This is a genomic window from Streptomyces sp. F63 (assembly GCF_018070345.1).
In the GTDB taxonomy this organism is placed as follows: domain Bacteria; phylum Actinomycetota; class Actinomycetes; order Streptomycetales; family Streptomycetaceae; genus Streptomyces.
In genome coordinates this window covers 1-57,671 of sequence record NZ_JAGPXX010000030.1, presented here as the reverse complement: position 1 = coordinate 57,671, position 57,671 = coordinate 1, and the positions used below count along the sequence as shown (strand labels likewise).

Sequence of the window (57,671 nt, the reverse complement as noted above, 5' to 3'; positions counted from 1 at the left end):
TCGCCTTCTGCGCGCCGATCACGCACAGGTCGACACCCCAGGCGTCGGTGTGCAGCGGCTCGGCGGCGACGGAGGCCACCGCGTCGAGCATCAGGAGCGCGCCGTGTTCGCGGACCACCGCGCCGACCGGGGCGACGGTGTTGGTGTTGCCGGTCGCGGCCTCCGCGTGCACCAGGGACACGAGTTCGGTTTCCGGGTGCTCTTCCAGAGCCCTCCGAACGGTCTCGGCGGAGACGGAGGTGTCGTACGGCACTTCGATGTCGACGACTGTGGCGCCGCTGTCGCGCAGCCAGCCGCCGAACGTCTGGCCGTACGGGCCCGTGATGATGTTGAGCGCGGTGGATCCGGGGCGGGTGGCGCTTCTGATGCAGCCCTCCAGCGGCAGCAGCGCCTCACCCTGCATGACGATCACGTCGGCGTCGGTGCCCATCACGGAGGCGACCTGCCGTTCGATGGCGGCGAAGTGCTCGGCGGAGAGCGGGGCGAGGTCGAGGAGGGGGTGGGACATGGGCTCTCGCTCACTCGTTTCGTTCGGAGGGGTGGGCGGGTATCGGCGGGCCTCGGGGGGTTTGTGCCGTGGGGTGCGGTATGGGCTGCCGGGGCGAGCGTACCGCCGTGATCCACTCGGGGCCGGGTGCGCACGCGGGTACGCGGTGTGCCCGGCCTGCGTGTCCGGCTGCGAACGTGAGGGGGCCGCCACCGGGCGTGTACCCCGCCGGGGTGCTGGTACCGCCGTGCCCGGCAGCTGGGACGCGGAGACCTCGCCGCGGTGCGGTTCCGGACGGTCGCACCGCGGCGAGGTCTTTCCTGGTCCGTGCTCGCGCCGCGGGTTACGCGGGGACGCCGCGTGGCGGGGCCGGCCGCCGGAGGCGCCGTCAGAGCCGCTCGGGGGTGCGGATGCCCAGCAGGGCCATGCCCTGCCGCAGGGTGCGGGCGGTCAGGTCGCAGAAGAAGAGGCGGTTCTCCACCAGCTCGGGGGAGTTGTCCTTCTTCAGCACCGGGCACTGGTCGTAGAACGTCGTGAACGCGGAGGCCAGCTGGTAGAGGTACGCGGCCAGCTTGTGCGGTTCGTACGTCTCGGCGACCGACGCCAGCGTCTCGGCGAACTCGTCCAGGTGGAGCCCCAGTGCCCGCTCGGCCGGGGACAGCGGCAGCTCGGGGCGGGCCTTCGGGACGGCCGTGCCCGCCTTGCGGAGGATGGACTGGATCCGGGCGTAGGCGTATTGGAGGTAGACGCTGGTGTCGCCGTTGAGGGACACCATCCGGTCCAGGTCGAAGATGTAGTCGCGGGTCAGCGAGGTGGAGAGGTCCGCGTACTTCACCGCGCCGATGCCGACCTGCGCGGCGCGCTCGGCGACCTCGGCCGCCGTCAGCTCCGGGGCCTTCTCGGCGACGACGGCCGCGGCCCGGTCCACCGCCTCGTCCAGCAGGTCGACGAGGCGTACGGTCTCACCTTCGCGGGTCTTGAAGGGCTTGCCGTCCTTGCCGAGGACCGTGCCGAAGGGGAGCTGCCGCGCGGCGCCCTCCGGCAGCCAGCCGGCGCGGCGTGCGGTGTCGAACACCATCTTGAAGTGCAGTGCCTGCCGGGCGTCCACGACGTACAGCAGGGTGTCGGCCTTGAGGCTGCCGACGCGGTCGCGGATGGCGGCGAGGTCGGTGGCCGCGTAGCCGAAGCCGCCGTTGGACTTCCGGACGATCAGCGGCACCGGCTTGCCGTCCGGTCCCTTCACGTCGTCGAAGAAGACGCAGAGGGCGCCCTCGGAGCGCACGGCGACCCCGGAGGACTCCAGCTCCTCGCAGACCGCGTGCAGATCGTCGTTGTAGGCGCTCTCACCGACGACGTCCTCGTCGCGGATCTCCACGTCGAGCTTGGTGTAGACGCCCCGGAAGTAGATCTTCGACTCGTCGACGATCTTGTGCCAGAGGGCGAGGGTCTCCTCGTCTCCGGCCTGGAGGTCGACCACCCGGCGGCGGGCCCGGTCCTTGAACTCCTCGTCGGAGTCGAACAGCGCGCGCGACGCCTTGTAGAGCCGGTTGAGCCGGGACATCGCCGCCTCGCCCTCGGCGGTCGCGTCCGCCGCGTCGGAGGCGTGGTCCAGCTCGTGCGGATGCTCGATCAGGTACTGGATGAGCATGCCGAACTGGGTGCCCCAGTCGCCGATGTGGTGCCGCCGGATCACCGTCTCGCCCCGGTGCTCCAGGATCCGCACGACGGCGTCACCGATCACCGTGGAGCGGAGGTGGCCGACGTGCATCTCCTTGGCGACGTTGGGCTGGGAGTAGTCGATGACCGTGGTGCCGGGGCGCTCCGCCTGCGGCACGCCGAGCCGGTCGTCCGCCGCGCGCAGGGCCAGCGTCGAGGTGATGGCCGAGTCGGCGACGGTGATGTTGAGGAAGCCGGGGCCGGAGACCTCGATGGCGCGGACGACCGGGTCGGGGTCGGCGTCGTCCGCGGTGGGGATGCGGTCGACGACCTGCCCCGCCAGCTCGCGGGGGTTGCCCTTCAGCTTCTTGGCCAGCGCCAGCATGCCGTTGGCCTGGAAATCAGCCCGGTCGCTCCGTCGCAGCAGCGGGTCGGCGGCGCCCGCCTCCGGCAGGGCGGCGGCGAGGGCCTCGGTGAGACGCCGGCGGACGGTTGCGGAAAGGGAAGGGACCGGGGCCATGAGGAGCTAGCGCCTTCTTTCGCGGTGGGGTGCGGGGCCGTGCCGGCCGCTTGGCGGACCGGCGGCGTCGGCCGTCAGTATCCCACGGCGCTCCCGTGGCACCCGAGGCATTAACGGGTCTGGGACAATGGCGGCGCCGGCTCACCGCCGGGCTCACCGTCAGGTTTCCGAGCGCAGGAAAGCGAAGAAGGAAGAGGACGTGCCGATCGTGGCTCAGAGCAACGAGACCGACTGGGTCTCCCGTTTCGCGGACGAGGTCATCGCCGAGGCGGAGCGCCGTGCCCCCGGCAAACCGATCGTCTGCGCCTCGGGGCTGAGCCCGTCCGGTCCGATCCATCTCGGCAATCTGCGCGAGGTGATGACGCCGCACCTCGTCGCCGACGAGATCAAGCGGCGCGGATACGACTGCGTCCACATCCTGTCCTGGGACGACTACGACCGCTTTCGCAAGGTGCCCGCCGGTATCGACCCGTCCTGGTCGGAGCACATCGGCAAGCCGCTGACCAGTGTGCCCGCGCCGCCCGGCAGCGAGTACGCCAACTGGGCCGAGCACTTCAAGGCGCCCATGGTGGCGGCGATGGAGCAGCTCGGCATCGAGGTGCACCCGATCAGCCAGACGCTGCAGTACACCACGGGCGCGTACCGCGACCAGATCCTCTTCGCCATGCGCGAGCGGGGACGCATCGACGCCGTCCTCGACCGCTACCGCACCAAGGGGAAGACGGGCGCGGACAGGGCGGGTACGGAGACGGCGGGCGGGGAGAAGGCGGCCGGGGCCGGGGCGCAGGAGACCCAGGCCCGGCAGCAGAAGGGCAGGAAGCTCGACGAGGCCGACGCCGCCGCGGCGGAGGCTGCCGCCGAGGGGTCGGGCGCCGCGGGCGAGGACGACGGCTCGGGCGCCGGTGCGGGCTACTTCCCGTACAAGCCGTACTGCTCGGTCTGCGAGACGGACTTCACGACCGTCACCGGCTACGACGACGAGACCACCGATCTGGCCTACGTCTGCCGCTGCGGGCACGCCGAGACGGTGCGGCTCTCCGAGCACAACCGCGGCAAGCTGGTGTGGAAGGTCGACTGGCCGATGCGCTGGGCCTACGAGGGCGTGGTGTTCGAGCCGTCCGGGGTGGACCACTCCTCACCCGGCTCGTCGTACGTCGTCGGCGGGCAGCTGGTGAAGGAGGTCTTCGGCGGCGAGCAGCCGATCGGGCCGATGTACGCCTTCGTCGGCATCAGCGGCATGGCGAAGATGTCGAGTTCGAAGGGCGGTGTGCCGACGCCCGAGGACGCCCTGCGGATCATGGAGGCGCCGCTGCTGCGCTGGCTGTACGCGCGGCGGAAGCCGAACCAGTCCTTCAAGATCGCCTTCGACCAGGAGATCCAGCGGCTCTACGACGAGTGGGACGCCCTGGAGCGGAAGATCGCCGACGGCTCGGCGCAGCCGGCGGACGCCGCCGCGTACGGCCGGGCCACCCGCACGGCCGCCGGTGAGCTCCCGCGCACCCCGCGCCCGCTGCCGTACCGGACGCTCGCCTCGGTGGTGGACATCACCACCGGGCACGGCGAGCAGACGTTGCGGATCCTGCGCGACCTGGACCCGGAGAACCCGATCACCTCGCTGGACGAGGCCCGGCCCCGGCTGGACCGCGCCGAGAACTGGATCCGGACACAGGTGCCGGTCGAGCAGCGCACCCGGGTCAGGGAGGAGCCGGACACGGAGCTGCTGGCCTCGCTCGGTGACACGGAGCGCGAGTCGCTGCGGCTGCTGCTGGACGGTCTGGACGAGCACTGGTCGCTCGACGGGCTGACGACCCTGGTCTACGGGGTGCCGAAGCTCCAGGCGGGCTTCCCGGCGGACGCGAAGCCGACCCCCGAGCTGAAGGCGGCGCAGCGGGCGTTCTTCGCCCTGCTGTACAAGCTGCTGGTCGGCCGTGACACGGGGCCGCGGCTGCCGACGCTCCTGCTGGCGGTCGGCGCGGACCGGGTGCGGAGGCTGCTGGCGGTCTAGTGCCGGTCCAGTGCTGTGACCGGGCGGCGGGCGACGGGCGGCGCGGCGGTACGGCGGTACGGCTCCGGGCCGTGGCGCCGCGCCGTCGGCGTGCCGGGTGCGGGGCCCGGCGCGCGGGCTTCCCGGCGGGGGCGCGTCAGGCGATGTGCTCGGTGTCCATCTCGGCCGTGTAGCGGTGGCGGAACTCGCGGAGGTAGCCGCGGAGCGAGCTCTCGCTGAGCGGGCCGCCGGTGCGGCCGCGGATGCCGTAGAGGTCCATGAGGTACAGGCCGAACTGGCGGGCGTTGGGGAAGTCACCGCGCTCGGCGACGTACCGGCGGAACGCGCCGAAGTACGCCTCCTCGCGGGACATGTCGTCGGGCAGTCCCGGGGCGGTGGCCGTCTCCTCCTCCGCGGCCGGGTCCGGTTCGTCCCGGAACGGGCCGCTCTGCGCCGGCACGTAGGGCTGGGGGCTGCCCAGCGGCCGCTCGCGGCCGGGGGCGACGGGCACGGTGACGCGGGGGGAGGCCGGCTCCGCGGAGGCGAGGGGGCCGGCGCCGGAACCGTACGCGGTGGCGCGGGTGCCGCCGGAGGCGGCGGTGTACTCGGGGGTTCCGGTGTACCCGGGGCCGGCGGCGGTGTGGTCGGCGGGTCCGTATCCGGCGGGTCCCGCGGATTCCGGGGCGGAGGCGTGTTCCGCCGGGCGCTCGCCGCCGGGTGCCGGCCCGGCCGCGGACGGGCCGTGCGAGGTGGCGGCGCCGGAAGCGGCCTCGGCGGCGGCCGCACTGCCCTCGGGGACCGTCCCGGAGCCGGCCCCGGAGTGCTGCTCCCCGGCGGTGAGTTCGGGGCGGCGCGGTGAGGGCCGCACCGCGGCCCGGCCGGCCGGGGCGGCGGGGTCGATACCGGCGGCGGCGAGTCCGTCGGGCGCGGTCTCGGCGAGCGGGACGCCGTAGCGGGCCAGCCGGAGCGGCATCATCGACTCGACGGGTGCCTTGCGGCGCCAGGCGCGGCCATAGCGGGCGCGGAGGCGGGCCTGGTAGACGAGGCGGTCCTGTTCGAGGCGGATGACCTCGTCGTAGGAGCGCAGCTCCCACAGCTTCATCCGGCGCCAGAGCCGGAAGGTGGAGGGGAAGGCCAGCAGCCAGCGGGAGAGGCGGACGCCCTCCATGTGCTTGTCGGCGGTGATGTCGGCGATGCGGCCGATGGCGTGCCGGGCGGCCTCGACGGAGACGACGAACAGGACGGGGATGACGGCGTGCATGCCCACGCCCAGCGGGTCGGGCCAGGCCGCGGCGCCGTTGAAGGCGATGGTGGCGGCGGTCAGCAGCCAGGCGGTCTGGCGCAGCAGGGGGAAGGGGATCCGGATCCAGGTCAGCAGCAGGTCCAGGGCGAGGAGGACGACGATCCCCGCGTCGATCCCGATGGGGAAGACGGTGGAGAAGGCGCCGAAGCCCTTCTGCTCGGCGAGGTCGCGGACCGCCGCGTACGAACCGGCGAAGCCGATCGCCGCGATCAGCACGGCGCCGGCGACGACCACCCCGATCAAGATGCGGTGTGTGCGTGTCAGCTGCATGGCGGCCACCCGCGCTCCCCTTCCGGCTTCGAGAACTGGCGCGCACAGCCTGGCACATGTGTACGAGTACGAGGAGCCCGGACCCGTCGCGGGCCCGGGCCCCCGGGCGGTATCCGCCGGTTACGTGCGGAATCTCATCGGGGGCACGCCCCCGCCCTCACACGGCCCCTCACTTGTTGGCGTCGGTGACGGCCTTGACGGCTTCCTTGGCGGCCTTCTCGGCGTCCTTGAGCAGCTCGTCGGCCTTGGGGGGCTTGGCGTCCTCGTAGCCGGCGCCGTTGTAGTTGAGGGTGATGACGACGTTCTCGGCCCGGGTGACGACGGTCTGGTTCTTGAAGCCGTCGCCGTCCTTGGTGATGTCGTAGCGGACGGTGGCCGCCTGGTCGCCGATGCCGGCCGGTGTCGCGTTCTTCACATCCTTGCCGCCCTTGACGGACTTGGCCTCGTCGACCTGCTTGGTGAAGTACTCCCGGGCGCGCGACTCGGCGCTGCCGAGCGTCGGGTCGGACTCGAAGCGCTGCAGGGAGACGTCCAGCCAGCGGTACTGGAAGCCGTCGAGGCCGTACCAGGAGCAGGTGCTGCGCGCGTTGACGTCGCTGGACTTGCCGGCCGTGCCGGACTTGCTGTCGGCTTCGGGGACGAGGTCCTCGATCGTGTCCTTGCCGAGGGCCGCGCAGGCCTTGGGCAGTTCCGCGTATCTCGCGGGGGCCGTGGTCGGCGAGGCGCTCGTCTCCGCCGGTGGCGCTGACGTCTTGTCGTCGGCCTGGCCACCGGAGTCCGAGGAGCAGCCGGCGACGAACATCATGGGTATGACGGCTGCGGCGGCGAGAAGTCGCGTGGCTGATCGGTGCATGGTTCCTTCGCTCATCTGTCATCCAGGGGCGGTGGTGCCACCCGTACGCCGCACCACCGTAAGGGAGGACGGCGGGGCGGGCGGCGGTCACGCGTCGAAGGTGTCCGACAGCTCACGGGCCAGTCGCTGCGCCCTGGTCTGGAGCTCCTTGCTGCCGGGAATGTCCGAACGGTGCGTCGACCACTGGTCGTACGCGATGGTCACCAGGACGTTCGAGGCCCGGAAGACGATCGTGATGTCGCGGTGGGCACCGGAATCGGCGGTGCCGAGATGGTCGTCGATGTAAGCGACATCACCCAGTCCGTCGAGCGCGCGGGGGGCGGTGGCGGCGTCGCCGGACGCGGAGGGGCTGGGCGATGCGGGGGATTCCTCCCCCTTTCCGGCTGTCCGCCCGGCTGTGCCGCTCCCCCCGGTTTCGCCGGAGCCCGTGTCTCCCCCGTTCTTGCCGTTCTTGCCGTCGTCCTCCCCGCTCCCGGCCGGGCCGGTGGTCCGCGCCGGGTCGGCGTCCTCGGCCGCGGACTCGGAGGCGGCGGCGGAGGGCTTGCCGTCCTCCGGCTTCCTGTCGAGGGGAGCCGGGATGCCGGCCTCGGCGGCCTTCTTGTCGTAGAGCTGCTGCGCGCGGTCGTCGTCGCTGAGGGCCGGGTCGTAGGAGACGACCCGCTCGAAGTCGATGACCAGGCTGCGGGTGCCGTCGGGCAGTCCGGTGGTCCACCGGCAGCCGGTGCGGCGGTCGGTGTCGTAGGTGAGGGCCGGCTGGCCGTCGTAGGCCTCCTCGCGCTTGCGGCTCTCCAGGCGGTCGAGGCCGGGGAGGAGAGCGCGCAGGGTGCCGCGTTCGACGGCGCCGCAGGCCTCGGGGAGGGTGCGGTACTTGCCGGGCTTGGCGGAGGAGGCGGTGGCGGGACCGTCCTGCTCGGAACCGCCCCCGCTGTCGTCGCCGGAGGAGCCGGTGCACCCCGTCAGCCCCACCAGCAGCGCGGCTGTCACGGCGCTCGTTCCGTACGCCCATCGCTGCACGGTGCCCGGCTCCCTTCGGGAAAAGTGGTTGCCGCCGGTCGGCGGCCGATGGAGACAATGTGTACCGCACGCGCCGCCGCCTCTGCCGGGCCGATGCCGGTTATCCGGGGGGATGCGGGGATTTGTGCCGTGCGCTTCGACCAGCGGGGGATCAGTCCCGGCCAGGGGGAGACCCCGGCCGGCGGGGGAAACGAGGATGCCGTGGGATACACCGAGCTGCCCGGTGCGCGGGTGCCGATCCGGATGTGGGCCGACCCGGCGACGGTCGAGGACGGCGCGATGCGCCAGCTGCGGAACGTCGCCACGCTGCCCTGGATCGAGGGCCTGGCCGTCATGCCCGATGTGCACTACGGCAAGGGCGCGACGGTCGGCTCGGTGATCGCGATGCGGGGCGCCGTCTGCCCGGCCGCGGTCGGGGTGGACATCGGCTGCGGGATGTCGGCGGTGAAGACCTCGCTGACCGCGGGCGATCTGCCCGGCGACCTCTCCCGGCTGCGGTCGAGGATCGAGCAGGCCATACCGGTGGGGCGGGGCATGCACGACGAACCCGTCGACCCCGGGCGGCTGCACGGCTTCCCGACGGCGGGCTGGGGCGACTTCTGGTCCCGGTTCGACGGGGTGGCCGAGGCGGTGCGGTTCCGCCGGGACCGGGCGGCGAAGCAGATGGGTTCGCTCGGGTCGGGCAACCACTTCATCGAGTTCTGCCTGGACGAGTCGGACAGGGTCTGGCTGATGCTCCACTCCGGCTCGCGCAACATCGGCAAGGAACTGGCCGAGCACCACATCGGCATCGCGCGGGGACTGCCGCACAACCAGGACCTCGTCGACCGGGACCTCGCCGTGTTCGTCGCGGACACCCCGCAGATGGCGGCGTACCGCAACGACCTCTTCTGGGCGCAGGAGTACGCCCAGCACAACCGCGCGATCATGATGGGGATCTTCCAGGACGTGGTGCGCAAGGAGTTCAAGAAGGCGCGGCCCGTCTTCGAGCCGGTCATCTCCTGCCACCACAACTACGTGGCCGAGGAGCGGTACGACGGCATGGACCTGCTCGTCACCCGGAAGGGGGCGATCCGCGCGGGCGGCGGCGACTACGGCATCATCCCGGGCTCGATGGGCACCGGCTCGTACATCGTGCGCGGGCTGGGCAGCGAGGCGTCCTTCAACTCCGCCTCCCACGGCGCGGGCCGGCGGATGAGCCGCAACGCGGCCAAGCGGCGGTACACCGCCCGGGATCTGGCGGAGCAGACCAGAGGGGTGGAGTGCCGCAAGGACTCCGGCGTCGTGGACGAGATCCCGGCCGCGTACAAGCCGATCGAGCAGGTCATCGACCAGCAGCGCGATCTGGTCGAGGTCGTGGCCAAGCTCCGGCAGGTCGTCTGCGTGAAGGGGTGAGGACGGGGGCCGCGCCGGGCGGCCCCGTCCGGCTCAGCTCTCGCGGTGGACCTTGGTGTTGGACGCCTGGGCGCGCGGTCGGACGACGAGCAGGTCGATGTTGACGTGCGGGGGGCGGGTGACCGCCCACGCCACGGTGTCGGCCACGTCCTCGGCGGTGAGCGGCTCCGCCACGCCCGCATAGACGGCCGCCGCCCGCTCCTCGTCACCGCGGAAGCGGGTCAGCGCGAACTCGTCGGTGCGCACCATGCCGGGGGCCACCTCGATGACCCGGACCGGCCGGCCGCACAACTCCAGCCGGAGGGTTTCGGCCAGGGCGTGCGCGCCGTGCTTGGCGGCCACGTAGCCGCCGCCGCCCTCGTACGTGCCGTGCCCGGCGGTGGAGGTGAGCACGACGACCGTGCCGTCGCCGGAGGCGGTCAGGGCGGGCAGCAGCGCCTGGGTGACGTGGAGGACGCCGAGGACGTTCACCTCGTACATGGCCCGCCAGTCGGCCGGGTCGCCGGTGGCCACCGGGTCGAGGCCCAGCGCACCGCCGGCGTTGTTGACCAGCACGTCGCAGCGGTCCAGGGAGGCGGCGAAGGCGTCCACGGCCGCGCGGTCGGTGACGTCGAGCGGGTGGGCGGCCGCCTCCAGCCCGGCTGCGGTGAGTTCGGCCGCGAGCGCCTCGACGCGGTCCGAACGGCGCGCGGTGAGCAGCACCCGGTAGCCGGCCTCGGCCAGTCTGCGGGCGGTCGCCGCGCCGATTCCGCTGCTGGCGCCGGTGACGACTGCGGTACGCGTGCTCATGGTGCCTCCGTTACGAGCCTGGCTGTGATCGTTGATCGTCCGCCCGAAGGATATGCCGCTGCTGATCGGATCAGCGGAAGGTCTGATCGGGGGACGAGCAGGTGATAACAGCGGATATCGGTGGATGAGGGGGAAAGGTGCGGTCGTCCGGCACCGCCGGACGGATCGGATCCCGACATCGAGGAGCACGTTTCATGCCCGTAACCGACCCTGCCCTCCGCCGCTCGCGCACGGTCGCCCAGCGGCTGGGCGCCGCGGTCACCGGTGTGGTCGCCGCGGTCGCCCTGGTCGCCGGAGTCCCGGCGACGGCCTCGGCCCACGACCAGTACCGCGGTCACGGTCACCACGCCGGCCACGGCCACCACCACGGCCACCACTCCGGCCACGGCCGCTGCCACAAGCAGCACGGCCGGAAGCACCACAGCCACGCGCACCACGGCAAGCACGGCCACCACGGCAAGCACGGCCACGCGCGGCCGGTGGAGATCCGCGAGGCCATCGCCATCGCGGAGCGCACCGTCCCCGGGAGGGTCACGGCCGCCGAGGTGGAGGAGGAGAGGCTCCACCCCAAGGACAGGAAGAAGAAGAGCGTCTGGGAGGTGGAGGTCAAGCGCGGCAAGGTCACCCACGACGTGCTGATCGACCCCAAGACCGGCTGTGTCCTGAAGGTCGAGAAGGACGACTGAGAGACGGCCCGGACCGCGCCGGAGGGCAGCTCCGGCGAACGTCTCCGGGCAGCGCCTCCGGAGAACGCCTCCGTGAGGACGCCCCCGGGGACCCTCCGGAGCACGACTGCCGGGACCGGAGCCGCCGCACCGTGCCTCTGGTCCCGGCGTCTCCGGTCCCGGCGCCGCGCACCGCCGCGCACCGTCCCGTACCGCCGTCCGGCCGGGTGCCGCCCGCCGGGCGCCGCGGGGACGTATGACAGGGTTCCGGGAGAGCGGCCCGCCGAAGCGGCCGCGCCGTCTCCAGCCACGTCGGCCCGGTGGGGCCGGAAAGAGGGGGTCATCGTGCCGGCACCACGCATGAGCTCGACACCACTGCCCGGCATTGGTGTCCAATACGACCTGACCACGCGCGAACAGCGCCATCTCTCCGTGGTCGCCCACCGCGACGGCACCCGCAGCTTCAACGCCTACCGCTCCGACGACCCCGATGCCTGCGCGCTGTCGCTCCGCCTCACCGGATCGGAAGCGGCCCTCATCGCGGACGCGCTGGCCCCCCAGGACCACAGCCCGAGCCTGCTCTACACCACGGACCTCGGCCTGGTCGCCGAACGCATTCCGCTCGGCGGATCCTCGCACTGGAACGGACGCGTCCTGGGCGACACCTGCCTCCGCACGGAGACGGGCGTCTCCATCGTCGCCGTACTGCGCCGCTCCGAGGCGATCCCCTCCCCGACCCCCGACTTCCGCCTGGCCGGAGGCGACACGCTCATCGTCATCGGGACGCGCGAGGGCGTGGACGCGGCCGCCGCGATCCTCGAACGGGAATGAGCGCATGCACGGAGCCATATTCCTGATCGAACTCGGCGGCCTCATCCTGGTACTGGGGCTGCTGGGCCGGTTCGCCGGCCGCTACGGCTTCTCGCCGATCCCGCTCTACCTGCTCGCCGGTCTCGCCTTCGGCCAGGGCGGGCTGCTGCCGCTGGGCGCCAGCGAGGAGTTCGTCGCCCAGGCGTCGGAGATCGGCGTCGTCCTGCTGCTGCTGATGCTCGGCCTGGAGTACACCGCCGCCGACCTGGTGGGCAATCTCCGCAAGCAGTACCCGGCGGGAATCGCCGACTTCGTCCTCAACGCGCTGCCGGGCGCGGCCGCGGCGCTGCTGATGGGATGGGGCCCGGTCGCCGCCGTGGTACTGGCCGGTGTCACCTGGATCTCCTCCTCGGGGGTCATCGCCAAGGTTCTCGGCGACCTCGGGCGGGTCGGCAACCGGGAGACGCCGGTCATCCTCAGCGTCCTCGTCTTCGAGGACCTGGCCATGGCGGTCTACCTGCCGCTGCTCACGGCGCTGCTGTCGGGGCTGAGCATCGCGGCCGGCAGTGTGACCCTCGGTATCGCCCTGGGGGTCGCGGGCCTCGTCCTCTTCGCCGCGGTCCGCTACGGGCGGGTCATCTCGCGCTTCGTCTCCAGCGACGACCCGGAGAAGCTGCTGCTGGTGGTGCTGGGACTGACGCTGCTGGTGGCGGGGATCGCCCAGCAACTGCAGGTTTCGGCGGCGGTCGGCGCGTTCCTGGTCGGCATCGCGCTCTCCGGCGAGGTCGCGGAGGGAGCGCACACGGTGCTCGTCCCGCTCCGGGACCTCTTCGCCGCCGTCTTCTTCGTCTTCTTCGGGCTGCACACCGATCCGCAGACCATTCCGCCGGTGCTCGTCCCGGCGCTGATCCTGGCGGTCGCCACCACCGGCACCAAGATCGCCACGGGTTACTGGGCCGCGAAGCGGGCGAGGATCGGCGAGAAGGGCCGCTGGCGGGCCGGGGGCGCGCTGGTGGCCCGCGGCGAGTTCTCCATCGTCATCGCGGGACTCGCCATCGGCGCCGGTGTCGAGCCACAGCTCGGGGCCCTGGCGACGGCGTACGTCCTGCTGCTCGTCATCATCGGCCCGCTGACCGCCCGTTACGCCGAGCCGGTCGCGATGCGGCTGCGGCGCGGCGGAGGGAAGACCCCGGCGGCGCCCGCGGAGGGCGGTGCCGGTACGGACGCCTCGGCCGCGGCGGGCAGCACGCCCTGACGCGGGGGCGCGGGGGCGCGGGGGTGCGGGGACGCGGGGGCGCGGGGGTGCGGTCGTGTGACGTATGACACCTCGGTGTGCCGGAACTCCGCCCCCGCCCGCTCCGACTCCTGAAGCGGTACGGCCCGATCCGGCAGGCGCCGTACGACGCGATCTGGAGACCGGTGATGGACGAGTCGCGACGCAACCCCTCCGGCGCGGGCCCGGCGCCGAGGAACCTGCTGCCCCCTCCCGCGCTGTGCGGCTTCCTGCTGCTCCTCGCCCTGATCGGCGCTGCGTCCCACGCCGTCGGGGCGGCCTCCGGCCCCGTCGCGCCCGGTATGCACCCGCCGGGCACGAGCACGGGCGGGAGCACCGGGAGCACCGGGAGCACCGGGCCCGCCGGGGGCCCGGACGACGGCCACGGGGGAGGCCACGGATGAGCGCCGGTCCGGTGGCCGCCCACGTGACGACCGATCTCACGGTGGGCGGCATGACCTGCGCCGCCTGCGTGCAGCGCGTCGAGAGGAAACTCGGCAGGCTGGACGGGGTGACGGCGAGCGTCAACCTCGCCACCGGCCGGGCCCGGGTGAGTCATCCACCGCGGATCACCCCCGGGGAACTCGTCGCGACCGTCGAGAAGGCCGGCTACACGGCCGCCCTGCCGGAGCCGCCGGAGGAGCGGCGGCGCGGGGGGACCGACGCGGAGGACGGAACGGACGGGGACGCCGCGGAGGCCCGGCGGGAGCGCGACCGTCTGCTCGTCACGGCGGTCCTCGCGACGCCCGTGCTCGTGCTGTCGATGGTGCCCGCGTGGCAGTTCCGCAACTGGCAGTGGCTGTGTTTCGCGCTGGCCGCCCCCGTCGCCGTGTGGGGCGCCCTGCCGTTCCACAGCCGGGCGGTCCGGGGGCTGCGGCACGCGGCGGCCACCATGGACACCCTGGTGTCGCTGGGGGTGGTGGCCTCCTTCTCCTGGTCGGCGTACGCGCTGTTCCTCGGCGGCGCGGACGGTCCCGGCATGCGGATGCCGTTCAGCCTGCTCCCCTCCGCCGCGGACGGCGTCGCGCACATCTACCTCGAAGCGGCCGTCGGCGTACCGCTGTTCGTGCTCGCGGGACGGTTCCTGGAGGCGCGGGCCCGGCGCGGGACGGGGGCGGCGCTGCGGTCGCTGGCCGGCCTGGCGGCCAAGGAGGTGGTCGTCCGCGGGGCCGGTGGCGGGGAGCGGCTCGTCCCCCTTGAGGAGTTGCGGGCCGGTGAGGTCTTCGTCGTCCGTCCCGGGGAGCGGGTCGCCACCGACGGGAGTGTGGTGGAGGGACGTTCGGCCGTGGACCTCTCCCTGGTCACCGGGGAGAGCCAACCGGTCGAGGTCGGGCCGGGCTCGGCGGTCGTCGGCGGTGCCGTCAACGCGGGCGGGCTGCTGCTCGTGCGGGCCACGGCGGTCGGGGCGGACACCCGGCTCGCCCGGATCACCCGGCTGGTGACGGAGGCGCAGGCCGGGAAGGCGAAGGCGCAGCGGCTGGCGGACGCGGTCGCGGGTGTCTTCTTTCCCGCCGTGCTGGCGCTGGCCGTCACGACGCTCGGGTTCTGGCTCGGCGCCGGGGCCGATCCGCAGGCGGCCCTCACCGCGTGTGTGGCCGTCCTGGTCGTGGCCTGCCCGTGCGCCCTGGGCCTGGCGACGCCCACCGCGCTGATGGCGGCCACCGGCCGCGGCGCCCGGATGGGCGTGCTCGTCGGCGGTCCGCAGGCACTGGAGGGGCTCCGGCACCTCGACACCGTCGTGCTCGACAAGACCGGCACGCTCACCACCGGGCACATGACCGTAACCCGGGTCACGGCCGTACCGGACGGGCCGGGCGGGGAGGCGGTGGTGCGGCTGGCCGGCGCGGTCGAGCGGGGATCGGAGCATCCGCTGGGGCGGGCGATCACGGCTCATGCCCGGCGGGCGCTGCCGGAGCGGCCGTTGCCGGAGGTGAAGGAGTTCCGGGCGCTGCCGGGGCGGGGAGTCCGGGGTCTCGTCGAGGGGCGCCTGGTGGAGGTGCTGGCACCGGACGGTGAACTGCCCGCCGCCCTGGCGGAGGCCCTGCCGGCCGCCGAGGCCGCGGCGCGCACGCCCGTGCTGGTGCGCGTGGACGGGCGGGCGGAGGCGCTGGTCGAGGTCGGGGACGTCGTGCGGCCCGGCGGCTATCGGGCCGTCGAACGGCTGCGGCGGCTCGGTATCCGCCCGGTGCTCGCCACCGGCGACCGGGAGGCGCCCGCCCGGGCCGTCGCCTCGGAGCTGGGCATCGAGGAGGTGCACGCCCGCCGCACTCCCGAGGACAAGGCCGCTCTCGTCCGGGAGCTGCAGGGGAACGGGTACCGGGTCGCCGTCCTCGGCGACGGCGTGAACGACGCCGCCGCGCTGGCCGCGGCCGACCTCGGGATCGCCATGGGCAGCGGCACCGACGTGGCCATCGGAGCCGCCGACGTGACCCTCGTCGGCGGCGGCATCGAGACGCTGGTGGACGCGGTGCTGCTGGCCCGGCGCACGCTGGGCACGATCCGCGCCAATCTGGTGTGGGCCTTCGGCTACAACGCCGTGACCGTGCCGCTCGCCATGGCCGGCCTGCTCACCCCGATGCTCGCCGCGGCCGCGATGTCGGCCAGTTCACTGCTGGTGGTCGGCAACAGCCTGCGGCTGCGCGGCCGGAGGCTCTCGCCCACCGGCCGGTCGTCGTCCGCGAGCCGGTCCCCGGCCGCCCGCCCGTCCTCGTTCGCCCGGAGGCCCACCCCGTGACCGAGCCGTCCGCCTGGCGGCCCACCCGCCGCCGGCTCACCGACTCCCTGTTCTCCGCGCTCGTGCCCGTCGCCGCGTGCAGCGTCGCCCTGGCCGCTCTGACGACCTGGACCGGCGCCGGGAAGGCGGGCGGCCCTCCCCGGATCGCCGTCTCGAACGGGCGGGTCATCCTGCCGTACGAGGGCATCGGCGACACGGACGCGTTCTTCGACATCGCCAACCCGGGCGGCTCGGACGACCGGCTGGTCCGTGTGACGTCCACCGCCGCGCGCGGGGCCATCGCCCTCGGCTCCGTCGGTGCCGCCGGCGAGCACGGGAACCACGGCGGCGCCGCGGAGACGGCCGTCGTCCCCGCGGGCCGCGGGATCTCCGTGTCCCTGGACGGCCTGGACGCGGCCCTGCGGGGCGACGCGGACCGGCGGACCGGCGACCGGGTGCCGTTCACCCTGCACTTCGAGCACAGCGGGGCCGTCCGCACCGTCGCGGTGGTGAACCGGCCGGGTTCGTGACCGCGGCGGGGCTCCCGACCGCGCCGGACCCCTGACCCGGGCCGGTACTCCCGACCGGCCGGCATCCCGGCCGCACGCCCCCGTCTCCCGAGGAGCCGGGCGAGCGGAACGGCCGCTGCCGGCCCTCCGGTATGACCTGGATCACATACCGTCACATGAGAGCAGGCGCGGGTGGATTGCGTACCCGCGCATGACGGCGGGGGCCCGGATGTGAGGATGAGACGCCGTGACGGCAGGGTGGTGTTCCCGCGCGATACGGACCGCGGTGTTCGCGGCCGTCTGCGTGCTGCTCGCCGCCCTGGGCCACGTCATGATGTCCGGCAGCGGTGTCCCCGCGTGGACGCTGGCCGCCGGCCTGGCCGCGACCGGCGCCGCGGGCTGGGGCCTGGCGGGCCGTGAGCGAGGTCTGCCGCTGATCGTGACGGTCGTGGTCGCCGCTCAGACGGCGCTGCACACGGCCTTCTCCCTCGCGCAGCCGGCGAGCGGGGCGGCGCCCTCCGCGGCCACGGGCGGCGCCGGCCCCACCACGGGCCCCACCACGGGCCGTACCGCGGAGCACGGCATGGAGCACGCCGTGGACCACGCCGTGGCGCAGTGCGGCGGGCTCGCGACCCCGGGGCCGGTGGTGCCGGGGCCCGCGGAGCCGGACTCGCTGCTCCTGCGGACCGCGGAGGCCCTGACCCCCGGTCACACCGGCCACTCCGCGGACGGATCGTCCTCGCTGGGCATGTTCGCCGCCCACCTGCTGGCCGCTGTGCTGTGCGGGCTGTGGCTGGCGTACGGCGAGAAGGCGGCGTTCCGCATCCTGCGGACCGCGGCCGGACGGCTGGCCGCGCCGCTGCGGCTGCTGCTGCTCGTCCTGCCCCCGGCCCCGGACCGTCCGCGTGTCCGGGCACGCCGGCGCTCCTCGGAGCGGACGCCGCGCCTGCTCCTCGTCCACGCGATCACGTCCCGCGGCCCGCCCGGGCGGACCGCTGTCGTCTGACGACAGCCGGCACCCCGGGGCCGCCCTCCGCGCGGCCCCGGGCACCGGCCGTACGCGCCTGCGGGCGTCGCGCGGCCGGCCCCCACCCCGCTCACCGGACCGGCGCCGCGTTTGCGTGCCCACCGGTCCGGACCACGGATGACGAGGACACCACGTGATCACTTCTGTCCTGCCCGCCTCCGGCGGCACCGGCGAGAAGACGCCGGCGCCCGACGAGTCGATAACCGCATGGGCGCTGGCCGCCCGGAGCGGTGACGCCGAAGCGGTCGAGCACTTCGTGCGCGCTCTGCACCGCGACGTCCAGCGGTACGTCGCGCACCTGTGCGCCGATCCCCAGGCGGTCGACGATCTGGCGCAGGACACGTTCCTGCGCGCGCTCGGCAGCCTGCACCGGTTCGAAGGCCGCTCCTCGGCCCGCGCGTGGCTGCTGTCCATCGCCCGCCGCGCGGTGATCGACAGCTACCGGTACGCCTCGGCCCGGCCGCGCCTGTCCGACGTACCGGACTGGCAACTGGCCGTCGAGAACGCGCAGCCGCGCGATCTGCCCGGCTTCGACGACGGGGTCGCACTGCTCGACCTGCTGGCCTCGCTGCCGGACGAACGCCGGGAGGCGTTCGTCCTCACCCAGCTGGCCGGCCTGCCGTACGCGGAGGCCGCCGAGGTGAGCGACTGCCCGGTCGGCACGGTCCGCTCCCGCGTGGCGCGCGCCCGGGCGGCCCTGGTCGAACTGCTGGACGAGGCGGACCGGCCGGCCCTGCAGGCGGCCTGATCCCGCGGGGCTGCCGGTGCCGGACGGGGGCACGCGGCGCCGGCAGCCCGTACGGCGTGTCCCACCGGCCGTTCGCCCCACCGCGGCCCGCGGCTCGGCGGACGGCGGGAACCGACGGGGTGTCCCGCCCGACTTCTGGGACGGGCGGCGGAGGCTCGCCCGCGTACCGAGAGGAACCTGGAGACTTCGATGCGTTCTCGTGTGTGGGGCGGTACGGCGGCCGTCATACTCGGCGGCCTGCTGGCGACGGGCTGCGGCGGCGGGGAACCGGCCACCGGCGGCGGCGCCGGCGGCGACGCCGGGAAGGCGGCCGCCTCGGACGGTCACCCCGTCTCCGTCACCGACTGCACGGGCGCCGAGACCACCTTCTCCACCGCCCCGGAGAAGATCGTCACCAGCAACGCCGCCGCTCTGGAACTGCTGCTCCGGCTCGGCGCCGGGGACAAGGTCATCGGAACCGGTTTCCCGCCCGGCAGGGGAGCCCTGCCCGGTGCCCTCGGCGAAGAGGCGGCGAAGGTGAAGGTACTCGGCCGGACCGTCATCCCCAAGGAGAAGCTCCTCGGTTCCGGCGCCGACCTGTACCTCGACACCTTCGGGGCGATGAGGATGGGCGGCGGGATGGGCGACGGCCCGACCGAGGAGGAGTTCACGGCCGCCGGGATCCAGCACATGTATCTCAAGTCGACGGCCTGCGCGGGGCGGAGCAAGACCGCGGTGACCGACCTGTCGGCGGTCGAGGCCGACATCACCTCCCTCGGCCGCGTCACCGGCACGAGCCCGAAGGCCGAGGAACTCGTCGCCGGGATGGAGAAGAAGGTCGGCGCCGTCCGGAAGGCGGTCGGCGGCATCCCGGAGAAGGAGCGGCCGACGTACTTCTTCTTCGACTACGACGCCGGCACCAAGCAGCCCACCGTCGTCTGCAACCGCCAGATCGCCCACGCGGTGATCACCCTGGCCGGGGCCCGCAACGTCTTCGCCGACTGCGACGGCGACCGCAAGCAGGTCGGCTGGGAGGACGTGATCGCCCGCAACCCCGACTGGATCCAGCTCGGGGTCCGCAACCGGGGCAGCGCGGCGGCCAACGAGAAGGCGTTCGACGAGGCGGAGAAGTGGCTGACGTCCGACGCCGCGACCAAGGGCCTGAAGGCCGTCAAGGAGGGCAAGTTCCTGCGCATCGGCTCCGAGCGGACCACCATCGCCGGAGTACGGAACGCCGACACCGTCGAGGAGATCGCCAGGACACTCCACCCCGGCAAGGCCGGCGGCCTGTGACCTCTCTGCTGGAGCGCCGCCGCAGCGCCCCCGCGGAAGTCCGCGCCCTGCCCATCGGACCGCTGGCGCTCGCCCTGGGCGCCGCGCTCCTCGCCGCGCTGACGGCCGCGGTGGCCCGGGGCTCCACGTCCATCCCGCCCGGCGAGGTGTGGGGCGTCGTGGGGCGGCGGCTGTCCGGGGAGGCACCGCGGCCGGGCACCAGCGACCTGATCATCTGGCAGCTCCGTCTGCCGCGCGCCCTGCTCGCCGCGCTCGTCGGCGCCGGACTCGGTCTCATCGGCACGGCGGTGCAGGCGCTGGTGCGCAACCCGCTGGCCGACCCGTATCTCCTGGGCGTCTCCAGCGGTGCCTCCCTCGGCGCGGTCTCCGCGATCGTGCTCGGCCTCGGCGCCGGCGGCGCGCTGGGACTGGGGCTGTCCGGCGCGGCCTTCGCCGGGGCGCTCGCCACCTTCGCCCTGGTGTGGACCGTCGCCCGGCGCGGCGGGGGGTTCGCGCCGCTGCGGCTGGTGCTGGCCGGGGTGGCCATCGGCCAGTTCCTGTCCGGGTTCACCAGCTATCTCGTCCTCCAGGCGGGGGACGAGCAGCAGACGCACAGCGTGCTGTTCTGGCTCATGGGCAGCCTCAGCGGCGCGAACTGGGACCTGCTGGCCCGTGCCTTCGCGCAGTCGCCGTACCGGCCGGGTGGCTGTGGATCCAGGCCCGCGCCCGGGGCCTGAACGCCCTGCTGATGGGCGACGAGACGGCGGCCGGGCTCGGCATCGACGTGACCCGGCTGCGCCGGGAGCTGTTCACGGCCACCAGCCTGCTGACGGGGGTGCTGGTGGCGGTCTCCGGCGCGATCGCCTTCGTCGCGCTGATGGTGCCGCACGTCTGCCGCCTCGTCGTCGGCGGCGACCACCGGCGCCTGCTGCCGGTCTCCGCGCTGTCCGGGGCGGTGCTGCTGGTGGCCGTCGACATCGTCTGCCGCACGGCCATGGAGACCCAGGAGCTGCCGGTCGGTGTGGTGACCTCGCTCATCGGAGCCCCGGCCCTGCTGTATCTGCTGGACCGGCGCCTGGGGAGCGGCAGTTGAGGATCGACATCGAGGACCTGCATGTCGCCTACGCCGGCCGGACGGTGGTCGCGGGCGCCCGGCTGGTCGCGGCCGAGGGGGAGATCACCGGACTGGTCGGGCCGAACGGCAGCGGCAAATCCACACTGCTGCGGACGGTCTACCGGCATCTCCGGCCCGCCGCCGGCCGGGTGCTGCTCGCCGGCACGGATCTGCGGGAGCTGTCGCCGCTGCGGTCGGCGCGGCATGTGGCGGCGCTCCCGCAGGAGCGGGGCGGCGACTTCGAACTGACCGTGCGGGAGGTCGTCGCCATGGGCCGCACGCCCTACAAGCGGGCCTTCGCCGGGGAGGACGCCACCGACCGGGACCTCGTCGAGCGGGCGCTCGCGGACGTCGGCATGGCCGGCCACGCCGGGCAGCGGTTCACGGCCCTCTCCGGCGGCGAACGCCAACGGGTGCTGCTGGCCCGTGCGTTCGCGCAGAACCCGGACGTGCTGGTGCTGGACGAGCCGACCAACCACCTCGACGTCCGCCACCAGGTGGAACTGCTCGCCGTGCTGCGCGACCGGCGCCGCACGACGCTGGTGTCGCTGCACGACCTCAACGCCGCCGCCTCGGTCTGCGACCGGCTGCACGTCCTGCACGCCGGGTCCGTCGTCGCCTCCGGGCCGCCACGCGAGGTGCTCACCCCGGCCCTGCTGGCGGAGGTGTTCGGCGTACGGGCAGCCGTGACCGACCACCCCCTCACCGGGGACCCGCTGATCGCCTTCGACCACCGGACCCCCGCCGGCGCGGAACCGGCCCGGCCGGCGGAGACCCTCGCCGGCGGGTGACCGTCCCGATCACCCCGAGCCTTCCGATCACCCCGAGCGTCCCGATCGCTCCGAGTATCCCGAGCACCCCGATCGCTCCGAGTGCCCTGACCGCCCGGCTGCCCTCCCCGACTGCCCCGACTGCCCCGGGCACCCCCACAGTGCACCGTTGTGGGCGGGCCCGGGGCGCCGCGTGGTGGTGCTGTGGCCTGGTTGCCACCGGCTGTGGTGCCGCCGTGGCGCGTGCCGCCGATGCCCGCGTGCCGTCGGCGCCTGCCGGGCCGGTGGTGGCCGCACCGGGCCGCCGCAGGGCGGGCGGAGCCCCGCCCGGCCGGAAACCGACGGGCGATGGCCGGGAACTTCCCCCGGTTTCCCTCCGACTTGTGGAATGAGGCTGCCGACCGGCAGCCGTCCGCGAGAACGGCAGAAACGGCAGAGGGGCGGCAGGGTGACACACCAGCGTTCCGGTTCGGAGCCGGGACAGGGACAGGACCCGGGCCCCCGCGGCCCCGGCGGCCCCAGTGGCCCCAGTGGCTCCGGTGGCTCCGGTGGCTCCCCCGGCGGGGAGCGCCCGCTGCTGGTCGTCGTGGCGGGGCTGCTGTCGTTCGTGGCGATGCTCGACATGAACATCGTCAACGTGGCCCAGGCGGACATCGTCGGCGGCCTCCACGTGTCCGCGGCGACCGCCCAGTGGGCGGCCCTGGGCTACCAACTCCCCGTCGTCGCCCTGCTGCTGCCCGTCGGGCGGTGGCTGGACGGTGTGGGAGCGCGCTCGGCCGTGCTCACCGCCACCACCGGCTTCGCCCTGTGCAGCGTCCTCGCCGCCGCCGCGCCCTGGGCGGCCTGGCTGATCGCCGCCCGTGTCGCCCAGGGCACCTTCGCGGCGGTGCTGTTCGTGCTGATGCCGGTGCTCGCGCTGCGCTCCGCCCCGCCGGAGGCGCGGGCACGGGCGATGAGCGTGCCCGCGACCCTCGGGCCGCTGGGCGCGGTGACCGGACCCGCGGTGGGCGGCCTGCTGCTGGACCATCTCGGCTGGCGCTGGGTCTTCCTCGTCACCACTCCCTTCTGCCTGCTCGCCCTGGCCGTCGCCCGGACGGTGATGCCCCGGGACGGCGGACTGCGGGCGCCGGACCGCCGTTCGGCGGCGGACGCGCTGCTGGTGGCCGCCGGGGTGGCGGCCGTGCTGCTGGCCCTGACCCTGTCGACGGGCGGGGCTTCGTGGCTGTTCCTGCTGGCCGCCGCCGTCCCGCCGCTCCGGTGGTGGCTGCGCGGCCCCGGTGGCCGTCCGGTGACCGGCGTGCTGCGGGCCGCGGGCCTGTGGCGGGCGCACGGGGCGGTGCTGGCCCTCGCGGCCGGTTTCGCGGCCATGCACTACACCGTCGCCCTGAGTCTGCGGCGCGAGGGCGGGATCAGTGCCACGGCCACCGGCCTCACCGTCCTCGCCTTCCCCCTCGCCATGGGGCTGGCCGGCCGGCTCGGCGGACGCCTGGCCGACCGGTACGGCGCCCGGCCGGTCGCCGCTGCCGGGGCCGCGCTCACCACCAGCGGCCTGCTCCTGCTGATCCCGCTCGGCGACGGCTGGTCACCGGCGGAGGTCGCCTGGCGGCTGGCGCTGGCCGGCGCCGGCATGGGCCTCAACGGCGGCCCCACCCAGGCCCTGGTCATGGGAGCCGCGCCGCCGGGCCGGGTCGCGACCGTCGGATCGACGGTGCAGCTCGCCCGCAGCCTCGGCTTCGCCCTCGGCCCGGCCCTGGCCACCGCCGCCTGGGGAGCCGCGGGCCGTACGCAGGGGCCACTGGCCCTGGCCGCCACCGCCGCCTGCCTCGCCGTACCGCTCCTCGCCCTGCCCCGCCGGCGCACGGCCCCGGACCCGGACCCGGCGGAGACCACCACCGAACCGGCGCCCGCCGCCCGGCCCTGACCCGGGAGCCACCCGTATGCGCGGAACCACCGGAGACCCTGCGGCCCGGCCACGGCGCCCCGTGCGCCGGCCGAGACCGGGTTCCGCACCGGGCCCGGCCCGGACACCCGCCGTCCGGCCACTCCGCCGGCCGGGTGACGCGGGACCACCGGGCACGGTGGGCCGCACCACGCGCGCCCCGCGGCCCGGCGGCACCAGCCCGTCCGGCCGCGCAGCCCGCGCACCCACAGCCCGGAGAGCCTGCCCGGCGCCCCCGGACCAACCAGTGAGCCCGCCCGGACCAGTGAGCCCGCCCGGCGCCCCCGGACCAGTGAGCCCGTCCGGGCCAGTGAGTCCGCTCAGTCCCAACCCGCCCGCAGAGGAGCCGCGTTCATGACCATCGAGCACACCGGGACGGCCACCGGGGCCCTGCCCGACCCCGTACCGCTGACGGGCTGCCCCTACAAGGCCGACCCCTACCCGCTCTACGAGCGGATGCGGGAGGCCGGCCCCGTCCACCGCGTGCTCTTCCCCAGCGGCGTGCGGGCCTGGCTCGTCACCGGCTATGACGCCGCCCACGCGGCCCTGGGCGACGACCGCCTGGGCAAGAACCACGACCGGGGCAACGACCGCTGGCGGGCCCGGGCCTCGATCATGCCGGAGCCGCAGCACTCCCGGCTCCAGGTGCACCTCCTCCATCAGGACCCGCCGGACCACACCCGCATGCGGCGCTTCGTCACGGACGCCTTCGCGCCGCGCCGCGTCGAGAGCCTGAGCCCCCGCATCCGGGAACTGGCCGACTCGCTCGTGGACGCGCTGCCGGAGACCGGCCCGGCCGACCTCGTCGCCGGTTTCGCCGCGCACTTCCCGTTCCGGGTGCTCGCCGAGGTCATCGGCCTTCCGCGGGAGCTGGCGGCCCGCTTCGACCGCGACTGGGGCAAGGTCGTCCAGCCGGTCGGCCCGACCGATCCCGGGCGCCCGCTGTACGAGGCGCGCCTGCACGGCTTGCAGAGCTATATCGCCGAAGTCGTCGCCCACAAGCGGGACGTCGGGGAACGCGGGGAACACCGGGAGGACGGCGGGCGCCGGGAGGACGACGACCTCCTCAGCCGTCTCGTCGCGGCCCGCGACGGCGGCGAACTCTCGCAGGAGGAGCTGGACTCGATGATCTTCCAGCTCCTGGTCGCGGGGCAGGAACCGGTCACCAACCAGATCACCACCGCCCTGATCGCCCTGTTCCGCAACCCGGATCAGCTCGCGCGCCTGCGCGACGAGCCGGACCTGCTGCCCCGCGCGGTCGAGGAACTCCTCCGCTACGACAGCGCCTTCGAACTGACCACCTGGCGGTTCTTCGACCGCGACAGCGACCTGCACGGCACCCCGGTCCCGGTCGGCGACTCGGTGATCGTCTCGCTGTGCGCGGCCAACCGCGACCCGCGCCGCTTCGAGGAACCGGACACCCTCGACCTCGGCCGCAGCCCCAACCCGCATCTCGCCTTCGGCCACGGCATCCACTTCTGCCCCGGCGCCGCCCTCGCCCGCACCGAACTGCGGATCGCCCTGGGCACCCTGCTCGCCCGCCTGCCCGGCCTGCGCCTCGCCATCGCGGACGAGGACATCGAGTGGATCCCGGCCGTCCTCGGGCGCGGCACCAACCACCTCCCGGCCGCCTACGACCGGCGCCTCTGACCCGGGGCGGGCCGAGCCGCCCGGAGCGGTACCGGCCGCCCGTCACCGGTACCGGCCGCACCGGCCCGTCTCCCCTCAACCGACCGTCCCGCACGGAAAACGGCGCCCGGCCCGACCGCCACGGCGCCATGCCCGCACGCCTCCCGGAGGAACCCCATGCCGTTGACGACCGCACCCGACACCCGCACCGGCACCGGCACCAGCCGCACCCCCGGCACCGTTCACCCCGCCGACACGACCGCCACTGCCGACACCGTCGGCACTACGGGCACTGTTGGTACCACCGGCACTGTCGGCACTACGGGCACCGTTGGCACCACCGACACCGTTGGCACCACCAGAACCACCGACACCACGGGCATCACCAGCACCGCGATCCTGAACCTGCTGCTGCCGCACCGCCGCACGACCGACCCGGCCCCCGTATCCGCCGGGATGTTCCCGCACCAGCTCAGCCGGATCGCCGGCTTCGTCCGGGAGGGCGCCCCCGTCGTCTTCACCCTTCCCGGCTTCCCCTGCAAGTCGCCCAACCCGGCCAAGGTCCTGGGCGACCTCCCCGACACGGGTGAGCGCCTCTCCCTCGCATTCCTCCACACCCTGTGCAGGGACATCGAGCGGGTCTACCCACCCGGCGCCCGCATGGTCATCTGCTCCGACGGCCATGTCTTCGGCGACCTCATCGGCGTCCCCGACGAGCGCATCGACGCCTACGCCGACGAACTCCGCGCCCTCATCGGCCGGCTCGGCCTGGACAGACTGTCCGTCTTCGACCTGCGGGACGTTCTCGGCGACCTCTCGTACGACGCCCGGCGCGCCCACGTCCACGACCGCTACGCGCCCACCGTCGACGCCCTGCGCGCCGAGATGCGCACGGACGACCAGGCCCTGGCGCTCTACCGCGGCATCACCCGCTTCCTCGTCGAGGACACCGCCGACCACGCGGGCACCCGCTCCGCCCTCCAGCGCGCCTGCCGCCGGCGCGCCTACGGCGTCATCCAGCGCAGCCGGGCCTGGGGCGGACTCATCGCCGAGTGCCACCCCCGGGCCGTGCGCCTGTCCATCCACCCCCAGCCGGCCGGCGCCCCGAAGTTCGGCATCCGCCTCCTCGACGCACCCGACGCCTGGACCACCCCGTGGCACTCCGCGGCCCTGCGCCGCGCCGACGGCACCTGGACCCTCATGCCCCGCGCGCGGGCCGAACGGGCGGGGCGCCTGGTCCACCGCGACGGCAGGCCCAGCCACTTCGCCGAGCGCTGATCCACCGGGCGCTGATCAACGGGCGCTGATCCACCGAGGCTGATCCGTCGCAGACCGGCGGGGCCCGGTGCGACCCTGCATCGCCGAGTTCCCGGTCACGGTGGAGACGGGTGGAGAGCATGCGCGCGGTCCGCGCCGATGCCGTCGTCAACCTTTGGCTGCGCGGACGCCGGGGTCGCACAGCCTGACGAGATCTTCGGGGTCCGGCGTCAGGACGGTCACCGGGGCGGGTGCGGCGAGGGCAGTGGCGGCGGCGATCGCGTCCAGAGCGTGTTTGTGGCCGTGCAGCCCTGCTGCGGCGAGCAGCTTGCTCGCGTGGCGGGCGATGGCTTCGGTGGGCGGGATGATGTTGACGCGGGAGGCGGCGTAGTCGAAGCGGGCCTGGTTGGTCCCGGGGTCGCGGGAGCGGGCTCTGGCGTGGTGGCCATGGGGAGCACTTTGACAAAACTCTTGTTGTTCAACCGTGGTTCCGCCACCGCGGTCAGGCGGCCGTGGCGGGGCGTGGTTCGCCGAGGAAGACCTGCCGGGTGTGCCAGTCGCGGTGGGCCGCGGCGACGGGGCGCGTGCCGGGCTGCGGGCCGATGAGTGGCCGGCCCGCGAGGGCTGTGACCTGCTCGCGGGCGGCGGGGCTGTGGCCGGCGAAGCGCTGGGAGACCAGGACGCGTTGGTCGTCTCCCACGCCGAGGACGCCCTTGTCGAAGAGCTTGTGGTGCAGCGCGCACAGGCACAGCCCGTTCTCGGTCTCGTCCGGTCCGCCGAACGCCCACCAGCGCACGTGGGCGGCCTCCAGCCCGACCGGCACCGCACCGATCCTGCCGTCGTAGCCGCAGAAGGCGCAGCGGTACTCGTAGGCGGTCAGCACCAGTTCCCGCATCCGCGGGTCCCGCTGCCTGCGGACCGCCGAGAGCCGCCCGGCCTCCGCCGGCTCCGGTTCCAGGCCGACGGCCTCGCACAGCTCTCCGTGCAGGGAGGGCGGGAAGTGCCGGTCCAGCAGGAGCCGGGTGATTCTGCCGAGCAGGTCCGGGTCACGCCGCAGCGCCGCTCGCAAGTCCGGCGCGAGCCGCCCGGTGGCGCCCGTCTCGCGGAGGTCCCGTATCCCGCTGCCGGGGCTGCCCGGCCCGCGATCGGTGCGGACTTCCCAGATGCCGTCGCTGACCAGGTGGTGGAAGGGGTAGGCGGGTGTGGTCTTGTTCGGTGGGCCGTATTCGGTCAGCAGGCGCTGCAGGTCCTGCTCCACCGCGGTGTACCGCAGGCCGCCGTCGGCATCGTCCCGGAACCGGCCGAGGGCGTACAGGAGCAGTAGCGGCTTGTGCGGAGCGCGGGTACCGCTCCTCGTCCACTGCCTCAGCTTCGCGATCCGCTCCAGCCAGTCCATGGCGGCCGATGCTAGTGGGCCCTCACGGCGGCCCGGTGCCCCGGCGGTCCCACTCGGCACAGGACGGGGCGGAGCCCGGAAGTCCCGCCCGGGCCCGGCGAAACCCCGGCCAGTGCCGCATCGGGCAGCGTGTGCCCGGTGAGGAGCGGCGTCCGGTGCGTGCTCCCGGCGTGCCCGGCCGGGAGCCCTCGTACCGGATCGTCCGGGGTCTTTCGGCCGGTGCGGCGCGTGGGGGTCCCCCGCTCGGAGAGCTTGGGGTGGGGGTGCCCCCTGCTCGGAGAGCTTGGGGTGGGGGTGCCCCCTGCTCGGAGAGCTTGGGGTGGGGGTGCCCCCTGCTCGGAGAGCTTGGGGGAGTGCCGGCCGTCGCGGCGGGGCGAACGTTGCCCGATGCGGCCCTAGGGCCACACCAGGCAGTACGGCTGGTGGCCCGCGTGGTGGAGGCGCTCGGAGAAGTCCTGCCACTCGTGCAGCAGTTGGTAGACGGTGAAGGCGTCGCGCGGGCCGCCGCGGTCGGGGACCGTGGACCAGATGAAGGCCGCCGCGCCCACCGCCTCCTCGCCGACCCCGCGCAGCGGGTCGACGGCCGTCACGGGGAGCTTGACGACGGCGTAGTCGGGGTGGAGGACGACCAGTTCCAGCGGGGGAACCTTGTGCAGCGGGACGCCCTCGATGCCGGTGAGGACCATCGCGGCCATCGTCTCCGGCTTGATCTTGGTGAACATGCCGCCCATGCCGAGCTCGTCACCGCCGAGTTCCTCCGGGCGCATGGAGACCGGGACGCGGGCGGCGGTCGCTCCGTCGGGTGCCCCGAAATACTTGTAGGTCACCCCCACGCGGCCACTCCTGCTTTCCCTCGCCTGCTCGGGATCGCGCTCGCCCCGGTGCCTGCCCCTGCCCCGGCGGGCCGCACGGGAGGCGCGGGCGCGCTCGGGGTCCAGGTCGTCGGTCCCCTCGCCCAGTCCGCCACCGCGATGCATAGTCTCCACCCGATAAGTCGCGGCGCACGGCCGCGCAACCCGATCATCGTCTCAGAGACCTCCCCAGCGACCGGCGGACGAAACGCCCGGCTGCTCACGATCCTGTGGGCCTCTGAGACCATGGCTTGTGTGACTTACTCCTGCATGCCCCAGTCTCGCAGACGTACGGACGGCTGAAGGTCTCGTCTCAGTGTCGGAGCAAAGTCGCGCACCGTTGCCAGCCGGGCGCGGCCGCCGCCGCCCCATCTACGTACCCGCAGGTCAGGATCAAAGTGTCTTTTCCGTATGAAGCTCCGGTCTCGCAGGCGCTCTTCGACCGCGCGGCCGCCGTGACGCCCGGTGGTGTGAACTCCCCGGTCCGCGCCTTCGGCGCCGTGGGCGGAACGCCCCGGTTCATGGTGTCTGGTACCGGTCCGTACCTCACCGACGCCGACGGCCGCGAATACGTCGATCTGGTGTGCTCGTGGGGTCCGATGATCCTGGGTCACGCACACCCGGAGGTCCAGGAAGCGGTGCGGGCGGCGGTCGCGCGCGGTACGTCGTTCGGCACGCCCGGGGCGGGCGAGGTCGAGCTCGCCGAGGAGATCGTGGCCCGGGTGGCGCCCGTGGAGCGGGTGCGGCTGGTGTCCTCCGGGACCGAGGCGACCATGTCGGCGATCCGGCTGGCCCGCGGCTTCACCGGCCGCGCCAAGGTCGTCAAGTTCGCCGGCTGCTACCACGGGCACGTGGACGCCCTGCTGGCCTCGGCCGGCTCCGGGGTGGCGACCTTCGGGCTGCCGGACACCCCCGGGGTGACGGGCGCGCAGGCGGGCGACACGATCGTGCTGCCGTACAACGACCTGGAGGCCGTGCGGGCCGCGTTCGCCGCCAATCCGGAGCAGATCGCCTGCGTGATCACGGAGGCGTCCCCCGGCAACATGGGCGTCGTCCCGCCGCGGCCCGGCTTCAACCAGGGGCTGGCCGACCTCTGCCGGGAGAACGGCGCGCTGTACATCTCCGACGAGGTCATGACCGGCTTCCGCGTCTCGAAGGCCGGCTGGTACGGCCTCGACGGGGTGCGGCCGGACCTGATGACCTTCGGCAAGGTCATGGGCGGCGGCTTTCCGGCGGCGGCCTTCGGCGGCCGGGCCGACGTCATGGCGGCGCTCGCCCCGGCGGGCCCCGTCTACCAGGCGGGCACCCTCTCCGGCAATCCGGTCGCCACCGCCGCCGGCGTCGCGCAGCTGCGGCTGCTGGACGACGCCGCGTACGAGACGCTCGACGCGGTCTCCGCCGAGGTGCGGGGGCTGGTCACGGAGGCGCTGGCCAAGGAGGGCGTCGCGCACCGGCTGCAGACCGCCGGCAGCATGTTCTCCGTCTTCTTCACCGACGGGGCCGTGACGGACTACGCGACGGCGAAGACGCAGGCCGTCCACCGGTTCACCGCCTTCTTCCACGCGATGCTGGCGCACGGGGTGTACCTCCCGCCGTCGGCTTTCGAGTCGTGGTTCGTCTCCACGGCGCACGACGGTGCCGCGGTCGAGCGGATCGCGGCCGCGCTGCCGGCCGCCGCCCGGGCCGCCGCGGCGGCGGCCCCGGAGGGAGGCGCCTGATGGCCGGTCCGGGCGCGGGGCGCGAGCGGGACGGGAACGCGGAAGGGGAGGAGAGGAACGGTATGACAGCCGGAAGCGGCAGGGCGGGCAGCGGCAGCGGCGGCAGCGGCAGCAGCGGCGGCGGCCCGGCGGGCGGCGGCGAGATCACCGTCGTCCACCTGATGCGCCACGGCGAGGTGCACAACCCGGACGGTGTGCTCTACGGGCGCCGGGCCGGCTACCACCTCTCCGAACTCGGCCGGACGATGGCCGAACGGGTCGCCGAGCACCTCGCGGGCCGCGATCTCACCCATGTCGTCGCCTCCCCGCTGGAGCGGGCGCAGGAGACCGCCGGCCCCGTCGCCAGGGCGCACTCGCTGAGCGTCGCCACCGACGAACGGCTGATCGAGGCGGCCAACGTCTTCGAGGGCAAGACGTTCGGTGTCGGGGACGGCGCGCTGCGCCGGCCCGCGAACTGGCGGCATCTGACCAACCCGTTCCGGCCGTCGTGGGGCGAGCCGTACGTCGAGCAGGTCGTGCGGATGATGGCGGCCCTGCACGCGGCCCGGGACGCCGCGCGGGGGCACGAGGCGCTGGCCGTCAGCCACCAGCTGCCGATCTGGACGGTGCGCAGCTTCGTCGAGAAGCGGCGGCTCTGGCACGACCCGCGCAAGCGGCAGTGCACCCTGGCGAGCCTCACCAGCTTCACCTTCCAGGGTGACCGGATCGTGTCGGTCGGCTACACCGAGCCGGCCCGCGACCTCGTCCCGGCGCATCTCCTCGCGGGTGCCAAACCCGTCAAGGGCGCCAAGGGCTTCGGCGCCTGAGGAGGAGTCCCCCAGGGCCCTGCGCACGGCCGGTTTCCGGGGCTTCCGGGAGTGCGCAGGGGGGCGCGGAAGATCGGCGAATCGGTCATGCGAAACTTTTCACATGAGTGCCTGCCACGCCCCCCGCGCCCGCACGCCGCGCCGCCGCACCGCCCTCCTCGCAGCCGCCGCCGCGGCCGGAACGCTGCTGCTGACGGCCTGCGGGGGCGGAGAGACGACCGGGGGCTCGGGCAACACCGGTTTCGTCGCGGGGGAGGGCGGTATCGACCGCGCGGCGAAGGGCGAGCGGCAGAAGGCGCCCGATCTGTCCGGTGAGACGGTGGACGGCGGGCGGGCCGCGCTCGCCGACCACAAGGGCGATGTCGTGGTCGTCAACGTCTGGGGCTCCTGGTGCCCCCCGTGCCGGGCCGAGATGCCGCATCTGGTGAAGGTCGCGAACGACACGAAGGACCGCGGCGTGCGGTTCCTCGGCATCAACACCCGAGACCCGAACATCACCCCGGCGAGAAGGTTCGAGAAGGAGTTCGAGGTGCCGTATCCGAGTCTCTACGACCCGGTCGGCAAGCTCATGCTCCGCTTCCCCAAGGGCAGCCTCAACCCCAAGGCCATCCCCTCCACCCTCGTCATCGACCGGGAGGGGAAGATCGCCGCCCGCGCCCTCAAGCCGCTGGACGAGGACGAGCTGCGCGAGATGATCGAACCACTGATCGCGGAGAAGTGATCCCGTGACGACGCTTCTCGCCGCCGAGACGTTCAACCAGACCGTGCTCAGCGGGGCGCTGCTGCTCGCCCTGCCGATCGCCGTGCTCGCCGGACTCGTCTCCTTCTTCTCTCCCTGCGTGCTGCCCCTGGTGCCGGGCTACCTCAGCTACGTCACCGGTGTCAGCGGCAGCGATCTGGCCGACGCCCGCAAAGGGCGGATGGCGGCCGGCGCCTCGCTGTTCATCCTCGGCTTCACCGCCGTCTTCGTCTCCTACGGCACCCTCTTCGGGAACTTCGGCTTCACGCTGGAGGAGTACCGGGAGACGATCACCAAGGTCCTCGGCGCCCTCACCATCGTGCTGGGCCTCGCCTTCATGGGTGTGATGGGCGGTTTCGCCCAGCGCGAGTTCCGCTTCCACCGCAGACCCGCGATGGGTCTGGCCGGGGCGCCGCTGCTGGGCGTGCTCTTCGGCATCGGCTGGACGCCGTGCATCGGCCCGACCCTCGCCGCCGTCAACACCCTCGCCTTCAACGAGGCCAGCGCCGCCCGCGGCGCCCTGCTCACCGTCGCCTACTGCCTGGGGCTGGGGGTGCCGTTCCTGCTCGCCGCGGTCGCGTTCCGGCGCGCGCTCGGCGCCTTCTCCTGGGTCAAACGGCACTATGTGTGGGTGATGCGGGCGGGCGGCCTGATGCTGGTCCTCGTCGGCCTGCTGCTCGTCACGGGCATCTGGGACCGGCTGATCGGCGGCCTCCAGGTCTGGTCCTCCACCTTCACCCCGGGAATCTGAACCATGGCCGAGACGACGAAGAACGCCGCCGCCAACGCCGATGCCCGGTCCGACCCCGACGGCCGGTCCGACCCCGACGGCCGGGCCGGGGCCGAGCCCGGCCTCGGCGCGGCCGGCTCCCAGCTGTCCACCGCCCCCGACGAGAGCGCCCCGCTGCCCGGCCTGGGCGTCATCGGCTGGGCCCGCTGGTTCTGGCGGCAGCTCACCTCGATGCGGGTGGCGCTGCTGCTGCTCCTCCTGCTGTCGCTGGGCGCGATCCCCGGCTCCCTGATCCCGCAGACCGGTATCGACCCCATGGCGGTCGAGCAGTTCAGGGCCGACAACGAGACGCTGGCAGCGGTCTACGACAAGCTGGGCCTGTTCCACGTCTACAGCTCGGTGTGGTTCTCCGCGATCTACATCCTGCTGTTCGTCTCCCTCATCGGCTGCATCGTGCCGCGCACCTGGCAGTTCGCCGGCCAGCTCCGCGGCCGCCCCCCGGCCGGCCCGAGCCGCCTCGCCCGGCTCCCCGCGTACACGACCTGGCGGACCGCCGCCACGCCGGAGGAGGTGCTCGGCGCCGCCCACCGCACGCTGCGCCGGCGCCGTTTCCGGGCGCGGCTCGGCGGGGACACGGCCGCCGCCGAGAAGGGCTATCTGCGGGAGGCGGGGAACCTCGTCTTCCACATCGCGCTCATCGTGCTGCTCCTGGCCTTCGCGGCGGGCAGCCTGTGGAAGGCCGAGGGCGGCAAGCTGATCGTCAAGGGCGACGGCTTCACCAACACCCTTCCCCAGTACGACGACTTCCGCGCCGCCAGCCTCTACGACACCGACCAGCTCACGCCCTTCGGCTTCCGGCTGGACGACTTCGAGGCCACCTTCGAGCGCGGCGGCCCGCAGAAGGGCACCCCGCGCACGTTCCGCGCCGACGTCACCCACTGGAACGGCGCGGACGGCGCGGAGCGGAAGGCGAGCATCGAGGTCAACCATCCGCTGGAGGTCGACGGCACCAAGGTCTATCTGATCGGCTACGGCTACGCGCCCGTCGTCACCGTCAAGGACGGCCAGGGCGACGTGGCGTACCAGGGGCCGGTGCCGTTCCTGCCGCAGGACACCAACAACACCTCCGTGGGCGTCGTCAAGGTGCCCGACGCGCGGGACAAGGACGGGAAGAAGACCCAGCTCGGCTTCCAGGGCCGCTTCCTGCCGACCTTCGCGCTGGACGAGGTGCGGGGCCCGCACTCCACCTTCCCGGCGCTGGACTACCCGGTGCTGTCGATCAACGCCTTCATGGGCAGCCTCGGCGTCGACTCGGGCATCCCGCAGAACGTGTACCAGCTCGACACCCGGAAGATGAAGCAGTTCAAGGAGAACGGCGACCTCTTCCGGAAGTTCCTGCGGCCCGGCGAGACCGTGCAACTGCCGGACGGGCAGGGTTCGCTGAGCTTTGACGGCGTCGAGGAGTGGGCCAGCTTCCAGATCTCCAGCCAGCCCGGCAAGGGCTGGGCCCTCGGCGGTGCCGTCGCCGCGCTGCTCGGACTCGCGGCCTCGCTGTTCATCCAGCGGCGCCGGATCTGGGTCCGCGCGCGGCCCGCCGCCGACGGCAGCGGCACGGTCGTGGAGATGGCCGCCCTGGGCCGCAGCGAGTCACCCCGGCTCCCGGAGGAGCTCGCCGAACTGGCCGTGGCCCTCCGGGAGACGGCCCCGCCGGCACCCGAGCCGGATGACACGGCGGACGGCGCGGACGGCTCGGACGGTGCGCCGGAGGGCGCGCAGGACGAAGCCGCGGCGCGGTACGCCGCCGGGGACGCGGCCCGGGGGACAGCCGCAGAGGACACCGCCGACGACGACACCGCCGACGACGACACCGCTGACGAGGACACCGCCGACGAGGACACCGTGCCCGAGGGCACCCCCGCCGCGGGCACCGCAGAAGAGACTGCCGCCGGAGAACCAGCCGGCGACGACCGTGAGAATCCCGATCCCGCCGGCCCCTCCGAAGGAGAGCGCGCGTGAACCTGGCAGCCGCAGCCAACGAGAATTTGGCCAGCATCAGCAATGTGCTGATCTACTCCGCGATGGCCGTCTACACCCTGGCTTTCGGCGCCCACATGGCGGAGTGGGTGCTGGGCAGCCGCAGCAAGGTCGGCCGCACGGCGGCCGCGCTGACCGAGAAGCCCGAGGGGCGGGCCGCGCCCGCGCCCGCGTCCGCGCCCGCGCCCGCCGTGCAGGTCACCGGCCGGGGCGGCACCACCGTCCTGGAGCGTCCGCAGGTCGTCACCCGCGGTCCGGCCGGCGGCCGGGACGTACCCGACGGGCCGGGCGCGGCGGGTGGCGACGAGGGCGGCGACCTCTACGGCCGGATCGCCGTCTCGCTCACCACCCTGGCCTTCCTGCTGCACGCCGGCGGGGTGCTGACCCGCGCCCTGTCCGTGGAGCGCGCCCCCTGGGGCAACATGTACGAGTTCTCCACGGCCTTCTCGATGGTCGTGGTCGGCTCCTACCTCGCTCTGCTGCTCGCGAAGAAGCCGGTGCGCTGGCTGGGGCTGCCGCTGGTCACCACGGTGCTGCTCGACCTCGGCCTCGCCGTCTCCGTGCTCTACACGGAGAGCGACCAGCTCGTCCCGGCCCTCGACTCGTACTGGCTGTGGATCCACGTCTCCTGCGCGATCATCTCCGGCGGGGTGTTCTACCTCGGCGCCGTCGGCACGGTGCTCTTCCTCTTCCGCGACCGCTACGAGGCGAAGCTGGCGGCGCCGGGGGGCAAGCGGCCCGGCGCCTTCGCCGACTCGGTGCTGAGCCGGCTCCCGGCGGCCGCCACCCTCGACAAGTTCGCGTACCGCGTCAACGCGCTGGTCTTCCCGCTCTGGACCTTCACGATCATCGCGGGTGCCATCTGGGCCGAGGCGGCCTGGGGCCGCTACTGGGGCTGGGACCCCAAGGAGGTCTGGTCGTTCATCACCTGGGTCGCCTACGCCGGCTATCTGCACGCCCGCGCCACGGCCGGCTGGAAGGGCCGGAAGGCCGCGTACATCGCGCTGATCGCCTTCGCCTGCTTCCTCTTCAACTACTACGGCGTCAACATCTTCGTCACCGGCAAGCACTCCTACGCCGGGGTGTGAGCGGAGGACCCTCCGCGGCGACAGCGACAGCGACAGCGACAGCGACAGCGAGAACACGTGAAGGCGCCCCCGGCCACCGGGGGCGCCTTCACGTCGTGCCGCAGAATCCGGGCGCGCGGGCCCGTCCCGGGCCGGTCAGCCCTTCGGGCCGTCGTCCGGGCCGTTGCCGTCCCTCTTGCGGTCCTTGTGCTCGTCGTCGAGGGAGCGGAGGAAGTCGGGGTTGTCGTCGGGGGCGATCCACTGCCCGCCGCCGCGTACGCCCCGTCCGCCCCAGCCGCCGCCCCCGGCGGTCCGCCGCGGGCGTCCGGCCAGCAGCCAGGCGAGGGAGCCGAAGAGCACATAGCCGAAGAGCACCACGATGAGCACCCACACCGGCTTGGGCAGCTTGCGGACCTGGTCCTCGGGTGTGTTGAGGCAGTCGATGAACGCGTAGATCCACAACCCCAGGACCAGGAGAAACGGCAGATACCTCAACATGTCGGAGCAGGCCCCCTGAAGTACGGTGGCGGATCCGGGACAGCCCCGGTGACAAGTCCAGCGTACGGGGTGACGGATACTGGTCCGCATGGCTTACGACGATCTGCGCGCGCTGCTGCGGGCGCTGGAGCGCGACGGTGACCTCAAGCGCGTCAAGGCCGAGGTGGACCCCTATCTGGAAGTGGGGGAGATCACCGACCGGGTCAACAAGGCCGGCGGTCCCGCGCTGCTCTTCGAGAACGTCAAGGGCTCCTCGATGCCGCTGGCGATGAACGTCTTCGGCACCGACCGCCGGCTGCTCAAGGCCCTCGGCCTGACCTCCTACGCGGACATCGGCGACAGGATCGGCGGGCTGCTCAGGCCCGAGCTGCCGCACGGTTTCGTGGGGATGCGGGAGGCGTTCGGGAAGCTCGCCGGCATGGCACACGTGCCGCCGAAGAAGGTCAAGGACGCGCCCGTCCAGGAGACCGTCCTCACCGGCGACGAGGTCGACCTCGACCGGCTGCCCGCGCTGTTCACCTGGCCCGAGGACGGCGGTTCCTTCTTCAACCTCGGCCTCACCCACACGAAGGACCCGGAGACCGGGATCCGGAATCTCGGCCTCTACCGGCTGCAGCGGCACGACCGGCGCACCATCGGCATGCACTGGCAGATCCACAAGGACAGCCGCAACCACTACCAGACGGCCGCCCGGCGCGGTGAGCGGCTGCCCGTCGCCATCGCGTTCGGCTGCCCGCCGGCGGTGACGTACGCCTCCACGGCCCCGCTCCCCGGCGACATCGACGAGTACCTCTTCGCCGGTTTCGTGCAGGGCAAGCGGGTCGAGATGGCCGACTGCAAGACGGTGCCGCTGCAGGTGCCGGCCCGGGCCGAGGTGGTGCTGGAGGGCTGGCTGGAGCCGGGGCGGATGCTGCCGGAGGGGCCGTTCGGCGACCACACCGGCTTCTACACCCCGCAGGAACCGTTCCCCGCACTGACCATCGACTGCGTGACGATGCGGAAGCGGCCGCTGCTGCAGTCGATCGTGGTCGGCCGGCCGCCGACGGAGGACGGTCCGCTGGGCCGGGCCACCGAGCGGTTCTTCCTGCCGCTGCTCAAGATCATCGTGCCGGACATCGTGGACTACCACCTCCCCGAGGCCGGCGGTTTCCACAACTGCGCGATCGTCTCGATCGACAAGAAGTACCCGAAGCACGCGCAGAAGGTGATGCACGCCATCTGGGGCGCGCACATGATGTCGCTCACCAAGCTGATCATCGTGGTCGACTCCGACTGCGATGTGCACGATCTGCACGAGGTGGCCTGGCGGGCGCTGGGCAACACCGACTACTCCCGTGACCTCACGGTGGCCGAGGGCCCGGTGGACCATCTCGACCACGCCTCCTACCAGCAGTTCTGGGGCGGCAAGGCCGGCATCGACGCCACCGCGAAGCTGCCGGAGGAGGGCTACACGCGGGACGGCGGCTGGCCGCGCATGGTGCTGCCGGACCCGGAGACCGCCGAGCTGGTCAGCCGGCGCTGGGCGGAGTACGGGCTGTGAGCGCCGGTCCGGCGGCCTCCGGCCGCTCCGTGCCCGGGCGGGAGCCCGTGCCGCGGCCGGGGTCCGTCCCCGCGCCGCCCGCCGGGAAGGGCGCCGGGAAGGGCGGGGTCCGGGCCTTCCTGCGGCTGGTGATGATCGAGCACTCGGTGTTCGCGCTGCCCTTCGCGTACATCGCCTCGCTCACCGCGATGTTCCTGGACGACGGGACGGTCCACTGGTGGGAGCTGTTCCTCGTCACCGTGGCGATGGTGGGGCTGCGGACCTTCGCCATGGCCGCCAACCGGATCATCGACCGGGAGATAGACGCCCGCAATCCGCGCACGGCGGGGCGGGAGCTGGTGACCGGCGCGATGTCGGTGCGCTCCGCCTGGACGGGCGCGCTGATCGCCCTCGCCGTCTTCCTGGCCGCGGCGGCGCTCCTCAACCCGCTCTGCCTGGCGCTGGCGCCGCTCGCCGTCGTGCCGATGGTGGTCTATCCGTACGGCAAGCGGTTCACGGACTTCCCGCACGCCATTCTGGGGCTGGCCCAGGCGATCGGCCCGGTCGGCGCGTGGATCGCGGTGACGGGGGCCTGGTCCTGGGACGCGGTGGTCCTCGGGCTCGCCGTCGGCGTGTGGATCGGCGGCTTCGACCTGATCTTCGGCAGCCAGGACGTCGCGGCGGACCGCGCCGAGGGCGTGCGCTCCGTGCCCGCCCGGTTCGGCGTCCCGGCCGCGCTGCACGGCGCGCGGGGGGCGCATGTCGTCACCACGGGCCTGCTCGCCTGGTACGGGGCGGTGACCGGCGCGGGCGCGTTCTTCTGGGTGGGTCTGGCGATCGTGGCGGTGGCGTTCGTCTACGAGCACGCGATCGTGCGGCCGCACGACCTGTCCCGGCTGAACCGGGCGTTCTTCACGGTCAATGGCGTGATCGGCGTGGTGCTGTTCGTGTTCACCCTGTTCGACCTGGTGGCGCGCGGGCTGAGCGTCTGAGCCGCCGGGCGCACCGCGGCGCACCGGACGCCGGGCCGCGGGCCGGGCGCCGGGGCGGGCCGGGCCGGGCGCCGGGGCGGGAGGCCGCCCCGCGGCGGTCAGCCGATGACGGTCTCCCGGCGTCCGCCGGCGCCGGCCCGGCGGCGGAACACCACCGCCGCGAGCACCCCGCCGATCAGCCCGAAGAGATGCCCCTGCCAGCTGACGGAACCGGCGGTGGGCAGCACGCCCCAGATGATCGAGCCGTACAGCACGGCGATCACGAGGCCGACGATGACGTCCGTCACCACCTTGTCGATGAAGCCCCGCACCACCAGATAGCCGAAGAGGCCGAAGACGACGATCGAGGCCCCGGCGGTGACGGACCCGGCGGGGGCCGTCAGCCAGACCCCGAGCCCGCCGGTCACCACGATCACGCCGACGACCGCCAGGAAGCGGCCGATGCCGCGCAGCGCGGCGAGGAAGCCGAACAGGGCCAGCGGAAGGGTGTTCGCCGCGACATGGTCGAAGCCGAAGTGCAGGAAGGCCGCCGGCACCACGTCGCGCAGCTCGCCCACCTCGCGCGGGGAGACGCCGTAGGTGTCGAGGGAGTTGCCGGTGGCCACGTCGACGAACTCCAGCAGCCACAGCAGCGCCACCCAGACGGCCATCAGCCCGGCCGCGGCCTTCGCCTTCTCGCCGCCGCTGCGCCCGGGCCGCCGGGCGGGCCGCCCCGGTGGCGGCCAGGCGGATCCGTGGCTTCCGTAGGTCATCGCGCCCCCTCACACTCCGTGTACTTCTGCCCAGAAGAACGGCCGGGGTACCTTGTCCTGTTCCGGCCGGGGGCTCCCGATAGGCTCGAACCGTGGAGCCGCCGCACGAAGAACCGTACGAGACGAGGGGCGCGCCCCCGGCCCGCGCCGGGCGCCGACCCTGGGTCGTCGGGGTCTCCGGGGCCTCGGGCACGCCCTACGCCGCCGCGGTGCTCCGGGCGCTGCTGCACGCCGGCGAGACGGTGGACCTGGTGGTCAGCCGGGCGTCCCGGCTCACGCTGCTGGACGAGACGGGCATCTCCTTCCGGGACGCGCACTGGCGGCAGGACCTGCACCGCTGGCTGGCCCGGGGCGCGGACGGCACCCCGGACCGCTTCGAGGCCGGCCTGCCGGACCTGGACGCGGTGCGGTACTGGCCGGCCGGGGACCTCGCGGCGGGACCGTCCTCGGGCTCGTACCCGGCACGGGGGATGCTCGTCGTCCCGGCGAGCACGGCCTCCGTGGCCGGCATCGCGCTGGGGCTGTCGAAGGACCTGCTGCAGCGGGTGGCGAGCGTCACCCTCAAGGAGCGCCGCCCGCTGGTGATGGCCGTACGGGAGACGCCGCTGAGCGGGCCGACGCTGCGCCACCTCGTGGCGCTGGACGAGGCGGGAGCGGTGGTGCTCCCCGCCTCACCGGCCTTCTACGCGGGCGCGACGGACATCCAGGACCTGGTCGACTTCGTCGCGGGCCGGGTACTGGACGCGGCGGGCGTGCCCCACAAGCTGTACCGCCGGTGGGACGGGGCGCTCGGCGGCGCGGCCGCGGACTCTCCCGGGCCCCGGACGGGCGGCGCGGCTGAGTGAAACCCGCATCCGAAGGCCCGTCCCCGATGGGCCGGGTGTATCGCAGGCCGCGCGCCCTGCGATTCTTGGATTCGTCACTCCCCATCCACGATCTTCGCGCATCGCGCGACAGTGCTGAGCATCGGAAGGCTTCAACCTCATGGACGCGGTGGACAGGCAGCTCATCCAGGCCCTGCGGGAGAACGGCAGGGCCTCGTACGCGGAGCTGGGGCGGCTGGTGGGGCTCTCCGGGCCGAGTGTCACCGACCGGATCAACCGGCTGGAGGGGGCGGGCATCATCACCGGCTACCGGGCGACCGTCGACTCCGCCTCCCTGGGCCTCGGTGTCACGGCGCTCATCGGCCTCTCCCTCTCCGACGCCACGGACCACGAGGACATGGCGCACCGGCTGCGCGATCTCAGCGAGATCGAGGACTGCTGGTTCATCGCCGGTGACGACTCCTACATGCTGAAGGTGCGCGCCACCGACGTGGACGGACTGGAGTCGATCATCCGCCGCCTCTCCGCGATCAAGGGCGTCTCCCGCACCCGCACCACGATCGTGCTCTCCACCAAGTGGGAGAACCGGGTCGGGGAACTGCCCGGGGAATGAGCGCCGGCCCGGAAGGCGTAGGCTCGGCGGAGTCCGATTGACGAGGTAATGGGAGGCTGCCGCATGGCTGCATCTGCTCAGGACGAGGGCCTCAAGCGGGAGCTGGAGCAGAAGGTTCTCGCCGGGGAGCGGCTGACCCGGGAGGACGGCATCGCCCTCTACGCGAGCGACGACCTGGCCTGGCTGGGCGGCCTGGCCCACGAGGTGCGCACGCGCAAGAACGGCGACGTCGTGCACTTCAACGTCAACCGGCACCTCAACATGACGAACGTGTGCACCGCGTCCTGCGCCTACTGCTCCTTCCAGCGGAAGCCGGGCGAGAAGGACGCGTACACGATGCGCATCGAGGAGGCCGTCCGCCTCGCCACGGCGATGGAGAGCGAGAACCTCACCGAGCTGCACATCGTCAACGGTCTCCACCCGACGCTGCCCTGGCGCTACTACCCGCGCTCGCTGCGGGAGCTGAAGAAGGCGCTGCCGGACGTCTCGCTGAAGGCGTTCACCGCCACGGAGATCCACCACTTCGAGACGATCTCGGGCCTGTCCGCCTCGGAGATCCTCGACGAGCTGATCGACGCCGGCCTGGAGTCGCTGACCGGCGGCGGCGCGGAGATCTTCGACTGGGAGGTGCGGCAGCACATCGTCGACCACCGCACCCACTGGGAGGACTGGTCGCGCATCCACCGCCTCGCCCATGAGAAGGGCCTCAAGACGCCGTCCACCATGCTGTACGGGCACATCGAGGAGCCGCGCCACCGCGTGGACCACGTGCTGCGGCTGCGGGAGCTGCAGGACGAGACCGGCGGCTTCCAGGTCTTCATCCCGCTCCGCTACCAGCACGATTTCGTGGACATGAAGGACGGCAAGATCCGCAACCGGCTCCAGGCCCGGACCACCATGGCCACCGGCGCCGAGGCGCTGAAGACCTTCGCGGTCTCCCGGCTGCTGTTCGACAACGTGCCGCACGTCAAGGTCTTCTGGGTGATGCACGGCGTGCAGACGGCACAGCTCGCGCTCCAGCACGGGGCGGACGACATGGACGGCTCGGTCGTCGAGTACAAGATCACACACGACGCGGACAACTACGGCACGCCCGACAAGCTGACCCGCGAGGACCTGCTGGAGCTGATCCGCGACGCCGGCTTCCGGCCCGTCGAGCGGAACACCCGCTACGAGATCATCAAGGAGTACCCGGGCCCGGACCCGGAGCGTCGCGAGACGCCGCAGGCCATGCGGGTCTGAACCGTCCCGGTTCTCCGTCCCGGTTCTCCGTTCCGTCTCACCGTCCCGTTCTCCGTTCCGCCCTGCAGCCCGCCGCAGGTCCGGACTGGCCGCGGGGCGGCCGGGTACCCGCGCCGTATGGCAGGCACCGAGAAGACCCGGAGGGGCGGAAGCGCGGGCCGGAGCGGGGACGGCACGAAGGCCGGCGGTGGCGGCGGCCCCGAGGCGCGGTACGACGCGGCGCCGTTCGTGCCGCGCGGCGCGGATCTGGCGGCGCTCCGCGAGGCCGTCGCCGGCTGCCGCGGTTGCCCGCTGCACCGGGAGGCGACGCGGGCCGTGTTCGGGCGCGGCGACGCCTCCGCCCGGATCGTCCTCCTCGGGGAGCAGCCCGGGGACCAGGAGGACCGGCGCGGGGAGCCCTTCGTCGGCCCGGCGGGCCGGGTGCTGGACGAGGCCCTGGCCGAGGCGGGCATCGACCCGGGGCAGGCGTACGTCACGAACGCGGTCAAGCACTTCAAGTTCGAGCGCCGGGTCGAGCGCGGCAAGCGGCGCATCCACAAGCCGCCGACCCTGCGGGAGATGGGCGCCTGCCGCCCCTGGCTCGCGGCCGAACTGGAGCTGCTGGACCCGGAGGTGATCGTCGCCCTCGGGGCGACGGCCGGCAAGGCGCTGCTCGGCTCCTCGTTCCGGGTGACGAGGGAACGCGGCCGGCTGCTGAGCTGGAGCGCGGGTGGCGGGGACGGTGGCGGTGGCGGTGAAGCCGGCGCGGCGGCCTGGGAGGGCCCCCTGGTGGCGACCATCCATCCGTCCGCCGTGCTGCGCGCCGAGGACGACCGCGCGGAGGTGCGCGCGGGGCTGGTCGCGGACCTGCGGATCGCGTCCGGGGTGCTGGGCGGCTGACGGCCGCCGGCCGGCCGCGGCGGGAGCGTGCCGCGGGGACCGCGGCGGAGTGTCCACGGAGTGGAAGGCGCGCGCGGCAGGCCGTCCGTAAGTCCTAACATCGCCCTGTGCCGCTTACGTTTACCGTGGATCCCCCGCTGACGCCCGACCTGCGGGACGGGGTCCTCGCGCTGTGGGCGGACGTCTCCAACGCCGGGGGTGCCGTGGGCTTCGTACCGCCGGTGACCGCCGAGGAGATCCGGCCGGAGCTGCTCAAGCAGCTGACGGCGATGGCCGAGGGGCGCAGCCGTCTGCTCGTCGGCACCGACGAGCGGGGCCGCCCGCGGGCGACCGCCTTCCTCACCCTCAACACCCACCGGCTGATGCGCCACTGGCTGTGGGTGTACACCGTCATGGTGCACCCCTCGCTCCAGGGCCGGGGAACGGGGCGGGAGTTGATGGCCGCCGTCGCGGACGCCGCGCGCGGCACCGAGGGAATCCGCGGCATCCGGCTCACCTGCCGGGGCGGCACCGGCGCCGACCGCTTCTACGCCGCCTGCGGCTACAAGGAGGTCGGCCGGGTGCCCGACGCGATCAGAGTCGCGGAGGGCGACTACCGGGACGACATCACCATGTGGCTGCCGCTGGATTGACGGCGGGAGCGCTGTGCTTCACTGGAGACAGCCATACCCGCCATACCGGCCCTTTCGGTCGCCGCCGAGAAGAAGGTTCCTCCCGTGAGCAGCAGCACGAGCAGCAGCAGTGGAAGCAGGGACAGTGACCGGCAGAACGCGGTGATCCGCTACACCGTCGCGCGCTTCGCCCTGTTCGCCTGCTGTTTCCTGGCGGCCTGGGGTCTCAGCTACCTCGGTGTGGTGCCGGCGGGGGTGGGGGACTCCCAGGTGTTCTGGGTGATCCTGCTGGGGCTGCTGTTCTCCGCGCCGCTGAGCTGGGTGCTGCTCCGCAAGCAGCGCCTGGCGATGTCCGAGCAGGTCGCCGGGAAGGTGGAACGGGCGAAGCAGCGGCTGGCCGCCGACCAGAGCCGGGAGGACAGCGCCGACGACGCCGCCCGCGCCCGGGGCTGAGCCCGGCCCCGGGGCCGCCGTCCCTCGCTCCCTCCTCCTGTCCTCGTTCGCTGCTTTCTCCCCCTTTCTCCCTTCTTCTCTCCCTTCTTCGCCTCTCCGCCCCCCTCGCGCCTCGCCCGTCCCCGTTGCTCCTCCGCCCGTCCCGTCGCGGCGGCTGACGGGTCCACCGGCCGCGGCGGCCCCGGCGCCGAGCGGGGACTGCCGTCAACTCGGCCCGCAAGAAGGGCAATCGGGGCATCCGGGCGGCCGGCGGCCCCACCCGTGACTGTCGGATACGACACAGCGCCCGGTTGGGACCGAGAAGTTACCGGCGAGTTGCCGTATGGACACCCGCGTGCCCTGGAATGCGGCGCACGCCCTCGCGGCGGCAGTCGCACCACCCCCGCGCCGCCGCCGCTCCGTTGCGGGCCGTCCGCCCCGCCACCGCGGGGACGGGCCCGCTCCGGCCGGTGCCGTTCGCCCACGGAACCGGGGGGCCGTCCACGTCCCCCTCGCCCGCCCGCCGTGCGCCGTCCGCCGCCGGCCGCGGGCCCGGCACCACCCGGAGCCCCCATGCCCCCCACCGACCGGTCCCGCTGGTCCCGCCGCTCGTTCCTCGCCACGGTCGCCGGCGGCGCCGGCGGCGTCATCGTCGGCGGCCTCGGTGCCTCCGCCGCCCGCGCCGCCGGCCGGCTGCGCACGTACGTCCTCGTCGTCGACGGCTGCCGGCCGGACGAGATCCGGCCGCTGTTCATGCCCCGGCTGTCCGAGCTGCGCGACACCGGCACCAGCTACCCGGCCGCCCAGTCGCTGCCGGTCATGGAGACCATCCCCAACCACGTCATGATGATGACGGGCGTGCGCCCCGACCGTTCCGGTGTGCCCGCGAACGCGGTGTACGACCGCGCCGAGCAGGCGGTGCGCGACTTGGACCGGCCCACCGACCTGCGGGCCGTCACCCTCTTCGAGCTGCTCCGCGCCACCGGCCGCACCAGCGGCTCCGTCCTGTCCAAGCGCTATCTGCACGGGATCTTCGGCACCCGGGCCGACTTCCACTGGAAGCCGGAGCCGATGCTGCCGATCACGGAGCACGCGCCGGACGGCTTCACGGCCGACGCGGTGATCTCGATGATCGACAGCGCCGACCCCGACCTGATGTTCGTCAACTTCGGTGACGTGGACCGGGTCGGGCACAGCGACCTCACCGGCGGCACCCTCGACCTCGCCCGCAGGGCCGCCCTGATCAGCACCGACTACCAGATCGGCCGCGTGGTCGCGCACCTCAAGGACACCGGCCGCTGGGAGAACTCCGTCCTCCTCGTCCTCGCCGACCACTCCATGGACTGGTCACTGCCGTTCGCCATGGTCGGCCTCGCCCCCCTGCTGGCGAAGGACCCGCTGCTGGAGGACCGCTGCGTCATCGCCCAGAACGGCGGCGCGGACCTCCTCTACTGGACCGGGCCGGACGCCGACCGGGCGCGGGCCGTGGCCCGGATGCGGGAGATCGTCCTGGCCGAGGAGGGCGTGCTGTCCGTGCACACCCCCGCGGAACTGCGGCTGGGCCCCGAGGCCGGTGATCTCGTCGCGTACGTCCGCCCCGGCTACCGCTTCTCCGACCCGCTGCCGGTCTCCAACCCCATCCCCGGCAACCACGGCCATCCGGCCACCCTGCCCATCCCCTTCTTCGTCACCGGTGGTTCCCCGCTGGTCCGGCGCGGCGCCGTCAGCGACGCCCCGGCCCGGACCATCGACGTCGCCCCCACGGTCGCCGCACTGTACGGACTGCGCCGGCCGTCCGGCGGCTGGGACGGCACGGCCCGCAGGGACGCCTTCGTCCGGTAGCGGCGGCGGTCCGGCGCGGCCCGGCGGGCTCGGCCCGGCCGCGCCGGCCGGGCCCGTCCGCGGGCGTCTCCGCGAGCCGCCGGAGCCGGTTACCGCCCGGCCGGGCGGGAAAGGCGTTTGGCATATGCGGCGGACGGGCGGGCCGTAAACTTACCTCTCGGTAGGCAAGGCGGAGGGGCGGGACAGTGGCGGGCACCAAGGGCAAGCGGATGCCGCGGGCCGTGCGGGAGCAGCAGATGCTCGACGCGGCCGTGACGATCTTCGCCCGGCGCGGTTACCGGGCCGCCTCGATGGACGAGATCGCGGAACTGGCCGGTGTCTCCAAGCCCCTCGTCTATCTGTATCTGAACTCGAAGGAAGAACTCTTCAGCGCCTGCATCCGGCGCGAGGCGGCCGCCCTGGTCACCGCCGTGCGGGCGGCCGTCGAACCGCGCGACACACCGCCGGACCGGCAACTCTGGAGCGGGCTGCGCGGCTTCTTCGCCCACACCGCCGAACGCCCGGACGGCTGGGCCGTACTGCACAACCAGGCCCGAACGCACGGAGAACCGTTCGTGAGCGAGTTCGCCGCGATGCGGGAGGAGATCGTCACCTTCGTGACACAGCTGATCGCCGCCGCCGCGCAGGAGGACGACTGCGTTCCGGACCTGGCCGACCGTGAGGTGGCCGGACTGGCGCACGCTCTGGTCGGGGCCGCCGAATCGCTGGCCGGATGGGCCAACGACCCCGGGGACGGCGCGGACCGGCCGTCGGCGAAGGAGACGGCGGCGCTGCTGATGAACTTCGCCTGGGCGGGCCTCGCCAACCTGATGGAGGGCCGCCCCTGGCACCCGCGCGGACGGACCACCGCCCGGAGGTCCTGAGCCGGGCGGTCCCGGCCGGATCAGGACGGGGCCCCGCCGGGGGGCGTGACCGTCCCCGTGAGGTGGAGACGGGAGCCGTCCCGGCCGCCGCGCAGCTCGAACGCGGGGCCGCGCCTGCCGAGGACGACGGTCGACGGGAGCAGGACCGGGGCCCTGAACTCCGCCCGCACCGTGACCGGTTCCCCGCCCGGCAGGCCCGCCTCCGCCACACAGCGGGCGAAGGTCCACATGCCGTGCGCGATGGCCCGGGGGAAGCCCAGCGGGCGGGCGGTGAGCGGGTGGAGGTGGATCGGGTTGTAGTCGCCGGAGACGGCGGCATGACGGCGGCCGAGCCCGGCGGGGAGCTCCCACACGGCTGCGGCGGGGAGCCCTTCCGCGCCGGCACCGCCGGAAGCGCCCGCCCCGGCGGGCTCCGGGGCGCGGGCCGGGCCGGTCTCCGCGGTGCCGGTCTCCGGGCCGCCGGTCCCCGCGGGGCGCCCGTCGTCGTCCGGGGTGCGGTGGCGGGCCAGGTAGGTGCTGCGGTCCGTCCAGACCGGTTCGCCGTCGATCCGGGCCTCGGTGACGACCTCCGCCTCCGTGCCGCGGCGGTGGGGCAGCAGCCGGGGGATGCCCACGGTCAGCTCGGGGCGGTCGTGCGGGCGCAGCGCCCGGTACTGCGTGATCTCGATGCCGGTGTGCACCAGGCCGAGAAGGGGCAGCGGGAACGCCCGGTCGCCCATGAGCCGGGCGGCGAGGGGGAAGCCCAGGATGTGCGGATAGGTGATCGGCAGGGGGTCGGTCTCCCGGAAGCCGCAGACGCGGGCGTAGCGGGCCACGCGGCCGGCGTCGATCCGGACGGCCGGCAGCAGCAGCCGGGTGCCGGGCAGCGGTGCGCCGGGGGAGGGGCGCTTGCCGATCCCGGTCAGCACCCCCCGGCCGAGGGCGGGCATGAGGCGCGGGGAGCGGGTCAGGCGCTGGGTGGTGGGAGTGGCCGGGGTGGTCATGGGGGTCTCCGTGAAAAATCGTGTGCGGTGGGTCCGGCTCGTCTGGTCTGGCCTGGCCTGGCCTGGCCTGGCTCGGTCCGGTCCGGGCCGCTTTCCGAGGACCCGGCGCGTTGCCGGTTCGCTGCCGGTACGGGGTCTCGGGCGGGTGGGAGGGTCAACGCCCGTGTGCAGCACGGGAGAAGAGACAGCGGCGCCGCGGCACCTCGACCGCACGAGGCCTCCGGACCGGCCCCGGGCAGCATCCCGTGCGGGGCGCCGGGAGTGGCTCGGGGCGGGTTTCCGTACGGGGTGCCGGGGGCGGCGCCGGGCGGGTTGCCGTGCGCGGTGCCGCGGACGGCCCCGGGGCGCACTCCGCGCGGGGGCGACCCGGAACCCGGGCCCGGGCACCCCGTGCTGTTCCGCATCGGCCCGTTCGCCGGGCGGAGCACGGCGCGCCTCCGCCCCGGAGGCCGGCGGGGCCTGCTCCGCGCGGTCAGAGGCGGCGGTGCATGACGCGCAGCACGGGGGTGACCCGGAACTCGGGCCCGGCACCCCGTGCGGCACCGCCGCTCCGGGCCGGCCCGCGGCCGCCCCGTCCGCCGGCCGGCCCGTGCCGGAGGCGTCACGCCCCGAGCAGGCTCTGCCCGCAGACCCGTACCGTCTGCCCGTTGACCCCGCCGGAGGCCGGCTGGGCCAGCCACGCCGTCGTCTCGGCGACGTCGACCGGCAGGCCGCCCTGCGCGAGGGAGTTCATCCGCCGCCCCGCCTCCCGGATCAGCAGCGGCACCGCGGCCGTCATCTTCGTCTCGATGAAGCCGGGGGCGACGGCGTTGACCGTCACCCCGTACTCGGCCGCGGCCCGCGGCGCCAGCGAGCGGGTGAAGCCGATGATCCCGGCCTTGCTCGCCGCGTAGTTGGTCTGCCCGGCGTTGCCGGCGATACCGGCGATCGAGGCGGTGGCGACGATCCGGCCGGTGCCCCGGCGCAGGACACCGGCCTTCAGCAGGCGGTCGGTGACCCGCAGCACGCTGCCCAGGTTCACGTCGATCACCTGGTCCCAGCGGTCGGCCGCCATGTTGGCGAGCCGGCGGTCCCGGGTGATGCCCGCGTTGTGGACGAGGATGTCGAGTCCGCCGGGCACCGCCGCGGCGATGCGCTCGGCGGCGTCGGGCGCCGTGATGTCCAGGGGCAGCGCCGTGCCGCCGAGACGGCCGGCGAGGGCGGTCAACTCGGCCTCCGCGGAGGGGATGTCGAGGCAGACGACGCGCGCGCCGTCCCGGGCGAGGGTCCCGGCGACCGACGCGCCGATGCCCCGCGCGCAGCCGGTGACGAGCGCGGTCCGGCCGGCCAGCGGCCGGGACCGGTCCGCCGCGGCGCCGGCCCCCGCCGCGGGTTCCCCGGTGGTGCCCGGTGGTTCGGCGGCCGCGCCCTCCTCGTCCGCCGCGCCCGCGCCGACGGCGTCACCGCGGACCGTGATCGGCTGCCCGCTCACATACGCCGACTTGGGCGACAGCAGGAAGCGCAGCGTCGACTCCGCCGCCGCTGCCGCCGCGCCCAGCGCGGCCGCCCCCTCCGCACCGGGGTCCAGCCGCAGCAGGTTCACCGTGCAGCCCCTGCCGATCTCCTTGCCCAGGGACCGGACGAAGCCGTCGAGGGCCTGCTGCGCGGCGGCCCGGTGGTGGTCCGCCGGGTCCGGCGCGGTGCCGAGGAGGACGATCCGGCCCCCGGCGGAGACCGAGCGCACCACGGGGTGGAGCGCGGCGTGCACCCCGTGCAGCGCCTCCGGGCCGTCCACGCCGGTGGCGTCGACGACGACCGCGGCGTACGGGGCGCCGGTCCGGCCCCCGGTGCCGTCCCCGCCGCCGCGGTGCTCCGTTCGCACCGGCAGTCCGGTCCGTGCCAGCGCCCCGGTGAGGCCGGGGCAGGGCGCGGCCACCGTCAGATGGAGCAACGGCCCGTCCAGGGAGGGCCGTTCGGGAGACCAGCGGTGCAGTTCCGCGGGCCGGGGCAGGCCCAGCCGGCGGGTGAGGAACCGGCCGGGAGCGGTCCGGGTGAAACGAAGATAGCGATCGGCCATTGGCCAACTCCTCACCGTGGCGTAAATTTACTTCGCAGTAAGGTTACTGCCGGGTCAGGAGCTGGTCGAGATGAGCACCCGCAATCCCCTCCTCGCCTCCGAGGTGCGGCGCGTCGCCGTCCTCGGCGGCAGCAGGATCCCCTTCGCGCGGGCCGACGGCCCGTACGCCACCGCCTCCAACCAGCGGATGCTGACCGTCGCCCTCGGCGGACTGGTCGAGCGCTTCGGCCTCGAAGGCGCGCGGCTGGGGGAGTTCGCCGCGGGCGCCGTCCTCAAGCACAGCCGGGACTTCAACCTCGCCCGCGAGACCCTCCTCGGCAGCGATCTCGACCCGCGCACCCCCGCGTACGACGTCCAGCAGGCGTGCGGCACCGGACTCCAGGCCGTCATCGCCGCCGCCAACAAGATCGCGCTGGGGCAGATCGACTCGGCCGTCGCCGGCGGCGTGGACTCGGCCAGCGACGCCCCGCTCGGCGTCAACGACGAACTGCGCAGACTGCTGCTGGCCACCCGGCGCGCCCGCTCCCTCGGCGGACGGCTCAGGCGCCTGGCCGGCGTCCGGCCCCGCCACCTCGTCCCCGAGATCCCGCGCAACGCCGAACCCCGCACCGGACTGTCGATGGGCGAGCACGCGGCCCGCACCGCCAGGGAGTGGGGCATCGGCCGCGAGGAACAGGACGAACTGGCCGCCACCAGCCACCGCCGCCTCGCCGCCGCCTACGACCGCGGCTTCCTCGACGATCTGGTGGTCCCCTTCCGCGGCCTGGAGCGGGACCAGAACCTGCGCCCCGACTCGAGTCCGGAGAAACTGGCGCGCCTGAAGCCCGTGTTCGGCGTGGCGGACGGCGGCGCCACCATGACGGCGGGCAACTCCACCCCGCTCACCGACGGTGCCGCGACCGTCCTCCTCGCGAGCGAGGAGTGGGCGGCCGAACGCGGCCTCGAACCACTGGCCTACCTCACGGCCTACGAGACGGCCGCCGTCGACTACGTGGACGGCGAGGACGGCCTGCTGATGGCGCCGGCGTACGCCGTGCCGCGCATGCTGGAGCGCACCGGACTCGGGCTCGACGACTTCCACCTGCTGGAGATCCACGAGGCATTCGCCTCGCAGGTGCTGGCCACCCTGGCGGCCTGGCGCAAACAGGGCCTGCCCGAGGCCGACCGGGACCGGCTCAACGTCGCCGGCTCCTCGCTGGCCACCGGACACCCGTTCGCCGCGACGGGTGCGCGCATCGTCGCCACCCTGGCCAAGCTGCTCGCCGAGCGCGACGCGCCGGGGCGCGGCCTGATCTCCATCTGCGCGGCCGGCGGCCAGGGGGTGACGGCGATCCTCGAACGGCCGTGAGCCGGCGGGCGGTTCCGCACCCGCGCCGCCCGGACCACGGCACTCGGCCGCGCCGGTGCCCCGGCACCGACCGGTTCCGCCGGCCGGGTCCGGGCCCGCACCGGCCCGGGCCACCCCACCGCGCCACGGACCCACACCGGACCCCCACACCGGACCCCCACACCGGACCCCGCACCGGGCCCCCGCACCGGGCCCCCGCACCGGGCCCCCGCACCGGGCCCCCGCACCGGGCCCCCGCACCGGGCCCCGCACCGAGCCCCGCCCACACCGACACCGACACCGACTCCCGCCTCTCGCGCGCGTGAGCCACCCCCCACACGGAACCCCCACACGGCCTCCCGCACCGAACCCGGCACGACCGCACGACCGCACGACCGCACGACCGCACGTCCCCACGTCCGCACACTCCGCACGCCCCCACTGATCCCGCCGTCCGCTCCGCCCCCCCACGGAGCCGGGCCGCCGCCCCGGCCCCCGGGCGTCCGGACCACCCGTCCGGCGCCGCCCGCCCGGGGCGGCCGAGACAAGAGGAGCCGCCCGTGTCCCCTTCCCCCCGCCTTCGCCCCCGTCGCGGCGCGGTGCCGCCGGAGACGCCGGAGCCGTCGCTGACCGTGGCGGACGGCGCCGTCCGCGAGGTCGCCGTGCCCGCGCTCGTGGCGCCCGTCGAACAGGGCTCGCTGGCCGACATCCCGTTCCACAACGCCGTCGAGGCCCCCGGCGAGATCGTCCTCAGCCGGGTCCGCGACGACGGAAGCTGGGGCGACGTCAGCGCCGCCGCCTTCGCCCAGGAGGTGCTGGCCGTTGCCAAGGGCCTGATCGCCCATGGCCTCGCGCCCGGCGAGCGGCTGGCCATCATGGCCCGCACGAGCTACGAGTGGACGCTGATGGACTTCGCCGCCTGGGCGGCCGGGCTCGTCACCGTCCCCATCTACCCGACCTCCTCGGCCGAGCAGGCCCGCTGGATCATCCAGGACTCGGGCGCCGTCGCCTGCGCCGTCGAGGACGTCGGCCAGACCCGGCTGATCAGCGGCATACGCCCCGAGCTGCCGGGGCTGAAGCACCTCTGGCAGTTCGACACCGACGCCGTCTCCCTCCTGGTGACGGCGGGCAAGGACATCCCCGACGCCGAGGTGGCCGCCCGCCGGGGCGGGCTCGGCCCGGACACCGTCGCCACCCTCATCTACACCTCCGGCACCACCGGGCGCCCCAAGGGCTGCGTGCTCACCCACGGCAACTTCTTCGCCGAGGTCGACAACGCCGTCGAACTGCTCCACCCGGTCTTCACGTCGGTGAGCAAGGACCCCGCCTCCACCCTGCTCTTCCTGCCGCTGTCCCACGTCTTCGGCCGGATGGTGGCGATCGGCTGCCTCCGCGCCCGGGTCCGCCTCGGGCACCAGCCCAGCATCCAGACCGAGGAACTGCTGACCGCGCTGGCCGGTTTCAGGCCGACCTTCCTCCTCGCCATCCCGTACGTCCTGGAGAAGGTCTACAACACCGGTCGCGCCACCGCGGAGAAGATGGGCCGGGCCTCCTCCTTCGACCGGGCCGCGAGGATCGCCCGGCGGTACGGGGAGGCGCGGGAGGCCGAGCAGCACGGCACCGGCCCGGGCCCGGGCCCCGGCCTGCGGGCCGCCCGCGCGCTGTACGACCCGCTGGTCTACCGGCGGATCCGGGCCGCCCTCGGCGGCAAGGTGCGCTACGCCATTTGCGGCGGCTCCCCGCTGGGCCGCCGGCTCGCCGCCTTCTACGCGGGCGCGGGCATCGAGGTGTTCGAGGGCTACGGGCTCACCGAGACCACGGCCGCCGCCACCGTCACCCCGCCCCTCAAGCCGCGGCTCGGCACGGTCGGCCGGCCGCTGCCCGGCGCGGCCGTCCGGATCGCCGAGGACGGCGAGGTGCTGCTCCGCGGCGGCCAGGTCTTCAGCGGCTACTGGGACGCGGCCCGGGGCGAGGCCGTCCGGGGTGCCGAGACCGACGCCGGGGGCTGGTTCGCCACGGGCGACCTCGGGGCCCTCGACGAGGACGGCTATCTCAGCATCACCGGCCGGAAGAAGGAGATCATCGTCACCGCGGCCGGCAAGAACGTCGCCCCGGCCCCCCTGGAGGACCGGCTGCGGGCCCATCCGCTGGTCGGCCAGTGCCTGGTCGTCGGTGACGACCGCCCGTACATCACCGCCCTGATCACCCTGGAGCCGGACGGGCTGCTGCACTGGCGGCGGATGCGCAAGAAGCAGGACGTGCCCCTCGGTGAGCTGGTGCGGGACGCGGAACTCCTCGCCGACATCCAGCGGGCCGTGGACGACGCCAACGCCTCCGTCTCCCGGGCCGAGTCGATCCGCCGCTTCCGGGTGCTTCCGGTGGACTTCACCGAGGACGGCGGCCAGCTGACCCCGTCGATGAAGCTGAAGCGCCGGGTGATCCTGCGCGACTTCGCCGAGGACGTCGAGGAGCTGTACCGGCGTTCCTGAGCCCGCTCCGGGCGGGAGACCCCCGGGTGCCGCCCGCTCGGGAGCCGGCACCCGGGGCCCGGCGGTTCCTCCCCGTGGCCCCGGACGGACAGAGGCGTATCCCGGGCGGCCGGCGGCGTATCCCCGGACGGGCAGAAGCCCCGCTCCTCCGCCGAAGCGGGGGAGCGGGGCTCCTTGGGTACTGCGCGTCGGCCGCGACCGGCCGACCCCGGGGACCCGCGCGGGATCAGACCGGGGTGACGTTCTCCGCCTGCGGGCCCTTCGGGCCCTGGGTGACGTCGAAGTTCACGGTCTGGTTCTCCTCCAGGGAGCGGAAGCCAGACGCGTTGATCGCGGAGTAGTGGACGAAGACATCGGGGCCGCCGCCGTCCTGGGCGATGAAGCCGAAGCCCTTCTCGGCGTTGAACCACTTGACGGTTCCGGTAGCCATAAAGCCCTCCTTGGGCCAAAGGGTTGCCCTGCTCCAGAACCTGCAAGAAGTCTGAAAACAAAAGCCCGCGGAGTCACATGATCCGCAGGCTCTGTACTGCAAGGGAAACCAAACTGCAACTTGCGGCGAGCCTAGCACGGGCTCTCCGCGGCAGGAAAGAGGCGAAGATCACTCGTTCGTGGGGTGTGTTCGGGAGCCGTTTTCCGTGCCCTGGCCTGCACGAGCCCCCGTCCGGTACCCGCCGGTTGGCCGGTACCGGACCGTTCCGGGGCCGTTACCCGGCGGGCCCCTCGCGGGACGCGCGCGCGGGGCCGCCGCCGGGTGCACGGCGCAGCGCACCGACAAGCGCCCCGCACGCCCTCGACGAACCCCGCACCGCCCCCGCACCGCCCCCGCAAGGACCCGCTCCCGGGCCCGCCCGGAGCCGGAGTTAGCCTCATGGAGTGGACCATTCCGACCGAGAAGACCGTTCCGACCGGGCCGCCGCCGGAGCCGCCGCCCCCGCCCCCGCCGGCGGCGACCACCGCCACCGGCCCCGGGTGGGCCACATCCAGTTCCTGAACTGCGTGCCCCTCTACTGGGGCCTCGCCCGCACGGGCACCCTTCTCGACCTCGACCTGCGCAAGGACACCCCGGAGAAGCTCAGCGAGCAGCTGGTCCGCGGCGAGCTCGACATGGGCCCCATCACGCTCGTGGAGTTCCTGCGCCATGCCGACGAACTGGTCGCGCTGCCCGACATCGCCGTCGGCTGCGACGGGCCGGTGATGTCCTGCCACATCGTGTCCCAGGTCCCGCTGGAGCAGCTGGACGGGGAGCGCGTCGCGCTCGGCTCCACCTCCCGCACCTCCGTACGCCTCGCCCAGCTGCTGCTGGCCGAGCGCTACGGCATCCGGCCCGACTACTACAGCTGCCCTCCCGACCTGGGCCTGATGATGCGCGAGGCGCAGGCCGGGGTGCTCATCGGCGACCCGGCGCTCCGCGCGTATCTGCACGACGCCCCCCGGTACGGGCTGCAGGTCCACGACCTCGGGCACCTGTGGAAGGAGTGGACGGGGCTGCCGTTCGTCTTCGCCGTCTGGGCGGTGCGGCGCGACTATCTGGCCAGGGAGCCGGAGGTGGTGCGCCGGGTGCACGAGGCGTTCCTCGCCTCCCGCGACCTGTCGCTGGAGGAGGTCGGCAAGGTCGCCGAACAGGCGGCGCGCTGGGAGGCATTCGGCGCGGAGGTGCTGGAACGGTACTTCACCACCCTCGACTTCAGCCTCGGCCCGCGCCAGCTCGCCGGCATCGCCGAGTTCGCCCGCCGCACCGGACCGGCGACCGGGTACCCGGCGGACGTCCGGGTACGGCTCCTCGGCGACGAGGAGGCCGCCGAGCACGCCGAGCACGCCGAGCACGCCGAGCACGCCGAGCACGCCGAGCACGCGGATCACGCGGATCACGCGGATCACGGCAGGAGCGCCGGGGAGGCAGGCCCCCGGACGGGCCCTCCGGATGCGCCGGGCGGCTGACGTAGGCTGGATCGGTCCGTCAGAACCGTCCGGAAGGGACGCCCCGGTGCCCGAGAACTCCGAGCTCGCCGGTACGAACCGCGCAGCCGTACTCGCCCGTGCCGCCGAGGGCGGCCGGATCACCCCGGAAGAAGCGCTCGACCTCTACCGGCACGCCCCGCTGCACGCCCTGGGCGCCGCGGCCGACGCCGTACGCCGCCGCCGCTACGCCGGCACCGAGCACATCGCGACGTACATCATCGAGCGCAACATCAACTACACCAACGTCTGTGTGACGGCGTGCAAGTTCTGCGCCTTCTACGCGGCCCCCAAGGACACCGCCAAGGGCTGGACCCGCGACCTCGACGACATCCTGCGCCGCTGCGCCGAGACCGTCGAGCTGGGCGGCACCCAGATCATGTTCCAGGGCGGCCACCACCCGGACTACGGCGTGGAGTACTACGAGCAGCACTTCTCGGCGATCAAGAAGGCGTTCCCGCAGCTCGTCATCCACTCCCTCGGTGCCTCCGAGGTCGAGCACATGGCCCGCATCTCGGGCGTCACGCCGGAGGAGGCGATCCGCCGCATCCACGCCGCCGGTCTCGACTCCTTCGCGGGCGCGGGCGCCGAGCTGCTGCCCGCGCGGCCGCGCAAGGCCATCGCGCCGCTGAAGGAGTCCGGCGAGCGCTGGCTGGAGATCATGGAGACCGCGCACCGGCTGGGCGTCGAGTCGACCTCCACCATGCTGATGGGCACCGGCGAGACCAACGCCGAGCGCATCGAGCACCTGCGGATGATCCGGGAGGTGCAGGACCGCACCGGCGGCTTCCGCGCCTTCATCCCGTACACCTACCAGCCGGAGAACAACCATCTGAAGGGGCGGACGCAGGCGACGCTCTTCGAGTACCTGCGGATCATCGCCGTCGCTCGGCTGTTCCTCGACAACGTCGCCCACATCCAGGGCTCCTGGCTCACCACCGGCAAGGAGGTCGGCCAGCTCTCGCTGCACTACGGGGCCGACGACCTCGGCTCGGTGATGCTGGAGGAGAACGTCGTCTCCTCGGCCGGAGCCAAGCACCGCTCCGACCGGCTGGAGCTGCTCCATCTGATCCGCGCCGCGGGCCGGGTCCCGGCGCAGCGCTCGACGACGTACGAGCACCTGGTGGTGCACGAGGACCCGGCGCACGACCCGGTCGACGACCACGTCGTCTCGCACCTGTCCTCCACGGCGATCGAGGGCGGCACGGCCCACCCGGAGCTGAAGCTCGTCGACGCGAGCTGAGCGGCCGCACCCGGGGCCCGGGCCCCGGATTCCCGCTTCCGGCCGTCGCCCGCGCCGTGACCCGGGCACGGGCGGAGGGGCTGGGCGGGCTGAGGGGCCGGACCGGCGGGCGGTGCCCGTGGACGGCCGCCGCCCCCGGGCGGGCCGGGAGGCAGGGACGAAGGGACGGAGACGGCGGGTGCTGACGATCCACCGCGGGCGGGCGGTACGGCGCCTCCCGGGCGGTGATCCGGCCGCGGGGGACGCGGTGGCCGTGGACGGCGACCGGATCGCGGCCGTCGGCCCGTACGAGGAACTGCTCGCGCAGTACGGCGCCCGGGCCCGGGTCCGGGAGTGGGCCGGTGAGATCACCCCGGGCCGCCATGCACCGGACGCCCGCGCCTGGCTGGAGGCGGCCTACCACCCGGACCCGCGCGAGGCGGACCGGCTGGGCACCGAGCCGCTCACCGGCGAAGCGCTCACGGCCCTGGGCCTGACCGACAGCGGCTGGGGCGCGAGCGCCCGGCGGGGCCTCCAGCGGCTGCTGGCGGCCGGCACCACCTCGCTGACCGGCCCCTTCACCCGCCCGCCGGTCCGCACCGCCGTGACCCGCTCCGGCCTCCGCGTGCACCCGCCGGGCGCCCCGGCGCAGCCGCTGCCCCTCGCCCCGGGGGCCCGCGCGGACTTCGCGGTCTTCGCGGTGCCGGGACCCGGCGGCGCGGGCGTGCCCGGCGCGGGCGTGCCCGGCGCGGGCACCCCGGGCCCCGGCGGCACCTCCCGCCCGGACACTCCCCGCCCCGGCATCTCCGGCCCGGACGCCCCCGGCCCGGACGCTCCCGGCGGGGAGCCCGCCCGCTGCCTGGCCACGGTCATCGCGGGCCGCCTGGTCCACCGCCGGGCCTGAGCGGCCGGCACATCCCGGCGGGCAAGCGTCAACAGCGCGGAACACCCCGCCATCACTTCGGGTGAGGGTACGGTCGTACCTGTCACCGTGATCCGCACGCCCGTCCATGATGCGTCCCATCAGGACCTAGCCAGGGGACGCCCCGCTTTAGCGGGGTGGGGAATGGCTTCTGAGCCCTGCTCTGACCTCAACTGTGCGCACGGATCTGCACTGTTCACCTGATCCCACCTTTCTGTCGCACTAGACCTGCGACGTGTGTATAGTGATCGCGTGACCGTGACCAGGAAGGTTCGCCGATTCTCCGGCGGCGTGTATGACCTCGGGCTCCACATCGTGTGGTGCCCGAAGTA

The 57,671-nt window shown here is 73.9% G+C and carries 48 protein-coding genes and 3 pseudogenes (1 of these 51 running past the window's edge); 37 read left to right on the top strand and 14 right to left on the bottom strand.

What is annotated here, in order from left to right; all coding sequences use genetic code 11:
* Positions 1–508, bottom strand: the 5' portion of a protein-coding gene (locus tag KBZ10_RS23860; protein ID WP_210989770.1) for an alanine--glyoxylate aminotransferase family protein. The gene continues 632 nt to the left of window position 1, outside the view; the window shows 508 of its 1,140 coding nt (coding positions 1–508); it begins with the start codon at positions 506–508; its stop codon lies off the left edge, out of view.
* A 367-nt stretch (positions 509–875) separates the two neighbouring features.
* Positions 876–2,663: an arginine--tRNA ligase gene (gene argS / locus KBZ10_RS23855; protein ID WP_210989769.1), complete on the bottom strand. Its 1,788-nt coding sequence runs from the start codon at positions 2,661–2,663 to the stop codon at positions 876–878.
* Between the two features lie 199 nt (positions 2,664–2,862).
* Here argS and lysS point away from each other — a divergent pair, with 199 nt between their 5' ends.
* On the top strand, positions 2,863–4,668 hold the full coding sequence (gene lysS / locus KBZ10_RS23850; protein ID WP_307847574.1) for a lysine--tRNA ligase: 1,806 nt from the start codon (positions 2,863–2,865) through the stop codon (positions 4,666–4,668).
* A gap of 136 nt (positions 4,669–4,804) precedes the next feature.
* On the opposite strand, the gene KBZ10_RS30130 is transcribed toward lysS, so the two are convergent.
* From KBZ10_RS30130 to KBZ10_RS23835, 3 genes are all read right to left on the bottom strand, one after another.
* Positions 4,805–6,220, bottom strand: coding sequence for a DUF2637 domain-containing protein (locus tag KBZ10_RS30130; protein ID WP_282107874.1), 1,416 nt, complete (start codon positions 6,218–6,220; stop codon positions 4,805–4,807).
* Between the two features lie 169 nt (positions 6,221–6,389).
* A complete protein-coding gene (locus tag KBZ10_RS23840; protein ID WP_247702865.1) occupies positions 6,390–7,088 on the bottom strand; it encodes a DUF3558 family protein in 699 nt (232 codons plus the stop codon).
* A 72-nt stretch (positions 7,089–7,160) separates the two neighbouring features.
* Entirely contained in the window at positions 7,161–8,087 is a 927-nt protein-coding gene (locus KBZ10_RS23835) for a hypothetical protein (RefSeq protein WP_210989766.1), read from the bottom strand.
* A 201-nt stretch (positions 8,088–8,288) separates the two neighbouring features.
* Between KBZ10_RS23835 and KBZ10_RS23830 the strand changes: the two genes are divergently transcribed.
* On the top strand, positions 8,289–9,482 hold the full coding sequence (locus KBZ10_RS23830; RefSeq protein ID WP_210989765.1) for an RtcB family protein: 1,194 nt from the start codon (positions 8,289–8,291) through the stop codon (positions 9,480–9,482).
* A gap of 33 nt (positions 9,483–9,515) precedes the next feature.
* Here the strand turns inward: KBZ10_RS23830 and KBZ10_RS23825 are convergent, their stop codons facing one another.
* On the bottom strand, positions 9,516–10,271 hold the full coding sequence (locus KBZ10_RS23825) for an SDR family NAD(P)-dependent oxidoreductase (RefSeq protein ID WP_210989764.1): 756 nt from the start codon (positions 10,269–10,271) through the stop codon (positions 9,516–9,518).
* Between the two features lie 194 nt (positions 10,272–10,465).
* On the opposite strand from KBZ10_RS23825, the gene KBZ10_RS23820 reads away from it, so the two are divergent.
* The 14 genes and pseudogenes from KBZ10_RS23820 to KBZ10_RS23755 all read left to right on the top strand — a co-directional run bounded on the left by KBZ10_RS23820 (position 10,466) and on the right by KBZ10_RS23755 (position 25,997).
* Entirely contained in the window at positions 10,466–10,957 is a 492-nt protein-coding gene (locus KBZ10_RS23820) for a PepSY domain-containing protein (protein WP_210989763.1), read from the top strand.
* 324 nt (positions 10,958–11,281) lie between these two features.
* A complete protein-coding gene (locus KBZ10_RS23815; RefSeq protein ID WP_210989762.1) occupies positions 11,282–11,767 on the top strand; it encodes a cation:proton antiporter regulatory subunit in 486 nt (161 codons plus the stop codon).
* Positions 11,768–11,771: 4 nt separating this feature from the next.
* Positions 11,772–13,001: a cation:proton antiporter gene (locus KBZ10_RS23810; protein ID WP_210989761.1), complete on the top strand. Its 1,230-nt coding sequence runs from the start codon at positions 11,772–11,774 to the stop codon at positions 12,999–13,001.
* A gap of 167 nt (positions 13,002–13,168) precedes the next feature.
* Positions 13,169–13,423: a hypothetical protein gene (locus KBZ10_RS23805; RefSeq protein WP_210989760.1), complete on the top strand. Its 255-nt coding sequence runs from the start codon at positions 13,169–13,171 to the stop codon at positions 13,421–13,423.
* Entirely contained in the window at positions 13,420–15,753 is a 2,334-nt protein-coding gene (locus KBZ10_RS23800) for a cation-translocating P-type ATPase (protein WP_210989759.1), read from the top strand. Before KBZ10_RS23805 ends, KBZ10_RS23800 begins: the two co-directional genes overlap by 4 nt.
* Positions 15,750–16,262: a copper chaperone PCu(A)C gene (locus KBZ10_RS23795; protein WP_210989758.1), complete on the top strand. Its 513-nt coding sequence runs from the start codon at positions 15,750–15,752 to the stop codon at positions 16,260–16,262. The genes KBZ10_RS23800 and KBZ10_RS23795 overlap by 4 nt, the downstream gene beginning before the upstream one ends.
* Before the next feature lie 226 nt (positions 16,263–16,488).
* The gene (locus KBZ10_RS23790; protein ID WP_210989757.1) at positions 16,489–17,247 is read left to right on the top strand and encodes a hypothetical protein; all 759 of its coding nucleotides are present in this window, start codon (positions 16,489–16,491) and stop codon (positions 17,245–17,247) included.
* Positions 17,248–17,401: 154 nt separating this feature from the next.
* Positions 17,402–18,016: a sigma-70 family RNA polymerase sigma factor gene (locus KBZ10_RS23785; RefSeq protein WP_210989756.1), complete on the top strand. Its 615-nt coding sequence runs from the start codon at positions 17,402–17,404 to the stop codon at positions 18,014–18,016.
* Positions 18,017–18,205: 189 nt separating this feature from the next.
* Complete coding sequence (locus KBZ10_RS23780) at positions 18,206–19,288, top strand: ABC transporter substrate-binding protein (protein ID WP_210989755.1); 1,083 nt, start codon at positions 18,206–18,208, stop codon at positions 19,286–19,288.
* Positions 19,285–20,360, top strand: a pseudogene (locus KBZ10_RS23775) (FecCD family ABC transporter permease). Before KBZ10_RS23780 ends, KBZ10_RS23775 begins: the two are co-directional and overlap by 4 nt.
* Positions 20,357–21,172 (top strand): ABC transporter ATP-binding protein, encoded by an 816-nt coding sequence (locus KBZ10_RS23770; RefSeq protein ID WP_210989754.1) that lies wholly within the window; start codon positions 20,357–20,359, stop codon positions 21,170–21,172. The pseudogene KBZ10_RS23775 and the gene KBZ10_RS23770 overlap by 4 nt, the downstream one beginning before the upstream one ends.
* A 427-nt stretch (positions 21,173–21,599) precedes the next feature.
* Complete coding sequence (locus tag KBZ10_RS23765) at positions 21,600–23,072, top strand: MFS transporter (protein WP_307847573.1); 1,473 nt, start codon at positions 21,600–21,602, stop codon at positions 23,070–23,072.
* Positions 23,073–23,444: 372 nt separating this feature from the next.
* Entirely contained in the window at positions 23,445–24,740 is a 1,296-nt protein-coding gene (locus tag KBZ10_RS23760; RefSeq protein ID WP_210989752.1) for a cytochrome P450, read from the top strand.
* Between the two features lie 156 nt (positions 24,741–24,896).
* Complete coding sequence (locus KBZ10_RS23755) at positions 24,897–25,997, top strand: L-tyrosine/L-tryptophan isonitrile synthase family protein (RefSeq protein WP_247702863.1); 1,101 nt, start codon at positions 24,897–24,899, stop codon at positions 25,995–25,997.
* Between the two features lie 147 nt (positions 25,998–26,144).
* On the opposite strand, the pseudogene KBZ10_RS29730 reads toward KBZ10_RS23755, so the two are convergent.
* From KBZ10_RS29730 to KBZ10_RS23745, 3 genes and pseudogenes are all read right to left on the bottom strand, one after another.
* Positions 26,145–26,402 (bottom strand): annotated as a pseudogene (locus tag KBZ10_RS29730) (PIN domain-containing protein); the annotation flags it as partial.
* Positions 26,403–26,478: 76 nt separating this feature from the next.
* Complete coding sequence (locus tag KBZ10_RS23750; protein ID WP_210989751.1) at positions 26,479–27,372, bottom strand: phosphorothioated DNA-binding restriction endonuclease; 894 nt, start codon at positions 27,370–27,372, stop codon at positions 26,479–26,481.
* A gap of 395 nt (positions 27,373–27,767) precedes the next feature.
* Positions 27,768–28,349 carry a hypothetical protein gene (locus KBZ10_RS23745; protein WP_210989789.1) on the bottom strand — a complete coding sequence of 194 codons (582 nt, stop codon included), beginning with the start codon at positions 28,347–28,349 and terminating at the stop codon, positions 27,768–27,770.
* 272 nt (positions 28,350–28,621) lie between these two features.
* On the opposite strand from KBZ10_RS23745, the gene hemL reads away from it, so the two are divergent.
* The 6 genes from hemL (at position 28,622) to ccsB (ending at position 35,338) form a co-directional block, all read left to right on the top strand.
* Entirely contained in the window at positions 28,622–29,941 is a 1,320-nt protein-coding gene (hemL, locus tag KBZ10_RS23740) for a glutamate-1-semialdehyde 2,1-aminomutase (RefSeq protein WP_210989750.1), read from the top strand.
* Between the two features lie 161 nt (positions 29,942–30,102).
* Entirely contained in the window at positions 30,103–30,747 is a 645-nt protein-coding gene (locus KBZ10_RS23735; protein ID WP_247702873.1) for a histidine phosphatase family protein, read from the top strand.
* A gap of 103 nt (positions 30,748–30,850) precedes the next feature.
* Positions 30,851–31,468: a TlpA disulfide reductase family protein gene (locus KBZ10_RS23730; RefSeq protein ID WP_210989748.1), complete on the top strand. Its 618-nt coding sequence runs from the start codon at positions 30,851–30,853 to the stop codon at positions 31,466–31,468.
* Positions 31,469–31,472: 4 nt separating this feature from the next.
* Positions 31,473–32,237: a cytochrome c biogenesis protein CcdA gene (locus tag KBZ10_RS23725; protein ID WP_210989747.1), complete on the top strand. Its 765-nt coding sequence runs from the start codon at positions 31,473–31,475 to the stop codon at positions 32,235–32,237.
* 3 nt (positions 32,238–32,240) lie between these two features.
* A complete protein-coding gene (locus KBZ10_RS23720) occupies positions 32,241–34,232 on the top strand; it encodes a cytochrome c biogenesis protein ResB (protein ID WP_210989746.1) in 1,992 nt (663 codons plus the stop codon).
* Entirely contained in the window at positions 34,229–35,338 is a 1,110-nt protein-coding gene (ccsB, locus tag KBZ10_RS23715) for a c-type cytochrome biogenesis protein CcsB (protein ID WP_210989745.1), read from the top strand. Before KBZ10_RS23720 ends, ccsB begins: the two co-directional genes overlap by 4 nt.
* A 135-nt stretch (positions 35,339–35,473) precedes the next feature.
* Here the strand turns inward: ccsB and KBZ10_RS23710 are convergent, their stop codons facing one another.
* On the bottom strand, positions 35,474–35,815 hold the full coding sequence (locus KBZ10_RS23710; RefSeq protein ID WP_210989744.1) for a PLDc N-terminal domain-containing protein: 342 nt from the start codon (positions 35,813–35,815) through the stop codon (positions 35,474–35,476).
* 88 nt (positions 35,816–35,903) lie between these two features.
* Here KBZ10_RS23710 and KBZ10_RS23705 point away from each other — a divergent pair, with 88 nt between their 5' ends.
* Together KBZ10_RS23705 and mqnP are read left to right on the top strand one after the other, a co-directional pair.
* Positions 35,904–37,355: a menaquinone biosynthesis decarboxylase gene (locus tag KBZ10_RS23705; RefSeq protein ID WP_210989743.1), complete on the top strand. Its 1,452-nt coding sequence runs from the start codon at positions 35,904–35,906 to the stop codon at positions 37,353–37,355.
* A gap of 47 nt (positions 37,356–37,402) precedes the next feature.
* Positions 37,403–38,326 carry a menaquinone biosynthesis prenyltransferase MqnP gene (gene mqnP / locus KBZ10_RS23700; RefSeq protein ID WP_210989788.1) on the top strand — a complete coding sequence of 308 codons (924 nt, stop codon included), beginning with the start codon at positions 37,403–37,405 and terminating at the stop codon, positions 38,324–38,326.
* 98 nt (positions 38,327–38,424) lie between these two features.
* Here the strand turns inward: mqnP and KBZ10_RS23695 are convergent, their stop codons facing one another.
* The gene (locus KBZ10_RS23695) at positions 38,425–39,078 is read right to left on the bottom strand and encodes a rhomboid family intramembrane serine protease (protein WP_210989742.1); all 654 of its coding nucleotides are present in this window, start codon (positions 39,076–39,078) and stop codon (positions 38,425–38,427) included.
* A gap of 92 nt (positions 39,079–39,170) precedes the next feature.
* Between KBZ10_RS23695 and KBZ10_RS23690 the strand changes: the two genes are divergently transcribed.
* The 8 genes from KBZ10_RS23690 (at position 39,171) to KBZ10_RS23655 (ending at position 46,384) form a co-directional block, all read left to right on the top strand.
* Positions 39,171–39,923, top strand: coding sequence for a UbiX family flavin prenyltransferase (locus KBZ10_RS23690; protein ID WP_210989741.1), 753 nt, complete (start codon positions 39,171–39,173; stop codon positions 39,921–39,923).
* Positions 39,924–40,062: 139 nt separating this feature from the next.
* Positions 40,063–40,515, top strand: a complete 453-nt coding sequence (locus KBZ10_RS23685; protein WP_210989740.1) for an Lrp/AsnC family transcriptional regulator — start codon at positions 40,063–40,065, stop codon at positions 40,513–40,515.
* 63 nt (positions 40,516–40,578) lie between these two features.
* Positions 40,579–41,757 (top strand): aminofutalosine synthase MqnE, encoded by a 1,179-nt coding sequence (gene mqnE, locus KBZ10_RS23680; protein WP_210989739.1) that lies wholly within the window; start codon positions 40,579–40,581, stop codon positions 41,755–41,757.
* 117 nt (positions 41,758–41,874) lie between these two features.
* On the top strand, positions 41,875–42,636 hold the full coding sequence (locus KBZ10_RS23675) for a UdgX family uracil-DNA binding protein (RefSeq protein WP_210989738.1): 762 nt from the start codon (positions 41,875–41,877) through the stop codon (positions 42,634–42,636).
* A 107-nt stretch (positions 42,637–42,743) separates the two neighbouring features.
* Positions 42,744–43,268, top strand: a complete 525-nt coding sequence (locus tag KBZ10_RS23670) for a GNAT family N-acetyltransferase (RefSeq protein ID WP_210989737.1) — start codon at positions 42,744–42,746, stop codon at positions 43,266–43,268.
* An 84-nt stretch (positions 43,269–43,352) separates the two neighbouring features.
* Positions 43,353–43,700 carry a DUF4229 domain-containing protein gene (locus KBZ10_RS23665; RefSeq protein WP_307847572.1) on the top strand — a complete coding sequence of 116 codons (348 nt, stop codon included), beginning with the start codon at positions 43,353–43,355 and terminating at the stop codon, positions 43,698–43,700.
* 552 nt (positions 43,701–44,252) lie between these two features.
* Positions 44,253–45,521, top strand: a complete 1,269-nt coding sequence (locus tag KBZ10_RS23660) for an alkaline phosphatase family protein (RefSeq protein ID WP_210989736.1) — start codon at positions 44,253–44,255, stop codon at positions 45,519–45,521.
* Positions 45,522–45,730: 209 nt separating this feature from the next.
* Complete coding sequence (locus KBZ10_RS23655; protein WP_210989786.1) at positions 45,731–46,384, top strand: TetR/AcrR family transcriptional regulator; 654 nt, start codon at positions 45,731–45,733, stop codon at positions 46,382–46,384.
* A gap of 20 nt (positions 46,385–46,404) precedes the next feature.
* Here KBZ10_RS23655 and KBZ10_RS23650 read toward each other — a convergent pair whose 3' ends face one another.
* Both KBZ10_RS23650 and KBZ10_RS23645 read right to left on the bottom strand, forming a co-directional pair.
* A complete protein-coding gene (locus KBZ10_RS23650; RefSeq protein WP_210989735.1) occupies positions 46,405–47,367 on the bottom strand; it encodes a MaoC/PaaZ C-terminal domain-containing protein in 963 nt (320 codons plus the stop codon).
* A gap of 601 nt (positions 47,368–47,968) precedes the next feature.
* A complete protein-coding gene (locus KBZ10_RS23645) occupies positions 47,969–49,423 on the bottom strand; it encodes a 3-oxoacyl-ACP reductase (protein ID WP_210989734.1) in 1,455 nt (484 codons plus the stop codon).
* Between the two features lie 70 nt (positions 49,424–49,493).
* On the opposite strand from KBZ10_RS23645, the gene KBZ10_RS23640 reads away from it, so the two are divergent.
* Entirely contained in the window at positions 49,494–50,771 is a 1,278-nt protein-coding gene (locus tag KBZ10_RS23640) for an acetyl-CoA C-acetyltransferase (protein ID WP_210989733.1), read from the top strand.
* A 578-nt stretch (positions 50,772–51,349) separates the two neighbouring features.
* Entirely contained in the window at positions 51,350–53,239 is a 1,890-nt protein-coding gene (locus KBZ10_RS23635; protein ID WP_374223406.1) for a long-chain fatty acid--CoA ligase, read from the top strand.
* A gap of 226 nt (positions 53,240–53,465) precedes the next feature.
* On the opposite strand, the gene KBZ10_RS23630 is transcribed toward KBZ10_RS23635, so the two are convergent.
* Complete coding sequence (locus tag KBZ10_RS23630; RefSeq protein ID WP_019707740.1) at positions 53,466–53,669, bottom strand: cold-shock protein; 204 nt, start codon at positions 53,667–53,669, stop codon at positions 53,466–53,468.
* 443 nt (positions 53,670–54,112) lie between these two features.
* On the opposite strand from KBZ10_RS23630, the pseudogene KBZ10_RS23625 reads away from it, so the two are divergent.
* The 3 genes and pseudogenes from KBZ10_RS23625 to KBZ10_RS23615 form a co-directional block, all read left to right on the top strand.
* Positions 54,113–55,024 (top strand): annotated as a pseudogene (locus KBZ10_RS23625) (menaquinone biosynthetic enzyme MqnA/MqnD family protein); the annotation flags it as partial.
* 199 nt (positions 55,025–55,223) lie between these two features.
* The gene (gene mqnC / locus KBZ10_RS23620) at positions 55,224–56,438 is read left to right on the top strand and encodes a cyclic dehypoxanthinyl futalosine synthase (protein ID WP_210989730.1); all 1,215 of its coding nucleotides are present in this window, start codon (positions 55,224–55,226) and stop codon (positions 56,436–56,438) included.
* Positions 56,439–56,616: 178 nt separating this feature from the next.
* Positions 56,617–57,321: a hypothetical protein gene (locus KBZ10_RS23615; RefSeq protein ID WP_374223405.1), complete on the top strand. Its 705-nt coding sequence runs from the start codon at positions 56,617–56,619 to the stop codon at positions 57,319–57,321.
* The last annotated feature ends 350 nt before the right edge of the window (positions 57,322–57,671 follow it).

Excerpts from the sequence above, each read along its gene's own strand:
- KBZ10_RS23755 (WP_247702863.1), top strand. The coding sequence starts at position 24,897 with ATGCCGTTGACGACCGCACCCGACACCCGCACCGGCACCGGCACCAGC.
- KBZ10_RS23780 (WP_210989755.1), top strand. The coding sequence starts at position 18,206 with ATGCGTTCTCGTGTGTGGGGCGGTACGGCGGCCGTCATACTCGGCGGC.
- KBZ10_RS23710 (WP_210989744.1), bottom strand. The coding sequence starts at position 35,815 with ATGTTGAGGTATCTGCCGTTTCTCCTGGTCCTGGGGTTGTGGATCTAC.
- KBZ10_RS23640 (WP_210989733.1), top strand. The coding sequence starts at position 49,494 with ATGAGCACCCGCAATCCCCTCCTCGCCTCCGAGGTGCGGCGCGTCGCC.
- KBZ10_RS23825 (WP_210989764.1), bottom strand. The coding sequence starts at position 10,271 with ATGAGCACGCGTACCGCAGTCGTCACCGGCGCCAGCAGCGGAATCGGC.
- KBZ10_RS23705 (WP_210989743.1), top strand. The coding sequence starts at position 35,904 with ATGGCTTACGACGATCTGCGCGCGCTGCTGCGGGCGCTGGAGCGCGAC.
- KBZ10_RS23645 (WP_210989734.1), bottom strand. The coding sequence starts at position 49,423 with ATGGCCGATCGCTATCTTCGTTTCACCCGGACCGCTCCCGGCCGGTTC.
- KBZ10_RS23805 (WP_210989760.1), top strand. The coding sequence starts at position 13,169 with ATGGACGAGTCGCGACGCAACCCCTCCGGCGCGGGCCCGGCGCCGAGG.
- KBZ10_RS23655 (WP_210989786.1), top strand. The coding sequence starts at position 45,731 with ATGCCGCGGGCCGTGCGGGAGCAGCAGATGCTCGACGCGGCCGTGACG.
- KBZ10_RS23675 (WP_210989738.1), top strand. The coding sequence starts at position 41,875 with ATGGCAGGCACCGAGAAGACCCGGAGGGGCGGAAGCGCGGGCCGGAGC.
- KBZ10_RS30130 (WP_282107874.1), bottom strand. The coding sequence starts at position 6,220 with ATGCAGCTGACACGCACACACCGCATCTTGATCGGGGTGGTCGTCGCC.
- KBZ10_RS23745 (WP_210989789.1), bottom strand. The coding sequence starts at position 28,349 with ATGCATCGCGGTGGCGGACTGGGCGAGGGGACCGACGACCTGGACCCC.
- KBZ10_RS23730 (WP_210989748.1), top strand. The coding sequence starts at position 30,851 with ATGAGTGCCTGCCACGCCCCCCGCGCCCGCACGCCGCGCCGCCGCACC.
- KBZ10_RS23650 (WP_210989735.1), bottom strand. The coding sequence starts at position 47,367 with ATGACCACCCCGGCCACTCCCACCACCCAGCGCCTGACCCGCTCCCCG.
- argS (WP_210989769.1), bottom strand. The coding sequence starts at position 2,663 with ATGGCCCCGGTCCCTTCCCTTTCCGCAACCGTCCGCCGGCGTCTCACC.
- KBZ10_RS23660 (WP_210989736.1), top strand. The coding sequence starts at position 44,253 with ATGCCCCCCACCGACCGGTCCCGCTGGTCCCGCCGCTCGTTCCTCGCC.
- KBZ10_RS23695 (WP_210989742.1), bottom strand. The coding sequence starts at position 39,078 with ATGACCTACGGAAGCCACGGATCCGCCTGGCCGCCACCGGGGCGGCCC.
- KBZ10_RS23685 (WP_210989740.1), top strand. The coding sequence starts at position 40,063 with ATGGACGCGGTGGACAGGCAGCTCATCCAGGCCCTGCGGGAGAACGGC.
- KBZ10_RS23760 (WP_210989752.1), top strand. The coding sequence starts at position 23,445 with ATGACCATCGAGCACACCGGGACGGCCACCGGGGCCCTGCCCGACCCC.
- KBZ10_RS23810 (WP_210989761.1), top strand. The coding sequence starts at position 11,772 with ATGCACGGAGCCATATTCCTGATCGAACTCGGCGGCCTCATCCTGGTA.
- KBZ10_RS23735 (WP_247702873.1), top strand. The coding sequence starts at position 30,103 with ATGCGCCACGGCGAGGTGCACAACCCGGACGGTGTGCTCTACGGGCGC.
- KBZ10_RS23720 (WP_210989746.1), top strand. The coding sequence starts at position 32,241 with ATGGCCGAGACGACGAAGAACGCCGCCGCCAACGCCGATGCCCGGTCC.
- KBZ10_RS23820 (WP_210989763.1), top strand. The coding sequence starts at position 10,466 with ATGCCCGTAACCGACCCTGCCCTCCGCCGCTCGCGCACGGTCGCCCAG.
- KBZ10_RS23840 (WP_247702865.1), bottom strand. The coding sequence starts at position 7,088 with ATGAGCGAAGGAACCATGCACCGATCAGCCACGCGACTTCTCGCCGCC.
- KBZ10_RS23630 (WP_019707740.1), bottom strand. The coding sequence starts at position 53,669 with ATGGCTACCGGAACCGTCAAGTGGTTCAACGCCGAGAAGGGCTTCGGC.
- KBZ10_RS23800 (WP_210989759.1), top strand. The coding sequence starts at position 13,420 with ATGAGCGCCGGTCCGGTGGCCGCCCACGTGACGACCGATCTCACGGTG.
- mqnE (WP_210989739.1), top strand. The coding sequence starts at position 40,579 with ATGGCTGCATCTGCTCAGGACGAGGGCCTCAAGCGGGAGCTGGAGCAG.
- KBZ10_RS23750 (WP_210989751.1), bottom strand. The coding sequence starts at position 27,372 with ATGGACTGGCTGGAGCGGATCGCGAAGCTGAGGCAGTGGACGAGGAGC.